The organism is Stenotrophomonas africana (assembly GCF_013004645.1).
Taxonomy (GTDB): Bacteria; Pseudomonadota; Gammaproteobacteria; order Xanthomonadales; family Xanthomonadaceae; genus Stenotrophomonas; species Stenotrophomonas africana.
Genome location: NZ_JABEME010000020.1, coordinates 1 through 40,815 on the forward strand (window position 1 = coordinate 1; position 40,815 = coordinate 40,815).

General features: G+C 66.9%; 39 protein-coding genes. 17 read left to right on the top strand and 22 right to left on the bottom strand.

Going from position 1 to position 40,815, the window contains the following annotated elements:
• The first annotated feature begins 75 nt into the window (after positions 1 to 75).
• From HLA98_RS20075 to HLA98_RS20090, 4 genes are all read left to right on the top strand, one after another.
• The gene (locus HLA98_RS20075) at positions 76 to 924 is read left to right on the top strand and encodes a MurR/RpiR family transcriptional regulator (RefSeq protein ID WP_057499489.1); all 849 of its coding nucleotides are present in this window, start codon (positions 76 to 78) and stop codon (positions 922 to 924) included.
• Positions 925 to 939: 15 nt separating this feature from the next.
• Positions 940 to 1,701: a L,D-transpeptidase family protein gene (locus HLA98_RS20080; RefSeq protein ID WP_049449394.1), complete on the top strand. Its 762-nt coding sequence runs from the start codon at positions 940 to 942 to the stop codon at positions 1,699 to 1,701.
• Positions 1,698 to 2,999, top strand: a complete 1,302-nt coding sequence (locus HLA98_RS20085) for an APC family permease (RefSeq protein ID WP_057499488.1) — start codon at positions 1,698 to 1,700, stop codon at positions 2,997 to 2,999. The genes HLA98_RS20080 and HLA98_RS20085 overlap by 4 nt, the downstream gene beginning before the upstream one ends.
• 109 nt (positions 3,000 to 3,108) lie before the next feature.
• Entirely contained in the window at positions 3,109 to 3,432 is a 324-nt protein-coding gene (locus HLA98_RS20090; RefSeq protein ID WP_033833647.1) for a hypothetical protein, read from the top strand.
• Between the two features lie 87 nt (positions 3,433 to 3,519).
• Here HLA98_RS20090 and yiaA read toward each other — a convergent pair whose 3' ends face one another.
• Positions 3,520 to 3,972 carry an inner membrane protein YiaA gene (gene yiaA / locus HLA98_RS20095; RefSeq protein WP_005407812.1) on the bottom strand — a complete coding sequence of 151 codons (453 nt, stop codon included), beginning with the start codon at positions 3,970 to 3,972 and terminating at the stop codon, positions 3,520 to 3,522.
• Between the two features lie 168 nt (positions 3,973 to 4,140).
• On the opposite strand from yiaA, the gene HLA98_RS20100 reads away from it, so the two are divergent.
• Positions 4,141 to 5,304 (top strand): PQQ-dependent sugar dehydrogenase, encoded by a 1,164-nt coding sequence (locus HLA98_RS20100; protein ID WP_057499487.1) that lies wholly within the window; start codon positions 4,141 to 4,143, stop codon positions 5,302 to 5,304.
• Positions 5,305 to 5,374: 70 nt separating this feature from the next.
• Here HLA98_RS20100 and HLA98_RS20105 read toward each other — a convergent pair whose 3' ends face one another.
• The 4 genes from HLA98_RS20105 to folB all read right to left on the bottom strand — a co-directional run bounded on the left by HLA98_RS20105 (position 5,375) and on the right by folB (position 10,064).
• On the bottom strand, positions 5,375 to 5,917 hold the full coding sequence (locus tag HLA98_RS20105; RefSeq protein WP_057499486.1) for a hypothetical protein: 543 nt from the start codon (positions 5,915 to 5,917) through the stop codon (positions 5,375 to 5,377).
• A gap of 130 nt (positions 5,918 to 6,047) precedes the next feature.
• Positions 6,048 to 8,222, bottom strand: a complete 2,175-nt coding sequence (locus HLA98_RS20110; RefSeq protein WP_057501829.1) for a glycoside hydrolase family 3 N-terminal domain-containing protein — start codon at positions 8,220 to 8,222, stop codon at positions 6,048 to 6,050.
• 128 nt (positions 8,223 to 8,350) lie between these two features.
• Positions 8,351 to 9,622: a mechanosensitive ion channel family protein gene (locus HLA98_RS20115; RefSeq protein WP_049449407.1), complete on the bottom strand. Its 1,272-nt coding sequence runs from the start codon at positions 9,620 to 9,622 to the stop codon at positions 8,351 to 8,353.
• A gap of 88 nt (positions 9,623 to 9,710) precedes the next feature.
• The gene (gene folB, locus HLA98_RS20120; protein ID WP_005415016.1) at positions 9,711 to 10,064 is read right to left on the bottom strand and encodes a dihydroneopterin aldolase; all 354 of its coding nucleotides are present in this window, start codon (positions 10,062 to 10,064) and stop codon (positions 9,711 to 9,713) included.
• A gap of 358 nt (positions 10,065 to 10,422) precedes the next feature.
• Between folB and HLA98_RS20125 the strand changes: the two genes are divergently transcribed.
• Positions 10,423 to 11,088, top strand: a complete 666-nt coding sequence (locus tag HLA98_RS20125; protein WP_057501830.1) for a hypothetical protein — start codon at positions 10,423 to 10,425, stop codon at positions 11,086 to 11,088.
• 142 nt (positions 11,089 to 11,230) lie between these two features.
• Here the strand turns inward: HLA98_RS20125 and tsaD are convergent, their stop codons facing one another.
• Entirely contained in the window at positions 11,231 to 12,256 is a 1,026-nt protein-coding gene (gene tsaD / locus HLA98_RS20130; protein WP_057501831.1) for a tRNA (adenosine(37)-N6)-threonylcarbamoyltransferase complex transferase subunit TsaD, read from the bottom strand.
• 166 nt (positions 12,257 to 12,422) lie between these two features.
• On the opposite strand from tsaD, the gene rpsU reads away from it, so the two are divergent.
• The 6 genes from rpsU (at position 12,423) to HLA98_RS20160 (ending at position 17,568) form a co-directional block, all read left to right on the top strand.
• Positions 12,423 to 12,638, top strand: a complete 216-nt coding sequence (gene rpsU / locus HLA98_RS20135; RefSeq protein ID WP_002808376.1) for a 30S ribosomal protein S21 — start codon at positions 12,423 to 12,425, stop codon at positions 12,636 to 12,638.
• A 133-nt stretch (positions 12,639 to 12,771) separates the two neighbouring features.
• On the top strand, positions 12,772 to 13,215 hold the full coding sequence (locus HLA98_RS20140; protein WP_004153909.1) for a GatB/YqeY domain-containing protein: 444 nt from the start codon (positions 12,772 to 12,774) through the stop codon (positions 13,213 to 13,215).
• Positions 13,216 to 13,318: 103 nt separating this feature from the next.
• Positions 13,319 to 14,239: a YihY/virulence factor BrkB family protein gene (locus HLA98_RS20145; RefSeq protein WP_049396179.1), complete on the top strand. Its 921-nt coding sequence runs from the start codon at positions 13,319 to 13,321 to the stop codon at positions 14,237 to 14,239.
• 61 nt (positions 14,240 to 14,300) lie between these two features.
• Positions 14,301 to 16,040, top strand: a complete 1,740-nt coding sequence (dnaG, locus tag HLA98_RS20150) for a DNA primase (protein WP_057501832.1) — start codon at positions 14,301 to 14,303, stop codon at positions 16,038 to 16,040.
• 27 nt (positions 16,041 to 16,067) lie between these two features.
• Positions 16,068 to 16,568 (top strand): protein tyrosine phosphatase family protein, encoded by a 501-nt coding sequence (locus tag HLA98_RS20155; protein ID WP_057501833.1) that lies wholly within the window; start codon positions 16,068 to 16,070, stop codon positions 16,566 to 16,568.
• A 28-nt stretch (positions 16,569 to 16,596) separates the two neighbouring features.
• On the top strand, positions 16,597 to 17,568 hold the full coding sequence (locus HLA98_RS20160; protein WP_049449416.1) for a bile acid:sodium symporter family protein: 972 nt from the start codon (positions 16,597 to 16,599) through the stop codon (positions 17,566 to 17,568).
• A gap of 83 nt (positions 17,569 to 17,651) precedes the next feature.
• Here HLA98_RS20160 and HLA98_RS20165 read toward each other — a convergent pair whose 3' ends face one another.
• From HLA98_RS20165 to HLA98_RS20185, 5 genes are all read right to left on the bottom strand, one after another.
• A complete protein-coding gene (locus HLA98_RS20165; protein ID WP_057501834.1) occupies positions 17,652 to 18,473 on the bottom strand; it encodes a TraB/GumN family protein in 822 nt (273 codons plus the stop codon).
• 165 nt (positions 18,474 to 18,638) lie between these two features.
• Positions 18,639 to 19,532, bottom strand: coding sequence for a heme o synthase (cyoE, locus tag HLA98_RS20170; RefSeq protein ID WP_057501835.1), 894 nt, complete (start codon positions 19,530 to 19,532; stop codon positions 18,639 to 18,641).
• Positions 19,533 to 19,536: 4 nt separating this feature from the next.
• Positions 19,537 to 20,700, bottom strand: coding sequence for a COX15/CtaA family protein (locus HLA98_RS20175; protein ID WP_057501836.1), 1,164 nt, complete (start codon positions 20,698 to 20,700; stop codon positions 19,537 to 19,539).
• A 10-nt stretch (positions 20,701 to 20,710) separates the two neighbouring features.
• Positions 20,711 to 21,280, bottom strand: coding sequence for a redox-active disulfide-containing membrane protein (locus HLA98_RS20180; RefSeq protein WP_049449423.1), 570 nt, complete (start codon positions 21,278 to 21,280; stop codon positions 20,711 to 20,713).
• A 96-nt stretch (positions 21,281 to 21,376) separates the two neighbouring features.
• Positions 21,377 to 22,093, bottom strand: coding sequence for an SURF1 family protein (locus HLA98_RS20185; RefSeq protein WP_057501837.1), 717 nt, complete (start codon positions 22,091 to 22,093; stop codon positions 21,377 to 21,379).
• Positions 22,094 to 22,150: 57 nt separating this feature from the next.
• On the opposite strand from HLA98_RS20185, the gene HLA98_RS20190 reads away from it, so the two are divergent.
• Positions 22,151 to 22,369 carry a twin transmembrane helix small protein gene (locus HLA98_RS20190; RefSeq protein WP_005412025.1) on the top strand — a complete coding sequence of 73 codons (219 nt, stop codon included), beginning with the start codon at positions 22,151 to 22,153 and terminating at the stop codon, positions 22,367 to 22,369.
• 20 nt (positions 22,370 to 22,389) lie between these two features.
• On the opposite strand, the gene HLA98_RS20195 is transcribed toward HLA98_RS20190, so the two are convergent.
• Genes HLA98_RS20195 through HLA98_RS20220 form a run of 6 tightly spaced genes read right to left on the bottom strand, consistent with a single transcriptional unit; the run spans position 22,390 to position 27,204 of the window.
• A complete protein-coding gene (locus tag HLA98_RS20195; RefSeq protein WP_005412024.1) occupies positions 22,390 to 23,265 on the bottom strand; it encodes a cytochrome c oxidase subunit 3 in 876 nt (291 codons plus the stop codon).
• A 13-nt stretch (positions 23,266 to 23,278) separates the two neighbouring features.
• Complete coding sequence (locus tag HLA98_RS20200; protein WP_057501838.1) at positions 23,279 to 23,869, bottom strand: cytochrome c oxidase assembly protein; 591 nt, start codon at positions 23,867 to 23,869, stop codon at positions 23,279 to 23,281.
• Positions 23,866 to 24,084: a hypothetical protein gene (locus HLA98_RS20205; RefSeq protein WP_053498719.1), complete on the bottom strand. Its 219-nt coding sequence runs from the start codon at positions 24,082 to 24,084 to the stop codon at positions 23,866 to 23,868. The genes HLA98_RS20200 and HLA98_RS20205 overlap by 4 nt, the downstream gene beginning before the upstream one ends.
• Before the next feature lie 8 nt (positions 24,085 to 24,092).
• Complete coding sequence (gene ctaD, locus HLA98_RS20210) at positions 24,093 to 25,700, bottom strand: cytochrome c oxidase subunit I (RefSeq protein WP_057501839.1); 1,608 nt, start codon at positions 25,698 to 25,700, stop codon at positions 24,093 to 24,095.
• A 59-nt stretch (positions 25,701 to 25,759) separates the two neighbouring features.
• Positions 25,760 to 26,716, bottom strand: a complete 957-nt coding sequence (gene coxB / locus HLA98_RS20215; protein ID WP_057501840.1) for a cytochrome c oxidase subunit II — start codon at positions 26,714 to 26,716, stop codon at positions 25,760 to 25,762.
• A gap of 11 nt (positions 26,717 to 26,727) precedes the next feature.
• Positions 26,728 to 27,204 (bottom strand): DUF2244 domain-containing protein, encoded by a 477-nt coding sequence (locus HLA98_RS20220; protein WP_004153894.1) that lies wholly within the window; start codon positions 27,202 to 27,204, stop codon positions 26,728 to 26,730.
• 274 nt (positions 27,205 to 27,478) lie between these two features.
• Here HLA98_RS20220 and putA point away from each other — a divergent pair, with 274 nt between their 5' ends.
• Complete coding sequence (gene putA, locus HLA98_RS20225) at positions 27,479 to 30,697, top strand: bifunctional proline dehydrogenase/L-glutamate gamma-semialdehyde dehydrogenase PutA (RefSeq protein ID WP_049449430.1); 3,219 nt, start codon at positions 27,479 to 27,481, stop codon at positions 30,695 to 30,697.
• Positions 30,698 to 30,787: 90 nt separating this feature from the next.
• Here the strand turns inward: putA and HLA98_RS20230 are convergent, their stop codons facing one another.
• From HLA98_RS20230 to HLA98_RS20240, 3 genes are all read right to left on the bottom strand, one after another.
• A complete protein-coding gene (locus tag HLA98_RS20230; RefSeq protein WP_057501841.1) occupies positions 30,788 to 31,861 on the bottom strand; it encodes an AAA family ATPase in 1,074 nt (357 codons plus the stop codon).
• Positions 31,848 to 32,447, bottom strand: coding sequence for a nicotinamide riboside transporter PnuC (pnuC, locus tag HLA98_RS20235; protein ID WP_057501842.1), 600 nt, complete (start codon positions 32,445 to 32,447; stop codon positions 31,848 to 31,850). The genes HLA98_RS20230 and pnuC overlap by 14 nt, the downstream gene beginning before the upstream one ends.
• 139 nt (positions 32,448 to 32,586) lie before the next feature.
• On the bottom strand, positions 32,587 to 34,014 hold the full coding sequence (locus tag HLA98_RS20240) for an outer membrane protein transport protein (protein WP_057501843.1): 1,428 nt from the start codon (positions 34,012 to 34,014) through the stop codon (positions 32,587 to 32,589).
• A gap of 226 nt (positions 34,015 to 34,240) precedes the next feature.
• On the opposite strand from HLA98_RS20240, the gene HLA98_RS20245 reads away from it, so the two are divergent.
• Positions 34,241 to 34,933, top strand: coding sequence for a rhomboid family intramembrane serine protease (locus HLA98_RS20245; protein WP_019662230.1), 693 nt, complete (start codon positions 34,241 to 34,243; stop codon positions 34,931 to 34,933).
• A gap of 83 nt (positions 34,934 to 35,016) precedes the next feature.
• Here the strand turns inward: HLA98_RS20245 and HLA98_RS20250 are convergent, their stop codons facing one another.
• Together HLA98_RS20250 and HLA98_RS20255 are read right to left on the bottom strand one after the other, a co-directional pair.
• The gene (locus HLA98_RS20250) at positions 35,017 to 36,465 is read right to left on the bottom strand and encodes a S41 family peptidase (RefSeq protein WP_057501844.1); all 1,449 of its coding nucleotides are present in this window, start codon (positions 36,463 to 36,465) and stop codon (positions 35,017 to 35,019) included.
• A gap of 108 nt (positions 36,466 to 36,573) precedes the next feature.
• On the bottom strand, positions 36,574 to 37,872 hold the full coding sequence (locus HLA98_RS20255) for a murein hydrolase activator EnvC family protein (RefSeq protein WP_057501845.1): 1,299 nt from the start codon (positions 37,870 to 37,872) through the stop codon (positions 36,574 to 36,576).
• A gap of 95 nt (positions 37,873 to 37,967) precedes the next feature.
• Here HLA98_RS20255 and HLA98_RS20260 point away from each other — a divergent pair, with 95 nt between their 5' ends.
• Positions 37,968 to 38,630, top strand: coding sequence for a DUF4097 family beta strand repeat-containing protein (locus HLA98_RS20260; RefSeq protein ID WP_049449443.1), 663 nt, complete (start codon positions 37,968 to 37,970; stop codon positions 38,628 to 38,630).
• An 86-nt stretch (positions 38,631 to 38,716) separates the two neighbouring features.
• Positions 38,717 to 40,432 carry a M28 family metallopeptidase gene (locus tag HLA98_RS20265; RefSeq protein ID WP_057501846.1) on the top strand — a complete coding sequence of 572 codons (1,716 nt, stop codon included), beginning with the start codon at positions 38,717 to 38,719 and terminating at the stop codon, positions 40,430 to 40,432.
• Positions 40,433 to 40,815 lie beyond the last annotated feature (383 nt).

Sequence of the window (40,815 nt, forward strand, 5' to 3'; positions counted from 1 at the left end):
CTCCATGACCTGCTCTACGCTGCCAACCGCAACGCGTTCCCCTATGCTCCAACGCACGCCCCTCGGACACCCCGCATGCCGCCCCTGCTGAAAATCCGCACCGAGCGCGGGCAGATGTCGGCCATCGAGCGCCGCATCGCCGACTTCATCCTCGACAACGCCCACCTTCTGCGTGACTACTCGTCGCAGCAGCTGGCCAGTGCGCTCGGCATCAGCCAGTCCAGCGTGGTGAAGTTCAGCCAGAAGCTCGGCTTCAAGGGCTACCCCGACCTGAAGTACTCCATCGGCCAGGACGTAGCCCGCGTCGGTGCCGATCCACAACAGGCGCCCAGCGAACCCGACAGCGGCGACGATTACCTGCGCCTGGGCGAGGCCCTGCGCCGCAGCAAGGCACAGGCTGAAGAGGAAACCCGACAGACCAATCCACGCGAGGAAATCGAGCGCATCGTGCAGCTGCTTGATGGCGCACCGAAGCTGTTCGTGTACGGCCTGGGTGACGATGGCCTGTTCGCGCGCGAGTTCGCCATGCGACTGTCGCTGCTCGGCCTGTTGGTGGTGCCGCATACCGACCCGATCCTGATGCTGGCCAACCTCTCGGCTGCGCGCCCCGGCGATGCGCTGCTGGTGTTCTCCGAATTCGGCAACCTGCCGCAGCTTTCGCAGCTGTCACGCCAGTTCCAGGACATGGGTGGCAAGGTGATTTCCATCACCCGCCATACCGCCAACCCGCTACGCGCGCATGCTGACGCAGCACTGGTGGTGTGCGCGCACGATCGCACGCCGCAGGTCGCGCAGCTGCTGTACCGTAGCGCCATGCACGCCCTGCTCGATTTCCTGTTCGTGCTGCTCTGCCACACCAATCCGGACCGCCAGCAGCAGCTGGCGGTGAACCTGGAGCGGATCGACCACCTGCTGGATTCCTGACCGGAGCACCTGTTGATGAAATCGCTGGTCCGTCTCGCTACCGCTGCGCTGCTGCTTGCCGCGGCGGTGTCCGTCCACGCTGCGCCGCTGGAAGGTGCGCGCCAGCTGATCGTGGTCACCAGCGAAAGCTGGGACAGCACGCAGGGCCAGCTGCAGGCCTATGTGCGTGATGGCAAGGGCTGGCACGCGCATGGACAGGCGTTCCCGGTGGCACTGGGCCGCACCGGCAGCGCCTGGGGCCTTGGCCTGCACCCGGCGCAGGCCGATGGCCCGCAGAAGCAGGAAGGCGACGGCCGCAGCCCGGCGGGCGTGTTCGCGCTCGGCAGCGCGTTCGGCTATGCCGTCACCCGCCCCGGCACCGCCATGCCCTACCAGCCGATGCTGGACAGCAGCTACTGCATGGACGTACCCGGCTCGCCGTTCTACAACCGCATCGTCGATGAGAAGAAGGTCGGCAGTGCAGCGGTCAAGGGCTCCACCGAGCCGATGCGGCTGGATCTGCACAACAAGGGCGACGTGCGTTACCAGGAAGGCTTCGTGATCGCCCACAACCCGGACAACCAGCCCGGCAAGGGCAGCTGCATCTTCGCCCATCTGTGGCGCCAGCCGGGTGAGGCCACCGCCGGCTGCACCGCCATGCCGCAGGCACGCATGCAGGCCCTGCTGGACTGGTTGCGCCCGCAGGATGCGCCGCGCTTCGTGCTGCTGCCGCGCGCCGAGTACACGCGCCTGCAGGCCCAGTGGCAGCTGCCCGCACTGCGCGGAGACGCCCGTTGAGCGCGCAGGACGAACCGCAGCTGCAGCGCGCGGTCAGCCGCTGGCAGATCGTCGGCCTGTCGATCAACGATGTGATCGGCAGCGGTATCTACCTGCTCCCAGCCGCCACCGTCGCCCTGCTCGGCCCCTTCAGCCTGTGGGGCGTGGTCGCCGCCGGCATCGTCGTCGCGCTGCTGGTGCTGTGCTACGCGCAGGCCGCCAGCTACTTCGATGAGCCCGGTGGCAGCTACCTGTATGCCCGCGAGGCCTTTGGCCGCTTCGCCGGGTTCGAGATCGGCTGGATGATCTGGCTGACCCGCATCAGCTCGGCGGCCGCATTGAGCAATGCCCTGGCCGATGCAGTCGCGCGGTTCTGGCCGTGGGCGGGTGCCGGCATGGGGCGCATCGCGATCATTGTGATATCGCTGGGCTTCCTCACCGGCGTCAACATCATCGGCGTGCGCTCGGCCGCGCGCACCGGCGTGGTGCTGGTGATCGGCAAGATGCTGCCGCTGCTGCTGTTCGTGGCCATCGGCGCGTTCTACATCGACCCGCAGCTGGCCTTCTCCGGACAACGCCCGGACCCGCATGACCTGCAGCGCATGGGTGAAGCCGCCTTGTTGCTGCTGTACGCCTATGCCGGCTTCGAGAACATCCCGGCCGCCGCCGGCGAGTATCGTAATCCGCGCCGCGATATTCCGTTCGCGCTGATCACCATGATCATCACCGTCACCGTCATCTACGGCGCGGTGCAGGTGGTGGCGCAAGGCACGCTGGCCGGCCTGGCCAGCTCGGCCACGCCGCTGGCCGACGCCGCTGCCGGCTTTGGCGGCGAAGCACTGGCGCTGATCCTCACCGTAGGCGCGACCATCTCCATCCTCGGCACCAACAGCAACACGATGATGATGGGCCCGCGCTTCCTGTTCGCGCTGGCCCGCGATGGCTACGGGCCGAAGATCCTGGCGCAGGTGCATCCGCGCTTCCACACACCGGCCGCGTCGATCCTGTGCCAGGGCCTGATCGCGCTCGGTCTGGCCCTGTCCGGTTCGTTCGTGCAGCTGGCCCTGCTGTCGATGACCACGCGCCTGTTCGCCTACATCGGAACGGCCGCTGCGGTACTGGTGCTGGCCAAGCGCTATGCCGACCGCCCCGGCGCGTTGAAGCTGCCGGGTGGTCCACTGATTCCGGTGTTGGCGCTGCTGCTGTGCGTTGCCCTGTTCGCCAGTGCCAGCTGGCAGAACACTGCAGCGGCGCTGGTGGCGTTCGCCATCGGCGCGGTGATCTACAAGCTGCCGCGAAAAGATGCCGACGCCGGATGACCGGTAGCGCCGGGCATGCCCGGCGGATTGATCTGGCGATCACGCTGCCGGACCGGGCCGTTAACCGCCACGCAGGCACGATCAGGCTTCGTCCACAACGGAGCCTTCCATGACCGAGTACCAGATCCCCGGCCGCGTACCGGACGACAGCACGCCGCGCGATGCGGTCAGCAACTACTGGCGTGAGCGCTACACGGCCGAACCGTATTACGACGACCAGCTGTTCTTCGAGGATTATGAACCGGCCTACCGCATCGGCCACGCCGCGCGTGCGCAGGACATGATCCGCGCCTACGAACAGGTCGAAGCTGAACTGGAGTCGCGCTGGGCCAGCGAGCGTGGCCGCAGCCGGCTGGAATGGGCGCAGGCGCGCGGTGCCGTTCGCCGTGGCTGGGAGGATGCACAGCTGGCGGACCCGCGGTTGAAGCGATAACGCCATGCTTTTGTCGGGCCGAGCCTACGCTCGGCTCGACTCCACAAACGCCGCACGACAGCCGAGCATTGGCTCGGCTCTACACATTCACTCCTGTTCCGGCAGCGGCGGCACGACCGCGCTGCGCTTGCTCTCACCGCCACCGGCGGCGATCAGGTCGCGGGTGTTCTTCTGCACCGCCACCGCGCCGAACAGCGACAGTGCATACGCCATGCCGTAGAAGCCCTTCTCGCTCGGTGCGAGCGTGGCATTCCACAGGCCAACCAGCAGCAGCATCAACGCCGACAGCAGTGCGAACCAGCACAGCGCGTAGTACAGGCCACTCACCGGAATGCCCTCGACGCGGTCACGCACGCTCTTCTGCAGCGACACCGCCGCGAACAGGCCGAACAGCAGCAGGGTCAGGTAGTAGCCCTTTTCGTTGAGCGCCATCGTGGCGTTGAACAGACCGATCAGGTAGGCCGCCGCACCCAGCAGCAGGGCCACCCATGAGGCGGCGATGAAGGCGGTGGAGGGCTTGTGGGGCATGGCAGTGTTCATTGCAGATCCTTGGCAGGCAGACGGGCACGCTTTGCCCGGGCGTGCCCACCCTAGACGATCCCGCCGCGCTCGCACAGGGGTCGCAGGACCTTCGGGCCACGACGCTCACGGCGCCAGTGGTATACAAGGGACAGCCCGGCCATCCGCATCCCCGCACTGGAGATACCCATGACCCGCACGCCCCTGCTGCTCGCCCTCGGCCTGGTGCCGATCCTCGCCACCTCCGCCTGCAACGCTGCCGGTCCGGAGACGACACAGGACGCCAAGGCCTCCCCGGCCGCCAGCGTCGACCAGCGCCCGTTCACCGCCACCGAAATCAGCCGCTTCGACCAGCCGTGGGCGATGACCTTCCTGCCGGACGGCAGCCTGCTGGTCACCGAAAAGCGCGGCAAGCTGCAGCACCTGGACCTGGCCAGCGGCCACAAGCATGAGATCACCGGCGTTCCGAAGGTCGCTTACGGCGGCCAGGGCGGCTTCGGTGACGTGATCCTGCACCCGCAATTCGCGAGCAACCACGTGATCTACCTCAGCTATGCCGAGGAAGGCACGCTGGACACCCGCGGCGCTGCCGTGGCCCGTGCCACGCTGGCGCTGGATGCCAACGGTGCCGGCCAGCTGAAGGACCTGAAGGTGATCTGGCGACAGAGCCCGAAGGTGAGTGGTGAAGGCCACTACGGCCATCGCCTTGCTTTCGGTCCGGACGGCAAGCTGTGGATCAGCTCCAGCGAGCGCCAGAAGTTCGATCCGGCGCAGGACATGGGCGGCAACCTCGGCAAGATCATCCGCCTCAACGATGATGGCAGCCTGCCCGCCGACAACCCGTTCGCCTCGCAGGGCGGCGTGGCCGCGCAGGTGTGGTCACTGGGCCACCGCAACATCCTGGGCATGGCCTTCGATGCCAACGGCAAGTTGTGGGCGCATGAAATGGGCCCAGCCGGCGGCGACGAACTGAACCTGATCGTGCGCGGCGCCAACTACGGCTACCCGATCGTCTCCAACGGCGACCATTACGACGGCCGGCCGATTCCCGACCACAGCACGCGCCCGGAATTCGCCGCACCGAAGGTGACCTGGACACCGGTGATCTCGCCGGCCGGCTTCGTGATCTACAGCGGCAGCCTGTTCCCGCAATGGAAGGGCAGCGGCTTCATCGGTGGGCTGTCGTCGACCTCGCTGGTGCGTGTGGCCTTTGATGGCGACAGCGCGCGCGAAGCCGAGCGCTTCAACATGGGCGAGCGCATCCGCGAAGTGGAACAGGGCCCGGATGGCGCGCTGTGGCTGCTGGAAGACGGCAGCAAGGCGCGCCTGCTGAAGCTGACACCGAAGACCTGATGCCCCGGTAGTGCCGGCCGCTGCCCGGCACGTCTGTCCGCAACGGCCCCGCACGCGGGGCCGTCTGCGTTCATTGGATGGTGATGACCTTCACCTCGGTCTTCGTGCAGGCCTGGTCCAGGCACTGCCCTTTCAACCACACCTGTCCATCGCCGATCATCACGCCCTGCTGGTTGACGAAGACCTTGCCGAAGTCCTGTTCGGACACCGCCTTGACCACCGCCGAGGTGATGATCTTCTCGTAGTTGCGCTGGAACTCACCGGGGCCGGTGATCTTCTTTCCGCCGCTGATGTTCAACGGAAAGCGCACTTCCTCGACCACGGCAGCACGATCACCACCGACCACGGCGGTCTTGAACGCGTTGAAGACCTTTTCGTACTGCGCAGCATCACCGAGCAGCGTCTCGATGCGCGCACGCGCATCTTCGGCGGCCGGGTCTGCTGCAGGCGTAGCCGGTGCGGCGGCGGGTTCAGCGACAGGCTCGACCGCAGGCGTCGCTGCAGCACTGGCCTCCATCGGCGGCGGCGCATCGGCCGCGGGCTCGGCCGGCGGCGCCGGCTGCGAACAGGCCGCCAGCAGCAGGGCGGGAATCAACACAGCGATCGTACGCATGCGCGGGCATCCATCGGTTCAAGAACACCGATGGTAGCGCCGCCGCAGTGAGGACAACAAAAAGGGGACGGAGGGGATTGAGTCGTTAGTGCCACAAACGACTCAATCCCCTCCGTCCCCTTTTCTTCGATCAGGCCTTCAGCAGCTCGAACTGCACGGCTTCGCCTGCCGCCGACGAGGCGCAGACCCACAGGTCGAAGTGGCCCGGCTCGGCACGCAGCACGCCGTCGCGGCCGGTGAACGCCAATTGCTCACGGGTGAGGGTGAATACCACGTCGGTCGACTCGCCCGGCTGCAGTGCCACCTTGCGGAAGTCCTTCAGTTCGCGCACCGGACGCACGCGGCTGGCGACACGGTCGTGGACGTACAGCTGCACCACTTCCTCCCCGGCCACGTCGCCGCTGTTGGTCAGCGTGGTGGTGACGGTCAGGGTGTCCTCCCAGCCGAGCTGCGCCGCGCTCAGCTGCGGCACGCCGTAGGCGAAGGTGGTGTAGCCGATGCCGTGGCCGAACGGGTACAGCGGTTCGTTCGGGATCTCGCGCCAACGGGCCTTGAACTCCGACATCGTCGGCAGTTCCGGGCGGCCGGTGCGCGGGTGGTTGTAGAAGTACGGCTGCTGGCCGGACACCTGCGGGAAGCTGACCGGCAGGCGGCCGGACGGGCTGTAGTCGCCGAACAGCACATCAGCCACGGCATGGCCGGTCTGCGTGCCCAGATACCAGGTCACCGCCACCGCCTGTGCATTGCGCACCGCGCCCTGCAGTGCCAGCGCGCGACCGTTGCGCAGCAGCACCACCAGCGGCTTGCCGGTCATCGCCACGGCTTCGGCCAGCGCCTGCTGTGCCGGCGGCAGGGTGATCTCCACGCGCGACTGCGCTTCACCGCTGTAACGCTGCGGTTCGCCCAGCGCCAACACCACCACGTCGGCGCGCAGCGCGGCCGCCACCGCGGCTTCGGTGCCGCCCGGAATCGCGGTTTCCAGCTCGCAGCCCGGCACGATCTCCAGCAGTGCTTCATCGCCGATGGCGGCGCGCACGCCGGTTTCCAGATCCACATAGCGCTGCTTGTCACCGAACAGCGTCCAGCAGCCCTCGATGTTCTCGCGGTCCTGCACGAACGGGCCGATCAGCGCGATCTTCTGCCCGTTCTTCTGCAGCGGCAACACGTTGTCGCGGTTGTTCAGCAGCACGATCGAACGGCGCGCGGCATCGCGCGACAGTGCGTCATGCGCAGCAATGTGCGAGGTGTCGGCTTCACGCGCCGGGTCCAGCGAACGGTACGGGTCATCGAACAGGCCGATGGTTTCCTTCAGCCACAGGATGCGGCGCACGCCTTCATCCAGCACGCTCATCGGCACGTCGCCGCTCTCGACCAGGCCCGGCAGGTGCTCGGCGTAGAAGCCGCTCTGCATGCTCAGATCCAGGCCGGCGGTGAACGCCTTGGCAGTGGCATCGCGGTCGTCGGCGGCATAGCCGTGCGCGACCAGTTCCATGTCGGCGGTGTAGTCGGAAATCACCACGCCCGGGAACTTCCATTCGCCGCGCAGGATGTCGGTCAGCAGTTCGGCGTTGGCACTGGCCGGCACGCCGTTGATGTCGTTGAACGAGGACATCACGGTGATCGCGCCGGCATCGAAAGCGGCCTTGAACGGCGGCAGATGCACGTCGCGCAGGGTCTGCGGCGAAATATCCACCATGTTGTATTCCATGCCAGCCATCACCGCGCCGTAGGCGGCGAAGTGCTTGGGCGTGGCCAGCAGCGAATCGGCGGCGCGCAGGTCGCTGCCCTGGAAGCCACGCACGCGGGCGGCGGCGAACGCACAACCCAGCACCACGTCCTCACCGGCACCTTCGGCGCCACGGCCCCAGCGCTGGTCGCGGGCGATGTCCACGGCCGGGGCATAGGTCCAGTGCAGGCCGGCGGCGGTGGCTTCGATGGCGGTGGCGCGCGCGGTGCGCTCGGCCAGGTCCGGCTCGAAGCTGGCGGCCTCGCCCAGCGGGATCGGGAACACGGTGCGCATGCCGTGGATGACGTCGGCAGCCAGGATCACCGGGATGCCCAGGCGGCTTTCCTCGGTGGCGACCTGCTGGATGCGGCGGCCCAGTTCGGCGCCCACACCATTGAACAGCGAGCCGACCTTGCCCTCGCGCACCTGCTGCAGCACCTGGTCGGCATTGCGCACGTTGGCTTCCGGGTTCACGTCCGGGGCGAACGGGCGGACCATGTCCGCGAAGACACCCAGCTGGCCGACCTTTTCCTCGACGGTCATCTGGGCAATGAGGGATTCGATGCGATCGGAGGCCACCGGCAGTCCTTGATGAAAACGTTTACAAGCCCGGCATTCTAGCGATCCCGAGCCGTTTGGCGAGAGGTTTCTTCATTCAGTTTCAGCCACCAGCGGGGACCGTATGGCCCCGCCGGGGGCACCGCAGCTTACTCCGAGCCGGCCAACTGGCGCTGCCCGGCCATCAACATGGCGTCGCTGGAGGCCTGGAACACCCGCAGGCCAAACGCCGGCAGGATCGCCAACAGGTGGTCGAAGATGTCCGACTGCACCGCCTCGTACTCGCCCCAGGCAGTGCTGCGGGTGAAGCAGTACAGCTCCAGCGGCAGGCCTTCGGTGGTCGGCTGCAGCTGACGTACCAGCAGGGTCATATCGGTATGGATGCCCGGGTGGCTCCGCAGGTAGCGCTCCACATAGGCCCGGAAGGTACCCAGGTTGGTCACGCGGCGGCTGTTGACCTCGGCCACGCCCTGCTCGCGCAGACGCCCGTTCCACTGGCCCAGTTCCTGCTCCTTGGCCTGCAGGTAGTCGCGCAACAGCGCGAATTCGCCAAGGAAGGCCAGATCACCCTCATCCAGGAAGCCGACGCTGTGCTGGTCCAGGTACAGCGCGCGCTTGATCCGGCGGCCACCGGCCTCCTGCATGCCGCGCCAGTTCTTGAACGACTCGGTCACCAGCTTCTTGGTCGGGATGGTGGTGATGGTCTTGTCGAAGTTCTGCACGGTGATGGTGTGCAGGGCGATGTCGATCACATCACCATCGGCGTTCTGGCTGGGCATCTCGATCCAGTCGCCGATGCGCACGCGGCCATCGCCGCTGATCTGCACGCTGGCCACCAGCGACAGGATGGTGTCCTGGAAGATCAGCATCAGCACTGCGGTGGCTGCGCCGAGGCCGGTGACCAGCGGACCCAGCTTCACCCCCAGCAGGGTGGCGATGATCGACAGGCCAGCGGCCACGAACACCACGATCTTGACCACCTGCAGGTAGCCCTTGATCGGCTTGTTGCGCGCATCGGGCTTGCGCTCGTACAGGCTGTTGGCCGCGTCCAGCGCATGCGAAAACGCCATCGACACCGTCAGTACGGCCCACACGATGCACAGCTTGATGATGACGTTGACCAGGCCGGGCGGCAGGTCGGGGATGAGGGTGATGCCCGAGGCGATCACCTGGCTGGGCACCACGTTGGACAGGCGCGAAATGACCCGCATCAGGTGGCTGCCACGCCCGGACTCGGCACCCGGCAGGCGCTGCAGCAGGCGCCGCAGGCCACGCACCAGGATGCGCTTGGTCACCCAGTTGGCCAGGCCGGCTGCGATCAGCAGCGCCGAGATCATCAACGCCAGGTAGGCGCCGGGATAGGGTTCCAGTGTGTTCTGCAGCTTTTCCAGCCACTGTACCGCCACCACCGCGTCCACCATCAGTTGTCTCCTTTCTTGATTGCTGTTGAGGTTGCCGGCCAACGACCGGCGCTACCGGGGTTGCTGGCCAATGACCGGCGCGGCCGGGTCAGTCCCGCGAACGTTCGATGATCACGCCCACCGCGCGCGCGCCGCGCACCGCGCCCGGCTTGCTCAGCTTCAGGCGCAGCCACTTCACGTCGAATTCGTCCAGCACAATCTGCGCGCAGCGCTCGGCCAGGGTCTCGACCAGGCCGAATTCCGATTCGCGCACGAACTGCTCCAGGCGCTTGCTCACCGCCTTGTAGTTCAAGGTATGGGCGATGTCGTCGGTGGCAGCGGGGCGACGGTTGTCGAAACCCATTTCCAGGTCGAACACCAGGTCCTGGCGGATCCGTCGTTCCCAATCGTAGATCCCGATCAGGGCGTCGATCGTCAGCCCTTCGATGAAAACCTTGTCCATTGCGCTTACCGGCACGAATACAGGCGGCCATGGTAACGGCACGGCGGTGAGCCTGCCCGGAACGGGCGATGAGCGGCCGGCAGGGAGACTGCGCCGGAAAAGACAAAGGGCCCCACTAGCAGGGCCCTTTGGTACTACCGTTTGTCCCCGGGGGGAGCTGGAATCCAGCCGCGAGTCCCGGTGGCGCAGGCACGCAGATTAGGCAAGGACCAGATCGCCGGTCAAGGCCAATTCCGACAGGCAGGTCAGGTATTCGTCCGAGGCAAAACGCAGAAAATCAGCCGCGCGGACAACGACGTTCCCTGATGGTCGCCGCCGCCCACTCTGGCGAACATCGATCCCTCCTTCACCACCGCACATGACGATGGCTCCCTACGATGTACTGCGGCGCGCGTTGTCAGCGGAGCGTCTGTCTACTTACGAGAGAATCGCATCGACCTGCAGCCCCGACGTCACGGCCGAATCCCTGTACCTGTGGAACATGCGGATGTGCAGTGCACTGATGATGCCGGTCCATCTGTGCGAAGTGGTCACCCGCAACGCCGCTGCAGCTGTGCTCGCCCGGCAGCATGGCCCGCGTTGGCCCTGGAATGATGCCTTTCGACGCAGGCTGCCAACCTCATCCAGTACTTCTCCGCGCACGGCACTGGAACAACTTGCCAGCCGCGTAACCGATACACCTGGGATCGTCGCCAACCTGCCAATGGTGTTCTGGCAGCAGCTCTTCACCTGTCGCTTCGACTCCACGCTTTGGATACCCGCACTCAGCAGGGTTCTGCAGCATGCTCCCTCTGCTCATCCCAGTGCCGTCAGGAAAGCCATCCATGCGGATATCGGACGCATCCGCCACCTACGCAACCGCATCGCGCACCACGAGCCCATCCTGGAACGTGACATCGGCGCCGACCTGGCCGCGATCGGGCGGCTGATCCACGCCCGCTGCCCGCACACCCTGGGGTGGCTGCAGCGCCATGAGCGGGCGACGACGGTGTTGGCCGCGTCGCCGTTGGCAGGGCGTCCGTAATGCGTCCGCCGGGCGTGGCCCGGCGCTACGGAGGCCTGCCTGTAGAGTCGAGCTTGCTCGACTGCTCTGTGTCCGTCATTGCGCCCAGTCGAGCAAGCTCGACTCTACAAACGCCGATCGAGCGGTTCGCCCGGCCGGGGGCTCACACCGCCGGCAGCGTCGCCATGTCCCAACGCGGGGTCACATCCACCTTCGGCGGGCTGTGCTGGCCGGCCTGCAGGCGCAGCGCGCCGGCGAAGGCGATCATCGCGCCGTTGTCGGTGCACAGTGCCGGCCGCGGGAAGCAGGCACGGCCGCCGAGACGCTCGGCCATCTGCTTCAGGCGCGCACGCAGGCGGGTGTTGGCACCGACGCCACCGGCCACCACGATCACATTGGTTCCGGCCGCTTCCAGCGCACGCTCGCACTTGATCGACAGGGTCTCGACCACCGCGTCTTCAAAGCCGCGGGCGATGTCGGCGCGGGTCTGTTCGCTCTGGTCGCTGTCGCGCCAGGCCATCAGGACCTGGGTCTTCAGGCCGGAGAAGCTGAAATCCAGCCCCGGGCGGTCGGTCATCGGCCGCGCGAAGCGGTACGCGCCCGGCGTGCCCTGCTCGGCCAGCCTGGCCAGCTGCGGGCCCCCCGGGTACGGCAGGCCCATCAACTTGGCGGTCTTGTCGAAGGCCTCGCCGGCAGCATCGTCCAGGGTCTCGCCCAGCAGGCGGTACTGGCCGATGGCGTCCACTGCCACCAGCTGGGTATGGCCACCGGACACCAGCAGCGCCACGAACGGCGCTTCCGGCGGGTCGTCCTCCATCAGCGGGGCCAGCAGGTGGCCTTCCATGTGGTGGACGCCCACCGCCGGGACCTCCAGCGCCCACGCCAGCGACCGGGCCACGCCCGCGCCGACCAGCAGCGCACCGACCAGGCCGGGGCCTGCGGTGTAGGCCACGCCATCGATATCGCCCACGCCCAGGCCCGCTTCGGCCAGGGTCTGGCGTACCAGGGGCAGCAGCTTGCGGACGTGGTCGCGGCTGGCCAGCTCGGGCACCACACCACCGTATTCGGCGTGCAGGGCGATCTGGCTGTAGACCGCATGGGCGCGCAGGGCCGCGCTGCCGGACAGGTCGGTGTCATACACCGCCACGCCGGTCTCATCACAGGAAGATTCGATGCCAAGGACTCGCATGCCTGCTATTATGACGCCCCTGCCGCCCCCTCGGGGGACGTGCAGATCTCACTGCTTTCGAACCCCCGGCCCGTATTCAGGGTTGGCCGCTTGCAGTTTGTCGTTTCGCCGCTATAATGTGCGGCTCGCCGGGCGTGACCCGGTTCTACTGTGTCCCGGAGATTCCATGCCCAGCGTCAAAGTCCGCGAGAACGAGCCCTTCGAGTTTGCTCTTCGCCGCTTCAAGCGCACTTGCGAAAAGGCCGGTGTGCTGGCCGAAACCCGCAAGCGCGAGTTCTACGAAAAGCCGACCCAGGAGCGCAAGCGCAAGGCCGCCGCTGCTGTGAAGCGTCAGCTGCGCCGCTCGTCGCGCGACGTCACCAAGCGTCAGCGCCTGTACTGATCGGACGCATCTTCATTGCGGCGGGCCTGCCTGCCGCGATGGAGCCGAAGCCGGCACGCGCGAGCGTCGCCGGCTTTTTGCGTTTCCGGGTTCGGGCATCCGCCCCGCCCCACCTACCACCACGAGGTTCCTCATGAGCATGAAGCAGCAGCTCACCGAAGACATGAAGGCCGCCATGAAGGCGGGCGAGAAGCACAAGCTGGGCGTGATCCGCCTGATCAACGCCGCCATCAAGCAGCGCGAAGTGGACGAGCGCATCGAGCTGGATGACACCGCCGTGATCGCCGTGCTCGACAAGATGGTCAAGCAGCGCAAGGACTCGGTCAGCCAGTTCGAAGCCGCCAACCGCGAAGACCTGGCCGAGATCGAGCGCGCCGAGATCGTGGTCATCGAAGCCTACCTGCCGGCCAAGATGGGCGAAGCCGAGATCGTGGCCGCCATCCAGGCCGCCATCGCCGAAACCGGTGCCTCCGGCCCGGCCGACATGGGCAAGCTGATGGGCGCACTGAAGCCCAAGCTCGCCGGCCAGGCCGACATGGGCCTGGTCTCCAAGCTGGTCAAGCAGCAGCTGGCGTAAGCCATTGCCGGGGTCGGATCCCTTTCGCTCGCGAAAGGGCTCTGACCCCATCGATGCACCCGCTTCACCGCACCTTCGTCGGTCGCCTGCTACAACCGCACACATGGTTGAACCCGAGCCCAACGTTCCCGTGTCACTGCACAAGTACATCAAGCGCCTGCAGGACAGCTTCCCGATGGCGGTGGCCAAGCGCTTCATCGACGTCGACGTGCTGACCCAGGCAGCTTCCGTCTCCTTCTACGCCCTGCTGTCGATGGCACCGTTGCTGGTGCTGCTGCTGTGGCTGACCGCCTCGCTGTACCCACCGGCCCAGCAGGCGCTGATCGACCAGATCAGCTCGGTGGCCGGCAGCAGCGCGGCTACCGTGGCCGAAACCGTTCTGAAGAACGCCGACAACCAGCCGGATGTCGGCTCGCTGGCGGGCGTGTGGAGCACGCTGTTGTTGTTCGTCGGCGCCACCGCCGTGTTCGCCCAGCTGCAGAACGCACTGAACCTGATCTTCCGCACCAGCGGCGAGCGCCTGGAAGGCCTCAAGGCCTGGCTGCGCAAGCGCGTGTTCTCGTTCGGCGTGGTGCTGGCGCTGGGCTTCCTGCTGATCCTGTCGATGACCGCCACCACGGTGCTGCAGGTGGCCTTCGCGCAACTGCCCTCGATCCTGCCCGCGCTGGGGTACGTCACGAGCCTGCTGCTGTACGCGGTGGGGTTCGCCTTCATGTACCACTACCTGCCCGACCGTCGCGTGGCGTGGCGCCAGGCCTTCATCGGCGGCGTCATCACCTCGGCACTGTTCGCGCTGGGCCGCTATGGCATCGGCGTCTACATCGCCACCGTGGCCCCCGGCAGTGCCTACGGCTCGATGGGTGCGCTGGTGATCTCGCTGGTCTGGATCTACTACGCCACCGTCGTGTTCTTCGTTGGCGCCCTGATGACGGCGGTGATCGATGAGCGCCTGCGCGCGCGTCATCACCTGGCCGCAGCCGGCATTGATCCGGCAACCGCCAGCCAGGTGCCCGACAGGGGGTAAACTAGGCCGACCGCCCCCGGTTCCGTCGCGTGGTCCTGCACCGCGCCCTGCCCTGTTGCCCATGGCCCGTATCCCCGACGCTTTCATCGACGATCTGCTCGCCCGCTCCGACATCGTCGAGGTGGTGGGCAGCCGCGTGCCGTTGAAGCGACAGGGCAAGGAATACGCAGCGCGCTGCCCGTTCCATGACGAGCGCTCGGCGTCGTTCACGGTCTCGCCCACCAAGCAGTTCTATCACTGCTTCGGTTGCGGCGCGCACGGCACCGCCATCAGCTTCCTGATGAACTACGACCGCCTCGAATTCCTCGACGCGGTGGATGAACTGGCCAAGCGCGCCGGCATGGAAGTGCCGCGCAACGAGAGCCCGCGCAGCCCCCAGCAGCAGGACGACAGCCGCGAGCTGTATTCGGCGCTGGACGCGGCCACCAAGTTCTTCCAGAAGAATCTGGAGGGCAGCGAGAAGGCACGCAGTTACCTCGATGGGCGTGGCGTGGACGAAGAGAACCGCGCGCGTTTCCAGATCGGTTACGCCCCGGACGGCTACAGCGGCCTGCGCGACGCGCTGGGCAAGGACGAGCGGCGCATGAAGCTGCTCGACCGCGCCGGCCTGTTCTCCAAGAACGACCGCGGCCACGTCTACGACAAGTTCCGCGACCGGGTGATGTTCCCGATCTTCGATCGCCGTGGCCGGGTGATCGCCTTCGGCGGCCGCGTGTTCGAGAAGGACGACGGCCCGAAGTACCTCAACTCGCCGGAGACCGCGCTGTTCCACAAGGGCCGCGAACTGTACGGCCTGTGGCAGGTGCGCCAGGCAAACCAGAAGATCGAGCGGCTGATCGTGGTCGAGGGCTACATGGACGTGGTCTCGCTGTTCCAGTTCGGCGTCACCCAGGCGGTGGCAACGCTGGGTACCGCCACCACGCCGGACCATGCCGAGCTGCTGTTCCGCAACGCGCCGGACGTGTTCTTCTGCTTCGACGGCGACGCCGCCGGCCGCCGCGCTGGCTGGAAGGCGCTGGAGTCGGTGCTGCCGCGCATGAAGGATGGTCGCCAGGCCTTCTTCCTGTTCCTGCCCGATGGCGAGGACCCGGACACCATCGTGCGGAAGGAAGGCGCCGAGGCCTTCAACGAACGCCTGAAGCAGGCCACGCCGCTGTCGCAGTTCTTCTTCGACGAGCTCACCCGTGAGATCAACCTGGGCACGCTGGACGGCAAGGCACGCCTGGCCGAGCGGGCCAAGCCGATGTTGGCGCAGATTCCCGACGGTGCCTTCGGCGACCTGATGAAGCAGCAGCTGGCGCAGCTGACCGGGCTCGGCGGCAACGCCCCGTCTGCGCGCGCGCCAATGCCTCAGCGCCAGCCGGCACGCACTATTCAACCGGTGGCCAAGCGCAGCCTGGTGCGCGGCGCGATCGCCGTGCTGCTGCAGCAGCCGTCGCTGGCACTGACGCTGGGGGGCAAGCACCATTTCCAGGGCCTGCGCCTGCCGGGCGTGGAGTTGCTGCTGGAGCTGCTGGGCCTGGTCGAGCAGCGCCCGGACATCAGCACCGGCGCCCTGCTGGAGCACTTCGACGGGCGAGAGGAACAGGCGTCACTGCACACGCTGGCCGCACAGACGCTGCCGGGCGACGACGCGATGTGGACCCAGGAACTGCACGATGCCGTGGCCCAGCTGGAGAAACAGCTGCTGGTGCAACGTCTGGAGGAGTTGTTGGCAAAGCAGCGCCAGCAGGGTCTGGACGATACTGACAAATACGAACTGCGCGAGCTGTTGAAGGCCCGCGCCGGACTGCGCTTGTAGCGGCAGGACGTTTTCACGGAGAGGACCATGCTGCTGCGCCTGACCTGCCTGCTGTTGTTGTCGCTCTGCCTGCCACTGACGGCCCTGGCCGAAGACGCGCCCCTCAACGAAGTCCGCCCCGGCCTGTATGCCGGTGGCCAACCCAGCGCCGCACAGCTGCAGGCCCTGGCCGCACAGGGCGTACGCACGGTGATCGACCTGCGCCAGCCCGACGAGGACCGTGGTTTCGATGAGACCCGCACGGCCGAATCGCTGGGCCTGCGCTACGTGCGCATCCCGGTGGCCGGCGCCGAGGGCCTGGATGCGGCCAACGTGCGCGCCGTGCACCAGGTGCTGCAGCAGAGCCAGGGGCCGGTGTTGCTGCACTGTGCGTCCGGCAACCGCGCCGGCGCCGTGCTCGGCCTGGTCAACGCACGCTACGAACACGCCAGCCCGGAACAGGCACTGCAGCTCGGCCAGCGCGCCGGCCTGAAGTCACTGGAAGCCGCCACCCGCCAGCGCCTGGCCACGCCGATCACCTCGCCCTGAACCCTCCGCACCAAGGACTCTGCCCACCATGACCCGCTGGTGGTCGCGCCTGCGACCGGACAACTTCACCCTCGCCCTGCTGTGCACCGTGGGCCTGGCCTCGCTGCTGCCGATGAAGGGCGCCGCCGCCATCGTCCTCGATGACGTCACCACCGTCGCCATCGCCGCGCTGTTCTTCCTGCATGGCGCGCGCCTGCCGCGCGAGTCGATCATCGGCGGCATGCTGCACTGGCGGCTGCACCTGACCATCCTGGCCTGCACCTTCATCCTGTTCCCGCTGCTGGGGCTGATGTTCAAGCCGCTGTCGGGCTGGCTGCTGACTCCGGAGCTGTACCTGGGCGTGCTGTTCCTGTGCACCCTGCCCTCCACCGTGCAGTCGTCCATCGCGTTCACCTCGATGGCGCGCGGCAATGTACCGGCAGCGGTGTGCAGTGCCTCACTGTCGAGCATCCTCGGCGTGTTCCTGACCCCGCTGCTGCTGACCGCGCTGGCCGGCACCTCCGGCGGTGTGCACGACCCGCTGCATGCGATCGGCGGCATCATGCTGCAGCTGCTGGTGCCGTTCGTCGCCGGCCATCTGCTGCGGCCGTGGATCGCCGGCTGGGTGGAAAAGCAGCGCGCGCTGCTGCGCTACACCGACCAGGCCACCATCCTGCTGGTGGTGTACTCGGCGTTCGGCGAAGCCGTCACCGAAGGCTTGTGGAGCAAGACGCCGCTGCTGTCGTTGCTGGCCGTGGCAGTGGTGGCCGCGGTACTGCTGGGCATCGCCATGCCGCTGATCACCTTCATCGCCCGCCGCCTGCGTTTCAACCGCGAGGACGAGATCGCCATCGTGTTCTGCGGCTCGAAGAAGAGCCTGGCCACCGGCGTGCCGATCGCCAAGGTGCTGTTCGCCGGCGGCAGCCTGGGCGCGATCGTGCTGCCGGTGATGATCTACCACCAGATCCAATTGATCGTCTGCGGCGTGATCGCGCAGCGCTATGCGCGGCGCAAGCCCTGAGCCGCAAATCCATCCACGCATGGCGTGGATCTACTGTAGAGCCGAGCCCATGCTCGGCTGGCGGTTGAACGGCGCGTGGATGATCACCAGACCGAATCGCTGTCCAGCAGCCGCGCCACGCTGAAGCGCGGCAGCCATACCTGCAGGTCATAACTGCGGTCACCAGCAGTGTGCCGCCTGGGCGACTCACCGTTGTAACTGGGCAGCGGACGTACACCACAGCGTTGAGGTGCCGTGCAGCCCCAGCCTTCCCCGCCACGCGCCTCGATACGCACGTTGTAAAGGTCCAGATCCTTCAGCAGTGCCGTCATCGGCGGGTACGCAATCATCTTCGGCTGCGTACGCATGCCATGTACGTTACCGGTCAGCACCAGCAGCCGCCCGTTCTTCGGCAGCGCCCGCGCGCGTGCTCTTACTTCTTCGGCCATCACCCGGTCACGCGTACCAGTGCCGGCCATGTTGGCGGGAAGCATGCGATCAAAGCCGAACACCTGCACGTCGCGCCCTTGGCTGCGCAGCACGCGTACCGCCTCGATCAGCTCAAGCATGTCCTCGCTGCGACGGCCGTCATGCATCCGGCTGCGGACGTTCCAATACGTCGTGCCACGCAATGCAGCGCGCGCCTCGGCTGTGCCGGCAGACGCCGTATAGGTCGCCAGCGCGGCGTTCTCGTCGGTCGGCAGCTCCAATGCCAACCGCACCGGTGTGCCATCGGCCGCGTAGGCCTCCATCAGCTCCCGTACCAGCAGCGGCGTCTCGCGGGTGCCGTGGAACTCACCCAGTACCAGCAGGCGATGGTCAGCGGCATGCTGGCGGATCTGCGCGGCGGTGTCGTCGGCATGCGCACTGAGGGCCATGCCCAGCGCCAGCAGCAGCGTGGCGGTCCAGCGGAAGATCGAATGCATCCCTGCGCCTTCCTTTCCTTGGGGTCAGGAACAGCAATGGCGACGCAGCTGGAAGAGATCAAGTGCAGCGCCGAGCCCACGCTCGGCTGCTTCTCCGATCAGCCCTCAGCCGAGCATGGCTCGGCTCTACAGTTGATCCACACCATGCGTGGATACACCAACCGGTCACAACCAAGGCAGGATCCAGTGGTCCACCAGCAGGAAGGCGAACAACGCCATCAGATAGACGATGGAGTAATAGAACATCTTCATCGAGAACAGCTCGTCCGGCGGATTGAGCATGCGCCAGGCATACCAGAGGAACACGGCGTTGAGCACGATCGCACCGCCCAGGTAGAACGCGCCGCTCATGCCCACCAGGTACGGCAGCAGGCACACCAGCGCCAGCACCACCGAATACACCATGATCTGCTTGCGGGTATGCACCACGCCGTGGGTCACCGGCAGCATCGGGATCTCCGCCTTGGCGTAGTCCTCGCGGCGGAAGATCGCCAGCGCCCAGAAGTGCGGCGGCGTCCAGATGAAGATGATCAGCACCAGCAGCGACGAGTACGCCCAGTCCGACGGGCCCTGCATGCCGGTCACTGCGGCCCAGCCCAGCATCGGTGGCATCGCGCCGGCCAGGCCACCGATGACGATGTTCTGCGAGGTCGCGCGCTTGAGGTACACGGTGTAGATCACCGCGTAGCCGATCAGCGAGGCGAAGGTCAGTACGGCGGTGATCAGGTTCACCCACAGCACCAGGATGGTCATCGACAGCACGATCAGCACGCCGGCGAACACCAGCACCTGCCACGGCTTGACCTTGCCCACCACCAGCGGACGCCACGAGGTGCGCGCCATCTGCGCATCGATGTGCGCATCCAGCAGCTGGTTGATCGCCGCCGCGGCCGAGGCCGCCAGCCAGATGCCGAGGAAGCCGAGCACGCCGGCGCGCACCTGCTCCCAGCTGGGCACGCCAGGAATGGCCAAGACCATGCCGACCAGGGCGGTGAAGACGATCAGGGCGACGACCTTGGGCTTGGTCAGGTCCCAGTACTGGCGGTAATTGGAAAACATGGGATCAGTCCGGGGCACGCAGGCGGGCCAGCAGGCTGACCAGTACGAACAACAGGGCAACGGCCACGCCGTTGTGGGCCACCGCCACTTCCAGCGGCAGCGCCAGCTTCACATTGAGGATGCCGAGGGTGACCTGCAGCACCAGCAGCGCGATCAGCGCGCTGGCCCAGCCACGCATGCTCGGCAGGCGGAACAGGCGCACGCCCAGCCACAGCAGGTAGACGGCCACCACCACCGCGAACAGGCGGTGCGCCATCTGGATGGCGATACGCGAGGCGCCATCGAGCACGCCGCCTTCGTAGTCCACGCCGATGCCGCGCCACAGGGTGAAGCCCTCGACGAAGTTGTGCTGCGGCCACCACTGGTTGGCACAGCGCGGGAAATTGTCCAGCGAGGCACTGCCGCCGCCGCAGGCCAGCGCCGCGTAGTTGGCGCTGACCCAACCACCCAGCGCGATCTGGGTGACCAGCACCGCCACGCCGATGCGCAACAGCCACTTCAGCTTCGGCGCCTCGGCCAGGGTGATCGGCATGTGCGTGGCGCGCCAGGCCATCCACACCAGCAGCGCGAACATCAGCATGCCGCCCAGCAGATGACCCATCACCACGATGGGTTTGAGCAGCAGGGTTACCGTCCACATGCCCAGCAGGGCCTGGAAGATCACCACCGCCAGGGTCAGCAGTGCAGCGCGCGCCAGGTCGATGTTGCTCCAGCGCAGCGCGGCGATCAGCAGGATCGCCTCGCCGATCAGCGCCAGCGCGCTGGCGGTGCCATGCCAGCCCATCATGTACAGCGGTATGCCGGCGGCCACCAGTACGCAGGCGGTCACTACCGCCGTGCTTCCGAATCGCCGCTTGCGCGTGGCCAACAGCGCCAGGGTCAGGATCTCGATGCCCAGCGCGCCGGCCAGGAAGCGGTGCACCTGCTCACGCCAGGCCTTGTGGGTCTCCAGCGGGCGGATCTCCGCCGCCGGGTGACCGATGGTCTCTTCCACGTGCTGCGGCCAGGTGGCCTGGCCATAGCAGGTTGGCCAGTCCGGGCAGCTCAGGCCGGCATCGGACAGGCGCACGAAGGCGCCGAACATGATCGTGCTCGCGGTCATGATCATGGCGAACCACGCCAGGCGGTGGAAATTGCGGTGCAGCGCCGGACGCGCGGAAAGGCTCATCAAACGGGACTCACTTCAGTTTCAGCAACGTGGCCATGTCCTTGCGCAGGCCACCCAGGTCGGTGCCCGGGGCATGACGCATGATCACGAAGCCGTTCGGATCGATCACGTAGACCGGCAATCCCGCCGGATCATCGACGCCAGGCAGCGCCGCGCGCAGGGCTGGCGACGGAGCCAACGGCCGCAACGCGGGCAGCGAGGCGATCGACGCCGGTGGCGTTCCCAGCCACAGAATCTCGACATTATCGGCGTTATGGCCGAACAGCTGCCACACCTTGCCCAGTCCCTGCGACAAAGTGACGCACTGCGCGTCGCAGGCACCGGCCGGCGCCACCAGCAGGCGCCAGGTACGGGCCTCGGGATTCCACGGATAAGGCTGGCCGCTGGCCAGGGTGGGCGCCTGCTGGCGCAGGTCCACCGGCGGCTTCAGCAGCTGGCCGGCATTGCGGTGCCCGGCTGGCTGCCAGCCGGTGAAGCGCAGCACGGCGGCCAGCGCCATCGCACCGAAGAACACGGCAAACAGCAGCACCAGGGTCCGGCGGCCGGAGCCGCGCGCCTGCGGGGACGTAGCAGTGTTCATGCGGGGCATTTTCTCATGGTTGGGTAAGGGATGCCGGTAGTGCCGGCTGCCGGCCGGCATCCAGGAAACCGAGGGCTTGCCGGCCAACGGCCGGCACTACCGGGTAATCACGCGCCTCCGGCGCCACTCCAGCACCAGCGCGACCACCAGCACGGTCAGGGCCAGCCCGAACCACTGCACGGCGTAGCCCAGGTGGCGCTGCGGCGGCAGCGTGTTCGGCAGCAGGTCCAGGTCGCGTTCGTCGCCGAAGGGCAGCGCCGGGTCCAGCCGCAGCACGCGGTCGGGCAATGCCGGCAGGCCAAGCGCGCGCGCCAGCCCCTCGGCCGGCAACCGGCTGGCCAGCCAGCGCCCGGCCTCACCGGTGGTGGAGAACGCCGGGCCCAGTGCCAGTCCCGCTGACGGCGGCGGCGCCAGCAGCCCACGTACGGCCACCGGCGAAGGCGGCGACGGCACATCCGGCAGGGTGCGATCCGGCGGCAGCGCGCGCCAGCCGAGATCGACCAGCAGCACGCTGCCTTCGTCACTGCGGAACGGGCGATAGATTTTCACCCCGGCGCGGCCATGCCGGGTCTGGTTGTCCAGCAGCACCACGCCGGGCAGGAAGCGGCCGTGGTCGGCCACGCCGTGCAACGCGCCGGTCGCCGCGAGTGCCTGCGACAGCGGCAACGCCTGTGCCACAGCTGGACCCTGCGCATCCAACATTGCCTGTTTGGCATGCATGCGCTGCAGCTGCCACAGCCCCAATGCGGTGAAACCGGCCATGGCCAGCACTGCCAGCAGCCATCCGATCACGCGCGTGTGCTGGCGCATCATGACAAGTCCGCGCAAACGCGGTCAGATAGGCCCATCCACCCTGCCCTCGAGCCGCGCATGAGTGATTCGTTGAAGACCCTGCTGGTAATCGCGTTTCTGATTGTCATCGTCTGGAATCTGGGCGCCGGCCTGTATTACCTGCTGGTCGACCGCGGCCAGACCAAGCGCACGGTCAACGCACTGACCCGCCGCATCGCGGTATCGGTGGCGTTGATCCTGCTGGTGATCGTGAGCATCTACATGGGCTGGATAAAACCGCACGGCATCGGCGGCTGAGGCCACCGATGCGTGCGCGGTCAAAGCACGTAGACGAACATGAAGAGCATCAGCCACACCACGTCGACGAAGTGCCAGTACCACGCGGCCGCTTCAAAACCGAAGTGGTTGTCGCGGGTGAAGTGCCCCTTGGCCGAACGCAGCCACATCACGATCAGCATGATCGTGCCCAGCAGCACGTGCGCGCCGTGGAAGCCGGTCAGCATGAAGAACGTCGAACCATAGATGCCAGAGCCGAGCGTCAGGTTCAGCTCCTTGTAGGCGTGGATGTACTCCTCCGCCTGCAGGGTCAGGAAGCCCAGGCCGAGCACCACGGTCAGGCCCAGCCAGATCAGCAGCTGGCGGCGGTTGCCGGCCTTCAGTGCGTGGTGGGCGATGGTCAGGGTCACGCCGGAGGTCAGCAGGATCAGCGTATTGATCAGCGGCAGGCCCCAGGCCGGGATGGTCTGGAACGCGCCACCGATCGCGGCCGGGCCGTTGGTCGGCCAACCTGCCGAATAGCCCTGCCAGAGCAGCTCGTTGGTCATCACCCCGCGGCCTTCGCCGCTGAGCCACGACAGGCCCAGGTTGCGGGTGTAGAACAGCGCACCGAAGAAGGCGCCGAAGAACATCACCTCGGAGAAGATGAACCAGATCATCCCCATCCGGAATGAGCCATCGACCTGGTGGTTGTAGTTGCCGGCCTGCGATTCGCGCACCACGTCGCTGAACCACCAGAACAGGGTCAGCACCAGCATCGCGATACCGATGTAGAACGTCCAGCGCCCCCAGCTGGCATCGTTGAGCCAGCTGGCCACGCCCACCATGGTCACCATCATCGCGATGGAACCCACGAACGGCCATTTGCTCTGGGCCGGGACGAAGTACACGTTGGCATCGGTCGGTGTCTGGGCCATGTCGGTATCCGGGTCAGGGTGCGGCGTGCGCGCCTTCCGAGGTAGCGGCCGGAGCCAGCCGATCGGACAGCGCGTCGTTGCGGTAGAAGGTGTAGGACAAGGTGATCGTCCTGATCTCCGGCGGCAGGTCCGGATCGACGATGAAACGCACCGGCATGTCGCGCTTCTCGCCGGCCTGCAGCGTCTGCGCGGTGAAACAGAAACATTCGGTCTTGCTGAAGTAGCCCGAGGCACGCGCCGGCGCCACCGAAGGCACCGCACTGCCGACTACCGCCTGCTGGCTGTCGTTGCGGGCGAAGTACAGCGCCTCGTTGAGCTCGCCGGGCACCACGTCCATGGTCAGCTGTTCGGGGTGGAACGACCACGGCAGGCGCGAATTGACGCCGCCATCGAACTCCACGCGCACAGTGCGCTTGCCGGCCGCCGCCCCCGCACTGGCTTCGCCACCGGGGCCGCGCTCCAGGCGCACACCGAACACCTTCTCGCAGGCGATGCGGTACAGCGGCACCAGCGAGAACGTGAGCAGGAACACCGCCACCGCCACACCGATCAGGCGCGGCAGCCCCGCACTGCGTGACGGTGTGCTGGCCGGTGCCTCGCTCATCGGCCGATCACCCCGCTGAGGATGAAGCCGACGTAGACCAGCACGGCGATGGCACCGACCCACATCGCCGTGCGCCTGGCGCGCTGGCGTTGCTGTTCGATGCCGTTTTCCGGGGCGTCGCCCGGGCTGTTGTAGAGCCGAGCCATGCTCGGCTGCTCCACGTCAGCCGAGCATGGCTCGGCTCTACAGGTCTGCAGCGGGCTCTCGTTATGCATGCCCCACCTCAATGCGTGATGTCGTCATGCGCCAGATCTCCCGGGCGGATGGTCGGCGGCGTCGTGAAGGTGTGCGCCGGTGCCGGCGACGGCAGCGTCCACTCCAGGCCGCGTGCACCCTCCCAGGACCGCGCCTCGGCCTTCTCGCCACTGCGCAGCGAGGACAGCAGGATCGCCGCCATCATGAACGGGGTGACGAACATGCCGAACGCGCCGATCGAACTGATCAGGTTCCAGTCGGCAAACGCCACGCTGTAATCGGGAATGCGGCGCGGCATGCCGGCCAGGCCGAGGAAGTGCTGCGGGAAGAACAGCAGGTTCACGAACACGATCGACCACCAGAAGTGCACCTTGGCCCACTTCTCGCTGTACATGCGCCCGGTCCACTTCGGCCACCAGTAGTACACCGCGGCGATCAGCGCGAACACCGCGCCGGTCACCAGCACGTAGTGGAAGTGGGCCACCACGAAGTAGGTGTCGTGGTACTGGAAGTCGGCCGCCACGATCGCCAGCATCAGGCCGGAGAAGCCACCGATGGTGAACAGAATGACGAAGGCCACCGACCACAGCATCGGTGCCTCGAACGTCAGCGAGCCACGCCACATGGTGCTGACCCAGTTGAACACCTTCACCCCGGTGGGGATCGAGATCAGCATGGTGGCGAACATGAAGTAGATCTCGCCGCCCAGCGGCATGCCCACGGTGAACATGTGGTGGGCCCAGACGATGAACGACAGGAAGGCGATCGCGGCGGTGGCGTACACCATCGCCTGGTAACCGAACAGCGGCTTGCGGCTGAAGGTCGGGATGATCTCGCTGACCACGCCGAAGGCGGGCAGGATCATGATGTAGACCTCGGGATGGCCGAAGAACCAGAAGATGTGCTGGTACATCACCGGGTCACCGCCACCGGCGGCGTTGAAGAAGCTGGTGCCGAAGAACTTGTCGGTCAGCAGCATGGTCACCGCACCGGCCAGCACCGGCATCACCGCGATCAGCAGGAAGGCGGTGATCAGCCAGGCCCAGCAGAAGATCGGCATTTTCAGCAGGTCGATGCCCGGCGCGCGCATGTTGAGCACGGTGGCGATGATGTTGATCGCGCCCATGATCGAACTGATGCCGGCCACGTGGATGGCGAACACGCTGAAGGCGACGTTGTAGCCACCCTGCAGCGACAGCGGCGGGTACAGCGTCCAGCCACCGGCCGGTGCACCACCCGGCAGGAACAGGGTCAGCAGCAGCAGGCTGAAGGCCACCGGAAGCAACCAGAACGACCAGTTGTTCATGCGCGGCAGCGCCATGTCCGGCGCACCGATCTGCAGCGGGATCATCCAGTTGGCCAGGCCGACGAAGGCCGGCATCACGCCACCGAAGATCATCACCAGCGCATGCACGGTGGTCATCTGGTTGAAGAACTCGGGCTTGACGAACTGCAGGCCCGGCTGCGCCAGCTCGGCGCGGATCACCACGCTCATCGCCGCACCGATGATGAACATGATGAAGCTGAAACCCAGGTACAGCGTGCCGATGTCCTTGTGGTTGGTCGAGAAGAACCAACGCTCGAAGAAACTCTGCTGGTGATGGTGATCGTCGTGCCCAACTGCCGAGTGCGCCATTGCAAAACACCTCTCAGAATCGGTTGTCACCACGGCCGCGAACGGCCGCGGGCTTTACATCACGCGCCGCTGGCCGCGGTGGCAGGCGCGCTGCCGACTTCAGCAGCGGCAGGCGCTGCAGGTGCCTCTCCCGTCGGTGCAGTCGGTTCAGCAGGTGCCGCAGGCGTTGCCGGCTCCGCGGGCGGCGCCGGCTTGCGCTGCGCCAGCCACTGCTTGAACTCTTCCTTGGACACCGCCTCGACCACGATCGGCATGAAGCCATGGTCCTTGCCGCACAGCTCGGCGCACTGGCCGCGGTAGACGCCCGGCTGCTCGATGCGGGTCCAGGCTTCGTTGATGAAGCCGGGGATGGCGTCCTGCTTCCAGCCCAGCGCCGGCACCCACCAGGCGTGGATCACGTCGTCGGAGGTGATGACGAAGCGCACCTTGGTGTCGACCGGAAGCACCAGCCGGTTGTCCACGTCCAGCAGATAATGCGGATGGCTCTCGCGGGTCGGCACGACGCCACTCTGCCGTACGCGGTCGGACTCGCGGTCCAGGCGGCTGGTGAAGGTGACGTTCTCGCCGAGGTATTCGTACTTCCACATCCACTGGTAGCCGGTGACCTTGACCGTCATCTCGGCGTCGCGGGTGTCGTACATCTTGATCAGGTTGGCCGTGGCCGGCCATGCCATCACGATCAGGATGATCACCGGGATCACCGTCCAGATGATCTCGGCCTTGGTGTTGTGGCTGAAGGTGGCCGCAACCGCACCCTTGGATTTGCGGAATTTGAAGATGGCGTAGGCCATCGCTCCGAACACGATGACGCCGATCACCGTGCAGATGATCAACGACAGGTTGTTCGATTCCCAGGCCAGGCGCGAGGTCTGGGTCACCCCTTTCCCCATGTTCAGCTGCCACGGCTTCGGATCGGCCGCCTGGGCCCAAGCCAACGCCGGCATCAGTCCCCCGGTCGCCAGCACTGCGGCAACCGCGTTCACGCACTTCGTGCCCCACCTGCTGCTTTGCTTCATTGCCTAGACCCTTAGCGTCGTCGGTTGCCGCCATCGCTGGCGGCGAGCAAGCTTTCAAGTGTCTCTGCGAGCGTCTGACGTTCGGCCGGCGCGAGGAAACTCCCCACCTCCACCTGCCGGCCGCTGGATGCCAGCCGGACCCTCTCATCGTCGGTGAGCAGGCGCACCCAGTGGGGGTGGGCCCGGAACACCGGCGATCCACCGGGTACGGGGATGACCTCCACGTACGCCGGCACTACCCGGATCTCCTCCTGCCGTTCACCACTGCGCCACAAGGCACGCAGCGCCGCCGCCAGCACCAGGCTGTACAGCAGCGCGAACAGGGGGGCGAATGCATTGCCGGCCAACCACCCGAGGGCGGACACCAGCCACATCGCACCCGACAACACGGTGAACAACAGGACGAACTGCCGGGCATCGAGCGCCCGTGGGGGACGCAGCCGCAGCTGCGTACCTGACCCATCCGGAGCTGGAAGCACCTCGATCATGTCGCAACCGCGTTCCTGCCGCGGGAAACGTCTCGATGGTAGCCCCGCCCTCTCGCCGGTAGCAAGGGTGCATTCACACTTTTTCCCATGCTGCAACACAGCATGAGGTCGGCGGCACGAATGACGAATTCAGCACAAATTCTGTCGCGCTTGCTGAACACGCTGAATCCACCGCAGCTAGGGGCTATCAGCACTTCACGAAGGTGGCTGCAGGGCACTTCCGCAACCCGCAAAAATGATTAAAATCGCCAAGTTTTCCATTGGCCGGACCGGCATGAACGCACCCTCCTCCTCCCCTGCCGCCCACGACGCCCTGCGTCCCGGCGCGCTGCTGTCGCCGGAATTGCCGGCGCCCCCCAACCCGTTCCGCCAGGCCATTACCGATGCCTGGCTGAAGGACGAGGCCAGCCACGTGCGCGAGCTGCTGGCGCAGGCCCGCCTGCCCGCCGAGGAACAGGCCAGGGTGCAGGCGCTGGCCGCCGACCTGGTCGGCCGCGTACGCGTGCGCGCCAAGGACCAGGGCGCGATCGAAGCCTTCATGCGCCAGTACGACCTGGGCAGCGAGGAAGGCGTGCTGCTGATGTGCGTGGCCGAGGCGCTGCTGCGCATTCCGGACCAGGACACCGCCGACAAGCTGATCCGCGACAAACTGGCCGATGCCGACTGGGAAAAGCACCTGGGCGGCAGTGACTCGGTGCTGGTCAACGCCTCCACCTGGGGCCTGATGCTGACCGGCAAGCTGGTGCAGATGAACGATGCCACCCGCGCCGATGCGCCCAGCGCGTTCAAGCGCCTGGTCGGCCGCGTGGGCGAGCCGGTGGTGCGCCTGGCCGTGCGCCAGGCGATGAAGATCATGGGCCACCAGTTCGTCATGGGCCGCACCATCAGCGAAGCGCTGTCGCGCTCGCACAAGGGCGACAACGCGAGCTACCGCTATTCCTTCGACATGCTGGGCGAAGGCGCGCTGACCATGAAGGACGCGCTGCGCTACCTGGAAGACTACCGTCGGGCGATCCACGCCATCGGTGGCGATCACAAGGCACGCGGCGGCCGCCCCGACGGCGACGTCAACAACGCCCCGGGCATCTCGATCAAGCTGTCGGCGCTGTACCCGCGCTATGAGCACGCCAAGCGCGAGCGCGTGCTGAAAGACCTGGTGCCGGGCGTGCTGGAGCTGGCCCAGCTGGCCAAGAGCTACGGCATCGGCTGCACCGTCGATGCCGAAGAGTCCGACCGCCTGGAACTGTCGCTGGACATCATCGAGCAGGTGTTCTCCGATGCGTCGCTGGCCGGCTGGGATGGCTTCGGCGTGGTCGTGCAGGCCTACCAGAAGCGCACGCCGTACACGATCGACCACCTGGCCGACATGGCGCGCCGCGCCGGTCGCCGCCTGCAGGTGCGCCTGGTCAAGGGCGCCTACTGGGATGCCGAGATCAAGCGCGCGCAGATCGAAGGCTATCCGGGCTACCCGGTGTTCACCCGCAAGCAGAACACCGACGTGTCCTACCTGGCCTGCGCCAAGCGACTGTTCACCCATGCCGACGCGATCTACCCGATGTTCGCCACGCACAACGCGCACACCATCGCTGCCGTGCGCAGCATCGCCAATGGCGGCGTGTACGAGCACCAGAAGCTGCACGGCATGGGCGACGACCTGTATGCCGAAGTGGTGCCGGCCGACCGCCTGAACCTGCCCTGCCGCGTGTATGCGCCGGTCGGTTCGCATGAAGACCTGCTGCCGTACCTGGTGCGCCGCCTGCTGGAAAACGGCGCCAACTCCAGCTTTGTCAACCGCATCACCGACGAGCGCGTGCCGATCGCCGACCTGATCCGCGATCCGGTCGAGATGGTGTCCTCGTTCGAATCGATTCCGCATCCCAAGATCCCGCTGCCGGTTGACCTGCTGCGCAGCCAGAACCACGACAGGAAGAACTCCATGGGCGCCAACCTCGCCAACGACAACGAACTGCGCGCCCTGGCCGAGCAGATCAACGCGGCCGTGAAGCCCTGGCAGGCCGCCCCGCTGGTGCCGGGTGCCAACCCGGCCGGCGCCGCGCTGCCGGTGACCAACCCGGCCGACACCCGCGAAGTGGTTGGCCAGTGGCTGGCCGCAGACGCCGCCACCGTACAGAAGGCGCTGGCCAACGCCGTGGCCGCGCAGCCGGCCTGGAACCGCACCCCGGCCGCCAGCCGCGCCGCCATCCTCGAGCACGCCGCCGACCAGCTGGAAGCGCGCATGCCGGAGTTCATGGCGCTGTGCGTGAAGGAAGCCGGCAAGAGCCTGCCCGACAGCATCGCCGAAGTGCGCGAAGCCGTGGATTTCCTGCGCTACTACGCCAAGCAGGCGCGCGAGCAGTTCAGCCACGCCGAGAAGCTGCCCAGCCCGACCGGTGAATCCAACGAGCTGCAGCTGCATGGCCGCGGCGTGTTCGTCTGCATCAGCCCGTGGAACTTCCCGCTGGCGATCTTCCTGGGCCAGGTGGCCGCTGCACTGGCCGCCGGCAACAGCGTCATCGCCAAGCCGGCCGAGCAGACCAACCTGATCGGCTACTACGCGGTGAAGCTGCTGCACGACGCTGGCGTGCCGGCCGAAGTGGTGCAGTTCCTGCCGGGCGACGGTGCCACCGTCGGTGCCGCACTGACCGCTGACCCGCGCGTGGCTGGCGTGGCCTTCACCGGCTCCACCGATACCGCCCGTGCGATCAACCGCGCGATGGCCGCACGTGACGCCGCCATCGGCGTGCTGATCGCCGAGACCGGTGGCCAGAACGCCTTCATCGCCGACTCCTCGGCACTGCCGGAACAGCTGGTCAAGGACGCGATCGGTTCGGCCTTCACCTCCGCCGGCCAGCGTTGCTCGGCTGCGCGCGTGCTGTTCGTGCAGGACGACATCGCCGACAAGGTGATGACCATGCTGGCCGGTGCGATGAAGGAACTGAAGGTCGGCAACCCCGGTCTGCTGTCCACCGACGTCGGCCCGGTGATCGATGCCGATGCGCTGAAGATCCTGCAGGACCACGCTGAGCGCATGGACCGCGAAGCGCGCCTGATCGCGGCCGCCGAACTGTCCACCGAAGCCGCCAACGGCACCTTCTTCGCACCGCGCGCGTACGAGCTGAAGGACCTGGGCCAGCTGCAGAAGGAAGTGTTCGGTCCGGTGCTGCACGTCATCCGCTGGAAGGGCGACCAGCTCGACGCGGTGATCGATCAGATCAACGCTACCGGCTACGGCCTGACCCTGGGCGTGCATTCGCGCATCGACGAGACCGTCGATCGCATCAGCAACGGCGTCCACGTCGGCAACGTCTACGTCAACCGCAACCAGATCGGTGCAGTGGTCGGCGTGCAGCCGTTCGGCGGCCAGGGCCTGTCCGGCACCGGCCCGAAGGCCGGTGGCCCGCACTACCTGCTGCGTTTCGCTACCGAGAAGACGGTAACGGTGAACACCACTGCCGCCGGCGGCAACGCCTCGCTGCTGACCCTGGGCGACTGATCGCCTGCGTGATGCGGCAAACGAAAAACCCCGCGAAAGCGGGGTTTTTTTGTGCTTTGGGTTCCTGCGGAGCCGAACATGGGCTCGGCTCTACAGAGGCTGGCCCAGACTGAACCGATTGTCCGCACGCTTCGCCAGCTCGCGCTGCACCCGCGCGATGCGCGTCTCCAGATCGCCCTCCAGCAGTACGTACTCGACTCTCTCTGCCTGCAGTTGCGCCAGGTACCACGCATGCTGCTGCGCCCGGAAGGCTTCGCCCACGCGCGTTCCGTCCTGGTCGAACGGAATATCCGGCGCGCACAGGAACTGCAGGTCGTAGCGTCGTCGTGCCGCCTGCCGCAGCGGCTCCGGTGCCGTGCCGAACATCCAGCCGCTGTAGCCCAGCGTCACCAGCGGCGTGGTATCGCAGAACAGCCAGCGATACGCATGGCGTGCGGCCTCGTCTTCGTGCTGCGGCTGTGCCATTGCGATGCGAAGCAGATCATCTGGCGTCAGCTCCCCGCCCTGCTGCTCCCATAGTGTGCGGCCATACTCCGGCACCCAGGCGGTCTGCAGGCGCTCGGCCATCATGCGCGCCAGCGTGGTCTTGCCGCTGGACTCGCCACCAATGAACGCCACACGCTGCACATAGCCGGCATAGACCTGCGGCGCGAGACCGCGGCGGTGCGCATGCGGATCGGCGCGCAGCTGGGTGCCACACGCCTGCCCGACGTCCAGTGCGCGTTCGAGCCGCTCATGGCGTACCGGCGCACCAAAGCACGTGGCCAGCGCCTGCGCGAAGCCGTCACCGTAGTCCTCACCGGTGTACACCGCCTGCACCGGCCCACCGAACAGGTTCAGGCACAGCCAGGCGGTAAAGTCGCGCTGCACCTGTCCGTCATCACTGTCCTGCGGCAGCGTTCGCACTGGCAAACCGTGCTCCGTGCACAATGCCGCCAGTCGCGCGTCATCCAGCACCGCTACCGTCGCTCGCGGGAAACGCGCACGCAGCCAGCGCTCGCGGCGCTCGGCGCTGTAGCCGGCAAAGCCCGGCTGCGACCAGCCGATCACCAGCAGTTGCGTACAACGCGTGGCGGCAAACTCGATCAGGTGTTCGTGACCCAGATGCAGCGGGCAGAACTTGCCCACCACCAGGCCGCGTGCAACGCGCTCAGGCAGCAGCATCGGCCGTCTTGGCCTCGTCACGCATCAGGTGCCGCCAATGGCGCAAGGCCACCAGCGCATTGATCCAGAAGCCCACGTACAGGATCGAGGTCAGGTGCAGGCCACGGCTGTAGTACAGCGGTACCGCAACGGTGTTCACCAGCAGCCACACCCACCACGATTCCAGCTTGCGTCGCATCATCAGGATCTGCGCGATCACACTCAGCACCAGCACTGCCGAATCGATGTACGGCGCATAGGCGTTGGTCAGTCGGGTCAGCATCCAGCCGTAGCCGAAGGTGGCCACTACCGCCAGCGGCGCCAGCCAGGCCCAGGCACGTGGGTGCAGCGCGGTGATCGGCAGCGGCGCGCCATGGTCACCACGCAACCACTGCCACCAGCCCAGCACGCTGATGGCGATGAAGAAGAACTGCAGCACCATGTCCGCATACAGGTGCGATCGTTCGAACACGGCAGCAAACAATGCGCAGCCGACGATGCCCAGCCACCAGGTGTGCACGTTGTTGCGGCCGGCCAGCAGGATCGAGCCGGCGACGGCGATGTTGGCGGCCAGCTCCAGCTGGAAGTTCGGATCGGACAGGTTCATGGCGCTATTGTCATGGATCCTGGTCACCGATGGAGACACTCGCGCTGGATCCATTCCAGGCGCGGGTGGTCCGAGGCCCCAAAAAAAAGACCCCGCTTGCGCGGGGCCTCCTTCGCACTGCTTCAGGCAATCGCCGGAATCAGAACTTGTACTGCAGCGAAGCCGCCAGCACGTCGCCGCTGACCTTGTACTTGCCGGTCACGGTGTTGGCCGTGGCCGAGGTCGAGTTGACGTTCGGATCCTTGGTGAACAGGTGGGTGTAGCCCACGCTGTATTCCATCTTGTCCGAAGCGGCGTAGGTCATACCCAGCGACAGCCACTTGCGGGTGGTGTCCGGCACGCGCACGTCGCGGTGGGCGTCGGTGGTCGGGGTCTGGTCATAAGCCAGGCCGCCACGCAGGGTCAGCTTGTCGTTCACGCGGAAATCGGTACCGATCGACGCGAAGGTGGTGTCGCGGTAGTGGAACGGCAGCACGCTGTCCGGCTGGTTGGAGTCGTAATCGACGACGACCTGGTCGAACTTGCTCCACGCGGTGCGGGTGACTTCGGCCATGATCTGCCACTGGTCGTTCACGCGGTGGGTGAAGCCCACGGTGGCGCTGGCCGGCAGGGTGATGGTGGCGCGACCGTTGCTGTCGATGAAGGTGCCCGGGGCAGCCTGCGACAGGAACGCGGCAGCCTGCGGCGTCATGGTGAAGTCGGCCTTGCCGTCGGTGATCTTGTGCTCGACCTTCGAGCGGTAGCTGAAGGCGATGTTGGTGCCTTCCACCGGGGTGACGGTCACGCCGAGGGTGTAGCCCACCGACACTTCATCACCCTTGATGCGCAGGTAGCCATCGGCGGTACCCGGCGAGAAGCCGAGCTGGGCGGCCTGGCGTGCAGCCGCCTGCGACGCCGCTGCGGCCTGGGCCGGAGTGCCACCCGCAGCCAGTACGCGCGCCGCAGCAGTGCGCTGGGCGCTGGCGTTGATCGCGGTGCCGCCGTCAACGGCGCTGGTCAGGTCGACGTTCAGGCGCTCGGCAAACACCGACGCACCGAACGAGAGGTACGGGTTGACGTCGTAGGAGAACGCGACGCCCAGGTCGATCGCCTGCAGCTCGGTCTTGACGCCGTTGTAGCGGCCGACCCAGTCGCGGTCATATTCGGTCTTGAAGCCGAACGGCACGGTCAGCGATGCACCGAAGTGCATGTTGTCGTTCTCGCCGAACGGCAGGTGGAAGTAGGCCGCCGGAACCGGGGCGATCATGCCGGCGTCGCCGCCGTTGCCGCCGGAAATCGGAGCGCCGTTGGCGTACTTGCCCTGGCCACGGAACTTGGCGCCGAAGCTGATGGCGCTGACGTCGCCCTGCAGCATGGTGCCGTCGAGCAGGCGCATGGAGGCCGGGTTGGTGGCGATGACCGAGGCGTCGCCTTCGGTCGAAGTAGAGCCGGCGAACGCGCGGCCCAGGCCCTTGGCGCTGTTTTCCTTCAGCTGGAAGGCGGCAGCATTGGCATCGGCGGCGGCCAGCGCACCGGCAACGCCGACGGCCAGCAGGGTCAGTCGGGCAATGGTGGAAGCGGTTTGCATCGTAGTTCTCTCTCCGGTAAGCGGTGATGTTGCTCTGTGTGCGCCTGCGCCCGGCAGGTCTTGAGACCCATCGGAGCGCGCCGGATTCCCCTCCCGACATACGACGCCGTATGCGAGTATTACCCAGAGCTGTTAATGAAACAATAACAGCAGTGGCGGTTTTTTCGTCCCAAAAGCTGAACAGGACAATCCCCGCCGCAAGCGCCCGCACGCTAGGCTAGTGCCCATGTTCGTCTCCCTCCCGTCTCGCAAGAAGGCGGCCCTGCGCTGGGCCACGCCCGTGCTGTTTGCGGCACTGTGGCTGGCGTTCCTGTGGTCGATCTCGCGTCCGGACGATGCCCGCGGCAGTCTCTGGCTGGACTGGGGCGCCCTGTCCACCGGCCTGACCCATCCACTGGACTGGTGGGCCACCCTGCAGGACGGCAGCGTGCTGCGCCTGTTCACCGCCCTGTTCCTGCACGCCGATTGGTCGCACCTGCTGGGCAACCTGGTGTTCCTGCTGATCTTCGGCCTGCCTGCTGAGCGGGTGCTGGGGCCGTGGCGGTTGCTGCTGCTGTTCCTTGTAGGCGGTGCGGTATCGAACCTGGTGGCGATCTACACCATGGGCAGCCCGGACCAGATCATCATCGGTGCCAGCGGCGCGGTGTCGGCGCTGATCGGCGCCTATCTGGCCCTGTTCCCGGGCGCCCGGCTGGGCGTGGTGATCCCGCTCGGCCTGTTCCTGGAATTCGTGCGTGCCCCGGCCTACCTGCTGATCGGCGTCTGGGCCGCACTGCAGGTGGTGTTCGCCCATATCGGCCCCAGCTTCGGCATGGTGGCCTGGTGGGCGCACATCGGCGGCTTCGTGTTCGGCGTGGTGTACGGGGTCTACGTGCGGGCGGCCATCGCCCGCCGCCTGCGCAAGCGCCACGGCTTCTGACGCCGGGTAGTGCCGGCCGCTGGCCGGCTCCACGCCCACCGGCCGGTTCGTAGATCAGTCGAGCAGGGCTCGACTCTGCAGAATCAGGGCTTGGCCGGGGCCGGTGCGGGCTTTGCTTCCGGCTTGCTTTCCGCCTTCGGTTCGACCTTGGCTTCCGGCTTCGCCGCACCGGCCTTCGCGGCCTTGGCCGCATCCGCCTTGGCGGCCTCGGCCTTCAACCGTGCGGCCACCGAGCCTGGGTTCTTCAGCTCGGCCAGCGCGTCGTTGATCGGGCCATCGCCCGGCAGCACCGCACCGGCGTGGTAGCCCTCGGTGCCTTCGTCATCGCCGCGCAGATGGCCCGGCAGGGTCGCTTCGCTGTAGTCGCTCAGGCTGGCCGGCAGTGCATCTTCCGCCGGCGTCGCGGCCGGCTTCAGTTCAACGTCCGGCACGATGCCGGTGGCCTGGATCGACTTGCCGCTGGGCGTGTAATAGCGCGCAGTGGTCAGCTTCACCGAATCACCGTTGTCCAGCGGCAGCACGGTCTGCACCGAGCCCTTGCCGAAGGTTCGGCTGCCGACCACGCGCGCGCGCTTGTTGTCGCGCAGCGCGCCGGACAGCACTTCCGATGCGCTGGCCGAACCGGCATCGGCCAGCACCACCACCGGTGCGCCCTTCAGCAGGTCGCCCGGGGTCGCGTCAAACCGTGCATCGCTGATGCTGATGCGGCCACGGGTGCTGACGATGTTGCCCTTGTCGAGCAGATCATCGGCCACCTGCACCGCAGCGGTCAGCAGGCCACCCGGGTTGCTGCGCAGATCGAGCACCAGGCCCTTGAGCTGGCCACCGGCCTGCTTCTGCAACTGCTGCACCTGCTTCTGGAAGTCCGAACCGGTATCGGCCTGGAAGGTGCTCAGACGGATGTAGCCGTAGCCCGGTTCCAGCATGCGGCTCTTCACGCTGGTCACGCGAATGGTCTGGCGGGTCAGGCTCACGTCGAATGGCTTGGGCTTGCCTTCGCGCACAATGGTCAGCACTACCTTGCTGCCGGCCGGGCCACGCAGCGGTTCACTTGCATCAATGGCGCTGATCGGCTTGCCGTCGATGGCGATGATCAGGTCACCGGCGAGGATGCCGGCCTTGGCCGCCGGCGTGTCGTCGATCGGCGAAATGACCTTCATGCTGGCGTTGTCCGGCTGCTGCTGCAGCTCCACGCCGATGCCCTCGTAGGCACCGTTGGCCTGCTCGTCGAAGGCCTGCGCGTCTTCCTTGTTGAAGTAGGTGCTGTGCGGATCGAGGTCGAGCAGCAGGCCGCGCACGGCCGACTGCATCAGCTTCTTGTCATCGACCGGGTCGACATAGGCGGCGCGCACCGCGTTGTACACGGCCACGAAACGGCGGATTTCCTCCAGCGGCACCTTCGAGGTCACCGCCTCCTCGCTGTTCGCTGCCTGCCCGCTGGTTTCCTGGCTCGGGGCGGGCGCGGTCTGCTGCGCCCAGGACAGCGCTGGCAACAGGGCCAGCAAGAGGGTGGCGGTACGGGCTGCGCGCATGGATCACTCCTGTCGACGGTGGCATGGTGCCCAAGGCACATGCACCGATTATGCGCGAAGCACAGCTAAATTCCCGTTGAATCCAGCCCGCACGTGGCGGGCCGGGATTCAGCGCCGCTGCAGCCAGCTGTCCGGATTGACCGGCTGCCCGCCACGGCGCAGCTCGAAGTACAGCGCGGTCACGCCCTGGCCCCCGGAATTGCCGACCTTGGCCACCGCCTCGCCGCGGCTGACCCGCGCGCCGGCATCCTTCAGCAGGGTGTCGTTGTGGGCATACAGGCTCATGTAGCCATTGCCGTGGTCGACGATCAGGATCATGCCGTAGCCGGTCATCCAGTCGGAGAACACCACGGTGCCGTCGGCCACGGCGGTGACGGTGCTTCCGGCCGGGGCGCCGATCAGCACGCCGCTGCTGGTGCGGCCATCGGGCAGCTTGCCGCCGTAGCGGGCCAGCAGGTTGCCGGACAACGGCCAGCCCAGGCCACCGACCTTCGGGGCCGGTGCGGACGCCACCGCCGGCGGAACCTTGGTGGGCGGCGGCGGCCGCCCCTGTGCCGCGGCCTGGCGTGCGGCGCGCTCGGCAGCGGCCTTTTCGGCGGCGGCTCGACGTGCAGCCGCGCGACGCTCGGCCTCGGCGCGGGCCGCAGCAGCACGCAGATTGGCCAGCAGTGTTTCCAGCGCCTTGGCATCCTGGCCCAGCGCCTGTTCCTTCTCGCGCTGGTCCTTGAAGCGCTCGTCCAGCGAGGCCACGGTCTTTGCGCGATCGCGACGGTCGGCTTCCAGCGCCGCGGCCTGCTGCTTCTGGTCCTGCTGTGCACCCTGCAGCTTCTGCTTGCGCTCGGCGATCTGCGCCTGCAGCGCTTCCAGTTCCTTCAGGTCAGCGGTCAGCGTGGTGATGCGCTGTGCCCGCTCGCGCTGCAGGTAGCGGTGGTAGGCCAGGGCGCGATTGGCATCGGCCACCGTGTCCTGCGACAGCAGCAGCTTCAGGGGGGCGTGATTGCCCAGCTGATAGGCCGCCCGCAGCAGGCCAGCCAGTTCGCGGTGCTGCTGGGCGAGGTTGGCCTGCAGCGTGCTGCGGCGCTGTTCCGCCTCGGCCAGGGCCCTGCCCTGCTCGCGCAGCGCGGTTTCGGTCTGCGCAAGCGCACGGCCGGTGCGGGCCACCTTCTCATCGGCCTCGCGCAGCTGCTGCGAGGCCTGGCCACGCTGTCCCTCGATCTGCCGACGCTCCTGCGCCACGCCCTTCAGCTCACTGCGCAGTTTCTGCAGCTTGCGCTCGGTCTCGCGGGTGGTCTGCGCTGCGCCCGGCAGCGGCAACGCCAAGGCGATCGCCAGCCCCAACAGCAGGCAGCGCCCGCCGCGTACGGCGGCGATGTGATGTCGGCGTGATGGGAAGGCGTTGTCGCGCAAGGGCTTTCCAGTGACTTCAGGCAGTTGCAGGGGGTACCGGGGAATGGTGACATCTCCGCACGCGGCCTGCCAGCCGCACATCCATCGAGGTCTCCATGAAAACTCTTTCCATTCCGCTGCTGTTGGGCGTACTGCTGGCCACCGGGCCGGTCTGTGCCCAGGAGAACATCAGCAAGGTCAACGGCAGCATCAGCGCCGAAGCCGGCCAACGCTACGGCAAGCTCGACACCGTCAACGGTGGTATCCGTGTCGGCGAAGGCGTCGAGACCGGCAGCATCGACACCGTCAACGGCGGGGTCAAGGTGGCCGACCGTGCACGCACCGGCAAGATCGAAACGGTCAACGGCGGTGTGCGCCTGGGCCGTGAGGTGATCGCGCGCGGCAGCGTCAGCACTGTCAACGGCAGCATCTTCACCGACCGCGGCACCCAGGTCGAAGGCGGCGTCGAAACCGTGAACGGCGGCATCGGCCTGGTCGAAAGCCGCGTCGGCAAGGACGTGGAGACCGTCAACGGTGACATCACCGTGGGCATCGGCTCGCAGGTCAACGGTGGCGTGCACGTACGCAAGCCGAACTTCAGCGTCTCGCTGACCGCCAGCCGCAAACCACGCGTGATCATCGGCCCGAATGCCGTGGTCAACGGCCCCCTGCAGTTCGAACGTGAGGTGGTGCTGTACGTACACCGCAGCGCCCGCATCGGGCCGGTCACCGGCGCCGAGCCGATCCCGTTCGACACCGAAACCGCTCCGGCGGACTGAGCGCACCGCGCCTTCGGGTTCGGTGATACTCGCTGACACCGGCCGTGCACGACGCGCGGCTGCCCTTTGTTACCCAGGAATCGACGATGCCCCGCAAACTCCTCCTGTGCCTGGCCGCTGCGGCCGCGCTCAGTGCCTGCAAAGGCGAAGACACCCCGGCCGCCGCGCCAGCCACCGACACCGCTGCAGCGAAGCCGGCCGCCCATCAGTTCTCCCCGGAGATCAACGCCGGCGACTTCGCCGAGATGGTCAAGACGCTGGCTTCGGACGAATTCGAAGGCCGCGCCCCAGGCAGCAAGGGCGAGGAGCTGACGGTCAACTACATCCGCGACCAGATGCAGCGCATCGGCCTGCAGCCCGGCAACGGCGACAGCTGGTTCCAGGATGTGCCGATGACCGAAACCACGGCCGACGAGTCGACCGTGCTGAAGATCACCCAGGGCGGCAAGACCACCGAACTGAAGTTCGGCACCGACATGGTGGTGGGTACCCGTACCGGCCAGGCCGAGGTGAAGGTCGATGCCAGCGACCTGGTGTTCGTCGGCTACGGCGTCGACGCGCCGGAGCAGAAGTGGAACGACTACGCCGGCCAGGACTGGAAGGGCAAGACGGTGGTCATGTTCGTCAATGACCCGGGCTTCCATGTCGATGACGCGAAGCTGTTCGACGGCAAGCGCATGACCTACTACGGCCGCTGGACCTACAAGTTCGAGGAAGCTGCGCGCAAGGGCGCCGCTGCCGCGCTGATCGTGCACGACACCGCCGGCGCGTCCTACGGCTGGGACGTGGTGAAGAACTCCTGGGCGGGCCCGCAGTACGACCTGCCGGCCAAGGATGACCCGGAAGCCCGCATTCCGGTGCAGGGCTGGCTGAGTGCCGACGCCGCCAAGGCACTGTTCGCCGGTGCCGGCCTGGACCTGGCGCAGGCCTACAAGGACGCCAGCAAGCGCGGCTTCAAGCCGGTGCCGCTGAAGGCCACCGCTGCGGTCGACCTGAAGAGCCAGATCGCGCAGAAGCAGTCGCGCAACGTGGTGGGCGTGCTGCCGGGCAGCAAGCGTGCCGACGAGGCCGTGCTGTACATGGCGCACTGGGATCACCTGGGCAAGCATGAGGGTGAGACCGGCGACAACATCTACAACGGGGCGGTCGACAACGCGACCGGCGTGGCCGGCATCCTCGAGGTGGCTGAAGCGATGGCCCACCAGGAGCCGAAGCCGGAGCGTTCGGTGGTGTTCCTGGCGGTGACCCTGGAAGAATCCGGCCTGCTGGGCTCGAAGTACTACGTTGCCCATCCGACCTTCCCGCTGGACAAGATCGCCGGTGTGATCAACATCGACGCGATGTCGGTGGCCGGCCGTGCGAAGGACGTGACCGTCACCGGCTTTGGCAGCTCGGAGCTGGAGGACATCCTCAAGCCGCTGGCCGCCGCCCAGGACCGCACCCTGCACGGCGAGACCTCGGTGCAGAGCGGCTTCTACTTCCGCTCGGATCACTTCAACTTCGCCAAGGCCGGTGTGCCGGCCCTGTACGCCGATGGTGGCGAGGATCTGCGAGAGGGTGGCGTGGACGCCGGCCGCAAGGCTGCGGCGGACTACGGTGCCAACCGCTACCACGGCCCGAAGGATGAGTTCGATGCAGCCACCTGGAAGCTGGACGGCACCGTCGAGGACCTGCAGCTGATGTACGGCGTGGGCAAGGAACTGGCCGGTGGCGATCGCTGGCCGAACTGGTATGCAGGCAACCCGTTCAAGGCGGCCCGCGACGCGATGATGAAGGACAAGACCCCGGCCGCAGCAAAGTAGAGTCGAGCCTTGCTCGACTGAACTTCGTTGAGGTCAAAGCGGCGCCCCTTGGGGCGCCGCTTTTTTTTGCGTGGCTAACCGCCCCGCCGCTGGTAGGCGCCACGGTTGGTGGGTGCCAACGGACCCGCTGCTGGTGGGTGCCAACCTCGGTTGGCACCGCTCTCCGCGGAGACCATCTCATCCACGCATGGCGTGGATCTGCCGGGCAATGCAACGCCATCGGGTTGCCGGCCAGCCGCCGGCACGACCCAATTTACTGCGCACAAAGAAAAACCCCGCTGCGTGAGCAGCGGGGTTTTGGGTGTAAACCCTGGCGATGACCTACTCTCGCATGGCTTGAGCCACACTACCATCGGCGCAGCTGCGTTTCACTTCCGAGTTCG

What these genes read in the sequence shown, in the direction of transcription:
- HLA98_RS20075 (WP_057499489.1), top strand. Translation starts at nt 76, where the DNA reads ATGCCGCCCCTGCTGAAAATCCGCACCGAGCGCGGGCAGATGTCGGCC.
- HLA98_RS20080 (WP_049449394.1), top strand. Translation starts at nt 940, where the DNA reads ATGAAATCGCTGGTCCGTCTCGCTACCGCTGCGCTGCTGCTTGCCGCG.
- HLA98_RS20090 (WP_033833647.1), top strand. Translation starts at nt 3,109, where the DNA reads ATGACCGAGTACCAGATCCCCGGCCGCGTACCGGACGACAGCACGCCG.
- yiaA (WP_005407812.1), bottom strand. Translation starts at nt 3,972, where the DNA reads ATGAACACTGCCATGCCCCACAAGCCCTCCACCGCCTTCATCGCCGCC.
- HLA98_RS20100 (WP_057499487.1), top strand. Translation starts at nt 4,141, where the DNA reads ATGACCCGCACGCCCCTGCTGCTCGCCCTCGGCCTGGTGCCGATCCTC.
- HLA98_RS20105 (WP_057499486.1), bottom strand. Translation starts at nt 5,917, where the DNA reads ATGCGTACGATCGCTGTGTTGATTCCCGCCCTGCTGCTGGCGGCCTGT.
- HLA98_RS20115 (WP_049449407.1), bottom strand. Translation starts at nt 9,622, where the DNA reads ATGGTGGACGCGGTGGTGGCGGTACAGTGGCTGGAAAAGCTGCAGAAC.
- folB (WP_005415016.1), bottom strand. Translation starts at nt 10,064, where the DNA reads ATGGACAAGGTTTTCATCGAAGGGCTGACGATCGACGCCCTGATCGGG.
- HLA98_RS20125 (WP_057501830.1), top strand. Translation starts at nt 10,423, where the DNA reads ATGACGATGGCTCCCTACGATGTACTGCGGCGCGCGTTGTCAGCGGAG.
- tsaD (WP_057501831.1), bottom strand. Translation starts at nt 12,256, where the DNA reads ATGCGAGTCCTTGGCATCGAATCTTCCTGTGATGAGACCGGCGTGGCG.
- rpsU (WP_002808376.1), top strand. Translation starts at nt 12,423, where the DNA reads ATGCCCAGCGTCAAAGTCCGCGAGAACGAGCCCTTCGAGTTTGCTCTT.
- HLA98_RS20140 (WP_004153909.1), top strand. Translation starts at nt 12,772, where the DNA reads ATGAGCATGAAGCAGCAGCTCACCGAAGACATGAAGGCCGCCATGAAG.
- HLA98_RS20145 (WP_049396179.1), top strand. Translation starts at nt 13,319, where the DNA reads ATGGTTGAACCCGAGCCCAACGTTCCCGTGTCACTGCACAAGTACATC.
- dnaG (WP_057501832.1), top strand. Translation starts at nt 14,301, where the DNA reads ATGGCCCGTATCCCCGACGCTTTCATCGACGATCTGCTCGCCCGCTCC.
- HLA98_RS20155 (WP_057501833.1), top strand. Translation starts at nt 16,068, where the DNA reads ATGCTGCTGCGCCTGACCTGCCTGCTGTTGTTGTCGCTCTGCCTGCCA.
- HLA98_RS20160 (WP_049449416.1), top strand. Translation starts at nt 16,597, where the DNA reads ATGACCCGCTGGTGGTCGCGCCTGCGACCGGACAACTTCACCCTCGCC.
- HLA98_RS20165 (WP_057501834.1), bottom strand. Translation starts at nt 18,473, where the DNA reads ATGCATTCGATCTTCCGCTGGACCGCCACGCTGCTGCTGGCGCTGGGC.
- cyoE (WP_057501835.1), bottom strand. Translation starts at nt 19,532, where the DNA reads ATGTTTTCCAATTACCGCCAGTACTGGGACCTGACCAAGCCCAAGGTC.
- HLA98_RS20175 (WP_057501836.1), bottom strand. Translation starts at nt 20,700, where the DNA reads ATGAGCCTTTCCGCGCGTCCGGCGCTGCACCGCAATTTCCACCGCCTG.
- HLA98_RS20180 (WP_049449423.1), bottom strand. Translation starts at nt 21,280, where the DNA reads ATGAACACTGCTACGTCCCCGCAGGCGCGCGGCTCCGGCCGCCGGACC.
- HLA98_RS20185 (WP_057501837.1), bottom strand. Translation starts at nt 22,093, where the DNA reads ATGATGCGCCAGCACACGCGCGTGATCGGATGGCTGCTGGCAGTGCTG.
- HLA98_RS20190 (WP_005412025.1), top strand. Translation starts at nt 22,151, where the DNA reads ATGAGTGATTCGTTGAAGACCCTGCTGGTAATCGCGTTTCTGATTGTC.
- HLA98_RS20195 (WP_005412024.1), bottom strand. Translation starts at nt 23,265, where the DNA reads ATGGCCCAGACACCGACCGATGCCAACGTGTACTTCGTCCCGGCCCAG.
- HLA98_RS20200 (WP_057501838.1), bottom strand. Translation starts at nt 23,869, where the DNA reads ATGAGCGAGGCACCGGCCAGCACACCGTCACGCAGTGCGGGGCTGCCG.
- HLA98_RS20205 (WP_053498719.1), bottom strand. Translation starts at nt 24,084, where the DNA reads ATGCATAACGAGAGCCCGCTGCAGACCTGTAGAGCCGAGCCATGCTCG.
- ctaD (WP_057501839.1), bottom strand. Translation starts at nt 25,700, where the DNA reads ATGGCGCACTCGGCAGTTGGGCACGACGATCACCATCACCAGCAGAGT.
- coxB (WP_057501840.1), bottom strand. Translation starts at nt 26,716, where the DNA reads ATGAAGCAAAGCAGCAGGTGGGGCACGAAGTGCGTGAACGCGGTTGCC.
- HLA98_RS20220 (WP_004153894.1), bottom strand. Translation starts at nt 27,204, where the DNA reads ATGATCGAGGTGCTTCCAGCTCCGGATGGGTCAGGTACGCAGCTGCGG.
- putA (WP_049449430.1), top strand. Translation starts at nt 27,479, where the DNA reads ATGAACGCACCCTCCTCCTCCCCTGCCGCCCACGACGCCCTGCGTCCC.
- HLA98_RS20230 (WP_057501841.1), bottom strand. Translation starts at nt 31,861, where the DNA reads ATGCTGCTGCCTGAGCGCGTTGCACGCGGCCTGGTGGTGGGCAAGTTC.
- pnuC (WP_057501842.1), bottom strand. Translation starts at nt 32,447, where the DNA reads ATGAACCTGTCCGATCCGAACTTCCAGCTGGAGCTGGCCGCCAACATC.
- HLA98_RS20240 (WP_057501843.1), bottom strand. Translation starts at nt 34,014, where the DNA reads ATGCAAACCGCTTCCACCATTGCCCGACTGACCCTGCTGGCCGTCGGC.
- HLA98_RS20245 (WP_019662230.1), top strand. Translation starts at nt 34,241, where the DNA reads ATGTTCGTCTCCCTCCCGTCTCGCAAGAAGGCGGCCCTGCGCTGGGCC.
- HLA98_RS20250 (WP_057501844.1), bottom strand. Translation starts at nt 36,465, where the DNA reads ATGCGCGCAGCCCGTACCGCCACCCTCTTGCTGGCCCTGTTGCCAGCG.
- HLA98_RS20260 (WP_049449443.1), top strand. Translation starts at nt 37,968, where the DNA reads ATGAAAACTCTTTCCATTCCGCTGCTGTTGGGCGTACTGCTGGCCACC.
- HLA98_RS20265 (WP_057501846.1), top strand. Translation starts at nt 38,717, where the DNA reads ATGCCCCGCAAACTCCTCCTGTGCCTGGCCGCTGCGGCCGCGCTCAGT.